Raw genomic sequence first — 56,907 nt, forward strand, 5'->3', positions numbered from 1 at the left:
AGGTGCGCCGAAACGGCGAACCGGGTGGGCGAGATACACATGGCACAGCTTTTCGGCGAACATGTCGTACTCCGGCATGAACACGAACCGGCGGTAGCTGCGCAGTAGGCGCGGGCGCGCCAGTGTCCAGCCCGTCTCCTCCCGGCTTTCCCGATAGAGCGCCACAATCGGCGATTCGCCGGGATCGATCCCACCGCCGGGCAGCTGGATCTCCGGCTCCGGCGCTGCCTGATGCGTCAGCAGCAGCCGCCCACCGCGCGGCAGGATCGCGTAGGCCCCCGGCCGGAGCCGGTAGCGCGTGTCGGCCAGAGGCGGCGAGCCATAACGTCTGATCATAGCGGCCTCCTCTTGGACCCCGTCGATTGCCCTTTATATAGACGCGATGCGCCGTGCGGGGTAGCACGCGCGTCCAAGGAGACGGATCATGAGCCAGGTACAGAAAATCGCCTGGGACGACACGGTGCTGCCGTTCCAGCTTGACGCTTCGGACATCCGCGGCCGCGTCGCGCGGCTGGACGGCGTGCTGGACGGGATCCTCAAGCAGCACGCCTATCCCCCCACGGTCGAGGCGCTCGTGGCCGAGATGGCGTTGCTGACGGCGATGATCGGCCAGACGATCAAGCTGCGCTGGAAGCTCTCGCTACAGGTGCAGTCGGACGGCCCGGTGCGCATGATCGCCACCGATTACTACGGCCCGACCGAAGAGGGCGCGCCCGCCCGAATCCGCGCCTACGCCAGCTTTGACGCAGACCGGATCGACGCGGACGCGCAACCGTTCGATCAGCTTGGCAAGGGCTACTTTGCCGTGCTGATCGACCAGGGCAAAGGCATGCAGCCCTACCAGGGGATCACACCGCTTGCGGGCGGCTCGCTCTCGGCCTGCGCCGAGAGCTACTTTGCCCAGTCCGAGCAGTTGCCGACGCGGTTTGCCATGTCCTACGGCCTGTCGACCGAGCCCGGCCAGCCCGAGCACTGGCGCGCAGGCGGGGTGATGCTGCAGCACATGCCCAAGGCGTCGCCGTTTGTGGCGCGGGAGGGTGGCTCGGGAGAGGAGGGTCTTCTCCAGCCGACCGACATCGTGGCTGACGATGACGATGGCGAGAACTGGACGCGCGTGAACCTGCACCTCGACACGGTCGAGCAGATGGAGCTGATCGGCCCCAGCGTGGCTCCCCTGGATCTGGTGGTGCGCTTGTTTCACGAGGAGCAGCCGCGCGTCTACGACGTGCAGCCGGTGGCCTTCGGCTGCACCTGTTCCAAGGAGCGCGTGCAGCAGACGTTGTCGATCTATTCGGCGCGGGACATCGAAAAGATGACCACCGACGACGGCCGCGTCACCGCCGATTGCCAGTTCTGCGGCGCGCACTACGACCTCGACCCCTCCGAGGTGGGGCAGGGTGCCGCGTGATCTGACGCCGGACCTGATTTCTGAGGCTCTGTCCCTGCCTGGGACGGAGTCTTCGGATTTCGACCTGAACGCCGGGTTTGTCCTGCCCGAGGGGCGCAAAGTGCGGGACGCCGCCGTGCTCGTGCCGATCCTGCAAACCTCCCAGGGGTTGCGCCTGCTGCTGACCAAACGCTCCTCCGCGCTCAAGCATCACCCGGGCCAGGTGGCCTTTCCGGGTGGCAAGTGCGACCCTGAAGACGCGGACACCACCGCCACCGCGCTCCGCGAGGCTTGGGAGGAGGTGCGCCTGCCGCCTGAGGCGGTGCAGGTGGTGGGAGCCCTGCCGCCGCACGAAACGGTCACATCGTTCACCATGACACCTGTCGTCGGGCTGATCGACGCGCCGTTTGACGTTGTGGTCGAGCCGAACGAGGTCGCTGAAGCCTTTACCGTCCCGCTGGGTCACGCGCTGGACCTCTCGCGCTTTCGCATCGAGGGCCGGATGTGGCGCGGCCAGATGCGCAGATATTATGCCGTGCCTTTCGGGCCTTATTACATCTGGGGGGCGACGGCGCGCATCCTGCGGGGCTTTGCCGAGCGGGCTGCGCGATGCGGGTGACCGGTGACTGGCTGAGCGCGCGCCACGTGCAGCGTGTTCTGGCGCTGCTCGAGGACGGAGGCCACCAGGCGCTGCTCGTGGGCGGTTGCGTCCGCGATGCGCTGATGGGGCTGCCGGTCGGGGACATCGACATCGCCACGGACGCGCTGCCGGACCGGGTCATCGGCTTGGCCAAAGCCGTGGGGGTCAAGGCTATCCCTACCGGCATCGACCACGGTACGGTGACACTGGTTGTGGATAATGCCCCACACGAAGTCACAACTTTCCGCAAAGATGTGGAAACAGATGGTAGACATGCGGTTGTTGCGTTCTCGGACGACGTGTCCACCGACGCAGCCCGGCGCGATTTCACGATGAACGCACTTTACGCGCGCGCGGATGGCACAGTGGTGGATCCACTGGGCGGGCTCGCGGACCTCGAGGCACGGCGCGTGCGGTTCATCGGAGATGCAGCGGCGCGCATCGAAGAAGATTACCTCCGAATCCTGCGATACTTTCGCTTTGCTGCGCGGTTTCAGGATCCGGCGGATGGTCATGATCCCGAGACGCTGGCGGTGATCGCCGCGCATTTGGACGGGCTGGAGCGTCTATCCGACGAGCGGATCACTTCTGAGATGGTCAAGTTGCTCGGTGCGCCCCACGCGGCAGAGACGCTGGGCGTCATGGACCAATGCGGCGTGCTGGGGCAGGTGTTGCCGGGCGCGCACGTCCCGAGTTTTACGCAACTGGTGCATCTGGCCGGGCAGAATGGTTCCACCGCAAATCTTGCAGCGCGGCTGGCGAGTCTGCGAGCGCCGGAGGGCATTTCGCGGCTGCGGCTGGACAAAGCGACAGCGCGGGATTGGGCGACCTACCGTGAGACGGCGGAGGGTAAGGTGGGCACTGCCGAGCTGGCCTACCGGCTGGGCGCGGAGGCTGCCGAACAGATCACGCTCCTGCGGGCTGCGCTCCTCGGTCAGTCGTGCCCACCCTACACGGACGACATCGCGAAGGGCGCAGCGGCGCGTTTTCCGGTGACGGCGGCGGACCTCATGCCGGCGCTCGAGGGGAAGGCGCTGGGTGACAAGCTGCGCGCGCTAGAGGCACGGTGGATCGCGTCGGATTTCACGCTCGACCGGGACGCGTTGCTGGGCTAGCGGGAGCCATGGACCCGCTTTACGGTTTTGTCTTTCTCGGGCTCTTCACGCCCGGTCCAAACGTGATCCTGCTCACTTTGTCTGGGGCAAGGTTCGGGATCGCGCGGACGTTGCCGCATTTGATCGGGGTCGTGCTTGGTGTGGGTGTGATCGCGGGGCTGACCGCGCTTGGCATTGCGGCGCTCCTGCTGGCGATGCCGGCGCTGGAATTGGCGCTCAAGACGCTGGCGGCGGGGTGGATCCTGTGGATGGCGTGGCGCCTCTGGATTTCTGCGGCGCGCGAGGCGGATGGCAAGGCCCGCCCCATGACGCTGATCGAGGCGGTGCTGTTCCAGTGGGTCAACCCCAAGATTTGGGCGGTCGCGCTGACGGCGGCGTCCGCCTATCCCGGGGGAGGCACGCCGCTGGCGGAGGCGGCGCGTCTTGCACTTGCCTTTTCCGGGACCAACCTGATCGTCTGCACGTTCTGGACCTGCGCGGGGGCGGCGCTGACGGTGCTGCTGACGCGCGAGGCGGCGTGGACGCTGTTCGCGCGCGTGATGGCGCTGCTGCTGGTCGCGTGTGCGCTGCTGGTCTTCCTCTGAGGAATCGCGCATACCGGGCGCATCATGTTCCGCTTTTTCGAGAATCTGGTCGATCCGTACACGCCTTACCGCGAGACGGACACGCCCCCACGTCGGCTTTGGCCGTTCCTGTGGGATTATGCACAGCCGTTCAAAAAGGTGTTCGCCTGGACGGCGCTGATGTCGGTGATCGTCGCGGTGATCGAGATCGCCTTGATCGGTTTGATGGGCTGGGTGGTGGACATCCTGTCTGGCGACCCCGCAACCGTGTGGGAGGAGCATGGCACGACGCTCATCGCGCTGGGCGTGTTCATCCTGATCCTGAGGCCGGCGCTGCAGGCGCTCGACGTGCTGCTCCTGAACAACACGATCCTTCCGAACTTTGGCACGCTCATCCGGTGGCGGGCGCACAAGCATGTGCTGCGCCAGTCGGTGGGCTGGTTCGAGAATGACTTTGCCGGGCGGATCGCCAACCGGATCATGCAGACCCCGCCGGCAGCGGGGGAGGCGGTGTTCCAGGTGTTCGATGCGATCACCTTTTCGATTGCCTATGTCGTCGGAGCTCTGATCCTGCTGGGTCAGGCGGATGCGCGACTGGCGATCCCGCTGGTGGCGTGGCTTGTGCTTTATGGCGGGTTGGTCGTCTGGACGGTCAAGCGTGTGGGCCCGGCCTCCGAGGCGGCCTCGAATGCGCGGAGCCAGGTCACGGGCCGCGTGGTCGACAGCTACACCAACATCCACTCGGTCAAGATGTTCGCGACGGACCAGCGCGAGCTCGATTACGCAAAGGACGCCATCGAGCACACGCGTGAGACGTTCATGGCTGAGATGCGGCTCTATACCTTCATGGATGTCGCTTTGGTGGTGCTGAACGGGATTTTGATCGTGGCGGTGGTCGGCTGGGCGCTGGCGCTCTGGATGCAGGGCGCGGCCTCGGTCGGGGCGGTGGCGGCGGCGACCGCGCTGACGCTGCGCCTCAACGCGATGACCGGGTGGATCATGTGGGCGCTCACGACGTTCTTCCGCCAGTTGGGGGTCGTGTCCGAGGGGATGGAGACGATTGCGCAGCCGATCGACCTGGTGGATGCGCCGGGGGCGCAACCTCTGAAGTTGACCGACGGCGAGATCAAGGTGGACGGTCTGACCCACCATTATGGCCGCGCGTCGGGCGGTCTCGACCAGATCGACCTGGTGATTCCGGCGGGGCAAAAGGTCGGGCTGATCGGACGCTCGGGTGCTGGGAAGTCGACCCTGGTGAAGCTGCTGCTGCGGTTTTACGACGCCGATGCGGGCCGGATCGAGATCGACGGCCAGGACATCGCATCGGTCACGCAGGACAGCCTGCGCGCGCAGATCGGGATGGTGCAGCAGGACAGCGCCTTGCTGCACCGGTCGGTGCGGGACAACATCCTCTACGGTCGCCCGGATGCCTCGGAGGAGGAGATGATTGCCGCCGCCAAACAGGCGCAGGCGCATGACTTTATTCTCGATTTGGCAGATGCTGAGGGGCGTGAGGGCTATGACGCGCAGGTGGGTGAACGCGGGGTGAAACTCTCGGGCGGGCAAAGGCAGCGCATCACCCTGGCGCGCGCGATCCTCAAGGATGCGCCGATCCTTTTGCTCGACGAGGCGACAAGCGCGCTCGACAGCGAGGTGGAGGCGCAAATCCAGACCACGCTTCAAGGGATGATGCAGGGGAAGACAGTGATTGCGATTGCGCACCGCCTGTCGACGATTGCGCACCTTGATCGCATCCTTGTCCTGGAGGACGGACGCATCGTCGAGGACGGCACCCATGACGTGCTTTTGGCGCAGGGCGGGCTATATGCCGGGTTCTGGTCTCGCCAGTCCGGCGGGTTCCTCAACACGGACACCGCTGCCGAGTGACGCTGATCGACCCTTTCAAAACCGCTGACGGACCGCCGCCGCAGACGCTGGGCGCGTTCCTGCGCTGGTGTCTGTCGGGGGCCTGGCCGGGGCTGGGTCTCGCGGCCTTGTGCTCGGCCTTGGCGGGCGGGATGGAGGCGCTGACGGCGCTGATCCTTGGCCGCGTGATCGACGGTGCGATGAGTGCGGGGCCGGAGGGCTTTTTTGCGCCTGCCAACTTGGGCCTGATCGTCGGAACCATCGTGTTCTTCATGTTGATCCGGCCTGTCGCCTCGGGCGCATCTGCGGCGACCAACGCCATGATCGTGCAGCCGAATGTGAACACGCTGGTGCTGTCGCGGCTCAACAGGTGGACGTTGGGGCAATCGGTGAACTTTTTCGACAACGACTTTGCCGGGCGGATCGCGCAAAAGCAGATGCAGTGCGCGCGCGCGGTGACCGACATCGTGGCGGAGACGATCAACGTCGTGACCTTTGCGATTGCGTCGCTGGTGGGGTCGGTGCTGCTGCTCACCGCGATCGACTGGCGCGTGACGCTGGTGTTCTGCATCTGGCTGGCTGCGTATTTCACGATGATCCGCTGGTTCATGCCGCGGGTGCGGGTGCGCTCGCGGGCGCGGGCGGCGAGCCGGGCGATGGTCTCGGGGCAGGTCGTCGACACGATCACGAATATCAAGACGGTGCAGCTTTTCGCCTCCGCCCGCCACGAGGACGGAGCGGCGCTGGGCGCGATGGCGCAGTTCCGGCGGGATGCGTTTCATTTTGGTAAGCTGAGCGCGCTTTTCCGGCTGTGCCTGATGACGCTTGCGGGGGTGCTTCCGGTGCTGCTGATCGGCGGGACGCTGATGGTCTGGCAGGCGGGTGATGCCACCGCAGGCGACATTGCGGCGGCGGGTGCGGTGGCGATCCGTATCGCGCAGATGACGGGCTGGGTGAGTTTCACGCTGATGGCGATGTACGCCAACGTCGGCGAGGCCGAAGACGGGATGAAGACGCTCACACCGCGCGACCGGGTCGAGGATGCGCCGGACGCAAGGGCTTTGGACGTGCCGCAGGGCGAGGTGCAGTTCGACGCGGTCTCATTCGGGTATGGGCGTCCGACGGGCGGTATTCAGGACATCAACCTCACGATCAAGCCGCGGGAGAAACTGGGGATCGTGGGTGCTTCGGGCGCGGGCAAAACGACGCTCGTTTCGACACTGCTTCGGCTCTATCCCACCGAAAAAGGCGTGATCCGCATCGACGGTCAGGACCTCACGCAGGTCACGCAGGAAAGCCTGCGGCAGGCCATCGGGATGGTCACGCAGGAGACGGCGATGTTCAATCGCTCGGCGCGCGAGAACATCCTCTACGGTCGACCCGACGCCTCCGAGGAGGAGATGATCGCCGCCGCCGAGCGCGCCGAGGCGCATGATTTCATCACCGGGCTCGAGGACCACCGGGGGCGCAAGGGCTATGATGCGCATCTGGGTGAACGCGGCGTGAAGCTCTCGGGCGGTCAGCGGCAACGGATTGCGCTGGCGCGGGCCATCCTCAAGGACGCGCCGATCCTTGTGCTGGACGAGGCGACGAGCGCGCTCGACAGCGAGGTGGAGGCGGCGATCCAGGACGCGCTGGGCCGTGTGATGGAGGGCAAGACGGTGCTTGCCATCGCGCACCGCCTGTCGACGATTGCGCGGATGGACCGGATCATCGTGCTGGACGCGGGGCGGATCGTGGAGGAGGGGACTCACACCGATCTGCTGGCGCGGGGCGGGCTCTACGCGCGCTACTGGCAGCGGCAGTCGGGCGGGTTCCTGGGTCTCGACCACGCGGCGGAATGACGGAAATCACCATTCAAAGGCTGGGCCATTTGGGCGACGGGATCGCTGAAGGTCCGATCTTTGCCGCGCGGACGCTGCCAGGAGAGGTGGTGACAGGCACGCTCGACGGGACGCGGCTGGAACAGCCGAAGATCGTGACGCCCTCGGAAGACCGCGTGAAGGCGCCGTGTCGGCATTACGCGTCGTGCGGCGGCTGCGCGGTGATGCACGCCTCGGACGCCTTTGTGGCCGCGTGGAAGCGGCAGATCGTCGTGGATGCGTTGGCGGCGCATCGGGTCAAGGCAGAGGTGCTGGAGACGCAGACCTCTCCTGTGCAGAGCCGTCGGCGCGCGACGTTTTCGGTGCGCCGGACCAAGGCGGGCGCTTTGGTCGGGTTTCATGGCCGGGCGAGCGAGACGGTGCTGGCGGTGCCGGAGTGCCAGCTGGTGACCCCGGGTTTGCGTGCAGCCTTTCCGGCGCTCGAGGCGCTTGGGCAGCTGCTTTGCGCGCGCAAGGGGGAGGTCGCGATGACGGTGACCGAGACGGAGAGCGGGCTTGATGTGAGCGCGGGTCCGGGCAAAGCGCTGGACGGGCCGATGCGCGCCGCGCTGGGGCAGCTGGCCGGGCAGTTCGGTTTGGCGCGGCTGACGTGTGACGGCGAGCTCGTCGCTCAGGCAGAGCCTCCGCGCCTCGCGTTTGACGGTATCGCAGTTATCCCGCCGGCGGGCGCGTTTTTGCAGGCGACCTCGCATGGGGAACAGGCGCTCCGCCGGGTGGTCATGGACCTGACGGCGGGGGCGAAGCTGATCGTGGACCTTTTTGCCGGGTGCGGGACCTTTGCGTTGCCGCTGGCGCGAATGGCCGAGGTGCATGGCGTCGAGGGCGATCGGGCAATGACCGACGCGTTGCTGGCCGGGTGGCGCGGGGCCACGGGTCTGAAACGGGTGACGGCGGAAGCGCGCGATCTGTTCCGCCGGCCTTTGATGCCGGACGAGTTGAAGGGGTTTGACGCCGCGGTGATCGACCCGCCGCGCGCGGGAGCAGAGGCGCAGGTGGCAGAGCTGGCGCGCTCGGATGTTCCGGTGATCGCGCATGTCTCCTGCAACCCGGCGACCTTTGCGCGGGATGCGGCGACGCTGATTGCGGCGGGGTTTGCGATGGGGCCGGTGCATGTGGTCGACCAGTTCCGGTGGTCGGCGCACGTGGAGGTTGTGGCCGGGTTTTCCCGGTAACACTTGCGCGCCTGCGGCGGCTTGGCCCTCGTACGGGGGTGCAAAATCGGGTAGCCTTTCGCAAAAATACAAAGGCATTCGAGGACAGGCTGATGAAGCGCAGATTTTTCCTGCTGAGCGCGGTGGCGACGTTTCTGTCGGCCTGCTCAAGCAAGTTCAAACGCTACAACGGTCCCGAGATCACGCATATCTTTGTCTACAAGGACCGGCGGCGGATGTACCTCGTCAGTGGCGAAGAGCTGGTGGCGAAATACAAGATCCGGCTGGGGTTCACCGCGCGGGGACACAAGCGGTTCGAAGGCGACGGCAAGACGCCGGAGGGGACGTATTACATCGACCGGCGCAACCCGAACTCGCTCTTTCACCTGTCGCTGGGGATTTCGTACCCGAATGCCGAGGATCGCGCCTTTGCCGAGTATCACGGGCGCTCGCCGGGGGGTGACATCTTTATCCACGGTCGGCCGAACGAGAAGGAAGACTGGAAGCGTGCGCGCAAGAACGGGCGCGATTGGACGGCGGGCTGCATCTCGGTGAAGAACAGCGAGATGGAAGAGATCTATGCGATGGTCGAGAACGGAACGCTGATCACGATTTTCCCGTGAGTCCGGGTCTCGTGAAACGGGCTACTGCAGGATCAGGACTTCGGGTGACTGCTGCAAGTCGTCCACGTCGACGAGACTCTCGCTGAAGCTCGCGCGCTCGATCGGTGCGGCGGAAATGCTGGTGCCGTCGGGGATGGCGACAGGCGCGGGGCGTTCGGTCGGGGCACCCACGCCGCCTAGGACGAGCGTCCACCAGATCTTGCCGTTGTCCTCCTGGAACCACGAAAAGCCCAAGTCGCGTGCTTGCGGCGAGAGGAGCACCTTGCGGGTGATCGGGTCCTCGGCCCAGGCGCCAAGCGTCACGAGCTCGGTCTCGTAGGTCTCGGAGATCAGCTCGCCGATGAAGGCGCCGGAATATCCGACGCGCCGTGTGCGGTCGATCGGGGAGGAGCCGTCGGAGCCAAAGTGCCAGGGGCGGTTTTGCAGCGACATGTCGCGCGCGTGGGTCGCGGCGGCGGCGGTCAGTTTGGAATCGAGGCGCACGTTGCCGAGGCCGGACGCCTGGCGGAGCGCGTTCACGCCGTCTTCCATGCGGAACTTGATCTTGGCCTCGTCGGCGCTGCGAATCTTGTAGAGCTTGGGCGAGGCCTGACCGTCCGGGGCGATTTCAGGTGTGGTCGGTTCACACGCGGCCACGGCGATCAGGGACAAAAGTGCAACAATTACGCGCATGACAAATTCTCCGGTGGCGATTCCGATTGTTCTCCAACGCACTACAATGCTGCCGTTGCAAGTCAAACCCACATCGGCGTGATTGCGCTGAATAACGCGGCTTTGATTTGCGACTGAGGCGCGCGCGCCATATTTTCGCCGCAACTCTTTCTGGTGTCAGTAGGTTAGGAGTGCATGACAATGACGGACTCTAAAATGACGATTTTGACACGGCGGCGCCTGCTTACGACGGGTGCGGCAGCCGCCTCGACACTGGCGGCTCCGGCGCTGGCGCAGACGGCGAACAACGCCTTTACCGGCACCACCGAGATGGAGGACCGCCCCAAGGACGGCGTGCGGCGCAATATCTCGAGCTTTCGGGCGCTGGACTGGCGGCCGTATTTCGACAACACCCGCAATGGCGCGATCCTCGTCGATCTCGACAGCCGGGCGCTGCATTACTGGTCCGAGGATCAGTCGATCTACAAGCTCTATCCGTCGTCGGTGCCGCTGACGGAGGACCTGACGCGGCGCGGTCGCACGCGCGTGACGCTCAAGGATCCGAGCCCCTCCTGGCGTCCGACGCCGTCGATGAAAGAGCGGAACCCCGAGTGGCCGGATTTCATCGGGCCGGGCCCGGACAATCCGCTGGGCACGCGGTCGCTGCACCTCAGCTGGACGTATTACCGCATCCACGGCACGCACGACACGCGCAAGATCGGGCGGCGCTCGTCGAACGGGTGTATCGGGCTTTACAACCAGCACATCGAAGAGCTGTACGAGATGGCCAAGGTTGGCACGCAGGTGCTGCTCATCTGAGCTTGGTTCAGGTTTATGATTTGGGAAAGGCGGGGCCGTGGGGTTGCCGCCTTTTTCTTTAAAGCGTGCGGTGAAAGCTCGGGTTCGTCTTTTCACTCACGCATAGAGAAAAGAAGTTCACGCGCCGTCCCGAGGGGTGGCGCGGCCTGACGGTGCTTGTCAGGCAGGTACTTTGATTTAGGCGGCTCTTCCTACCGCAGCCACCCCCCCACGTTTTCCTTGATGATCGAGCTCAGCGCGTGCACGTGCGCCGCGTCGTCGTTGAGACAGGGGATGTAGGTGAAGTGCTCCCCGCCCGCCTCCTCAAAGCTCTCTTTGATCTCTTCGTTGATCTCTTCGAGCGTCTCGATGCAATCGGCGGAGAAGGCGGGCGCGATCACGGCGATGTTCTTCTTTCCGTCTTCTTCGGCGAGGCGCGCGACCTCTTCGACGGTGTAGGGTTTCAGCCATTCCTCGGGGCCGAATTTCGACTGGAAGGTCGTGGTGATCTCGGTGTCCGCCCAGCCGAGCCGCTCCTTGAGGAGGCGCGTCGTCTTCTGGCACTGGCAGTGGTAGGGGTCGCCTTCCATCAGGTAGCGTTTCGGCACGCCGTGGTACGAGCAGACGAGGATGTCGGGGCGGGTTTCGGCCTCCGCATAAGCGCGCTCCACGGACTGCGCGAGCGCCTCGATATAGAGCGGGTGTTCGTAGTAGGGGTCCACAACGCGCACGGTCGGTTGCCACTTTTCCTTCATCAGCGCGCGAAAGAACTGGTCGTTGGCGGTGGCCGACGTTGCGCCCGCGTAGTGCGGATAGAGCGGGAAGAAGAGGATCTTGTGGCACCCCGCCTCCACCATCTCGCGCACCTTGGAGGGGGTCGAGGGGTTGCCGTAGCGCATGCAGAAATCGACGTGGATCTGATCGCCGTACTCGGCCTTGAGCTTGGCAGCGATGGCGGCGGTCTGGTCCTTGGTGATCGTCATCAAGGGGCTCTCGCCGGCGTCCTCGTTCCAAATGGACTTATACGCCTCGCCCGAGCTGAAGGGGCGTTTCGACAGAATCACCAGTTGCAGGAGCGGCTGCCAGAGCCACGGGCTGTAATCGATCACGCGGCGGTCGGACAGGAACTCCCCAAGGTAGCGGCGCATCGACCAATAGTCGTAATTGTCCGGCGTGCCGAGGTTGGCGAGCAGGATGCCCACCTTGGCCTGCGGCAACGCGGGGTGCGTTGCGGGCGCGTGGTTCGGGCGGGTCTCTGTTTCGTTTGGAGCGAGCACGTCTTCAGTCCCTTTGCGTAGCTTGCGCTGCATTTATCGCGTGAGACGCAAGCGTCAACGCTTGAGCGGGGTCTCGGAGGTCCCTAGCGCCTCGGCTAGACGCGTGGTTGCGGAGCCCGGGCGCAAGGGTTGCGGCTGGTCCGCGCTGGGCGCCCAGCCGGTCAGCGTGATGAGGTCATAGGTCGCGGTGATCGTGCCATCGCCCTCGCGCGGGTAGAGCGCATCCGCGCGGTCGAACACCGCCCGCCGGGTAAAGTGTCGCAGCCTGCCGTTCAGGGCGTTCCCCTCGCCCATCGCGCGCAGGTCGCGCATCAGGTGGCGGGGCGACTGGTAGCGGACCTCCATCGGAGCCGAGTCCGCGACGGGAAGTGCCAGCCCCGCCCGTTGCAGGAGCGCGCCGAGGTCGCGCACATCCCCCATCGGCAGAACGCGGGGCGAGAGCCCGCCGGTCACCTCTGTCTCGGCGGTGGCAAGTGCCGCGCGCAGCGTGCCAAGCGTCTGGCCTCCGAGGCAGATGACCAGCAGCAGCCCGTCCGGCACCAGCGCGCGGCGGCACTGGATCAGTTGACCCACCGGGTCGTTCGCCCAATGCAGTCCCATCGCGTGGATCACCAGATCATGCGCCTCGGGCGCGAGGTCGAGCGTGTCGGTGTCCGGCACGATCTGCGTGGCGCCGGCAAAACCGTCCCACACCTCGCGTGCAGGCGTCACAATTCCCGGCGCGCTGAACGATTTTTTAATGAATGACAGGCGATCCTCGGCCTCGTCCCGGGCGGCCTCGTGCAGGAACAGCCCCTTGGGGTGGACCCGCCGCGCGCGGCGCTGTGCGAGGGCGGTTCGGTCGATGAGCAATGTCTCGGTCATGGGGGGCAGATAAGCCGATGTACGCCCAGTTACAAACCGCGCTGCGGGTGCTTTATCCGCCGTCGTGCCTCGCGTGCGGGGCGGAGGTCGTCTCTGATTTCGGCCTGTGTGGTGCCTGCTGGCGGGACACGCACTTCATCGACACGCTGTCCTGCGATCTGTGCGGTATCCCCCTGCCGGGCCATTCGGGCGGGGTGGAGACCTGTGACACCTGCCTGCGGCATCCCCCGCCGTGGACGCGCGGGCGCGCCGCCGTGACCTATGAAAAGGGCGGGCGGCGGATGGTGCTGTCGCTCAAACACGGGGACCGGACCGACTTGGCGCGCCCGGCGGCGGCGTGGATGGCAGACCGACTGCAGGGTTTGGTGGACGAAGACAGCCTGCTGGTACCGGTGCCGCTGCACCGCTGGCGGCTCGCCAAACGGCGCTACAACCAGGCGGCGCTGCTGGCCAGGGCATTGGCGCGAGAGGTGGGGTGCGAGACCTGTCCCGATGCGCTGGTGCGCCTGCGTCCGACGCGCAGCCTTGGGCGGCGCTCGCGCGAGGCGCGGTTTGCCGAGCTCGCCGGCGCGATTGGCGTTCATCCTCGGCGCAAGGCGCTGCTGGAGGGGCGCCGGATCGTGCTGGTCGACGATGTTCTCGCCTCGGGCGCGACGCTTTGGGAGGCAACGCACGCTTGCCGCACCGCCGCGCCACAAGATGTGTCGATTGCCGTACTGGCGCGGGCGCTCTGGTCGTCTTAGATGTAGGAGGACCCTTGGAGAAGGACCTCGCGACATGGCTCAGAACACGGCTCAGATCGACATCTATACCTCGCCGCTTTGCGGGTTTTGCCACATGGCCAAGCGGCTTTTGACGCAAAAAGGCGCCGCGTTTACCGAGATCGACCTGTCCAAGGAGCCGGACCGCCGGGCCGAGATGGTCTCCCGCGCAAGCGGAGGTCGGACGGTGCCGCAGATCTTTGTCGGGGAGGTGCACGTGGGCGGCTGCGACGATCTGCACGCGCTCGAACGGGCAGGCAAGCTCGACGCGCTCCTGGCCGCGTGAGGACGGCCCTTCTGCAGATGACGAGCGGGGACGACCCCGCCGAGAACCTGCGCGCGGTTCAAACAATGCTTGAGACGGCAGTGCAAGACGGGGCGGGGTTCGTGGCGACGCCGGAAGTCACCAACTGCGTCTCCGCCAGCCGCTCGCACCAGACGGAGGTGCTGCGTCTGGAGGCGGAGGACAAGCCTCTGGCCGGCCTGCGGGATGCAGCAGCCCGGCACGGGGTGTGGCTGCTGATCGGCTCGCTCGCGCTCAAGACGGGGGATGCGGACGGGCGGTTTGCAAATCGGTCGTTTCTGATCGACCCCAAGGGCGAGATAACTGCACGGTACGACAAGGCGCACATGTTCGACGTGACGGTGTCGGAGGCGGAAACCTACCGCGAAAGCGCCGGATACCGCCCTGGGACGCAGGCGGTTCTGGCCGCAACGCCCTTTGCCACGCTGGGTTTGTCGATCTGTTATGACCTGCGGTTTCCGTATCTCTACCGAATGCTCGCGCAGGCCGGAGCGGAGGTGTTGACGGTGCCGTCTGCCTTTTCGCCCGTCACGGGCGCCGCGCATTGGGAGCCGCTCTTGCGCGCCCGCGCGATCGAGACGGGGTGTTACGTGATTGCGCCGGCGCAGACCGGCACGCATGCCGCCTCGCGCGGGAAGGCGCGGAAGACCTACGGGCGTGCGATGGCGGTCAGCCCGTGGGGCGAAGTGCTGGCCGATGCGGGCGATGCGCCGGGTGTGGTTTATGTCGACATCGACCGTGCCGAGGTGGCAAAGGCGCGCGCGCGCATTCCGTCGGTGCTGCAAGATGCTCCGGTGAGGCTTTCCGATGGATGATCCGGTGGACGCGCTGGCGGTCTCGCTCTTCAGCGAGATCCTGACGGTGGACCAGCTGGCGCGCCACCAGCTGTCGCGTGTGCTGCCGAAGGGGATGGAAATCTCGCACTTTTCGGTGCTGAACCATCTGGCGCGCACCAAATCCGAGAAGACGCCGGCGCAACTGGCGCAGCTGTTTCACGTCACGCGCGGGGCGATGACGAACACGATCGCCAAGCTGGAATGGGCGGGCTACGTGCACGTGCGCCCGGACTGGGATGACGCGCGGCGCAAGTGGATTTCGATCAGCCCGGCAGGCCGGAACGCGCGGGACCTAGCCTATCAGGCGATTTCGCCGACGCTGCGGGGGCTGGTGGAGGACATGGGCGCGGACGCGGTCCGCCATGCCATCCCAATCCTGCGCGCCCTGCGCGCGCGGATGGAAGAAGAGGGCTGACGGCACTGCCCACCTTACCCTGCATGGAGCATCGGCAGTAAGTGTTGGATCGTTGCGCAGTATGGTTCCGGGGGTTTGGCGGGCAGTTCGGCAGTGCCCACCTTACTATTGCAGACACCACGTGGGTCGCGGGTCTTAAGCGGAGCGTGCGATCCTTGGCCTTGTAAGGTGGGCAGTGCCGTTCTCAGGCCGGTTTGCGTGCGGCGGTCACGTAGTTCACGCTGAGGTCGCGGTCCGAGAGTGACCAGCTCCACCCCAGCGGGTTGAACACGTAGCCCTTGCGGTCGATCGGCTCCATCCCGGCGTTGCGCATCAGGTCGAAGAGCTCGTCCGGCGTGATGAACTTGGACCATTCGTGCGTCCCTTTCGGCAGCCAGCGCATCACGTATTCGGCGCCGACGATGGCCATCACGTAGGACTTGGGGTTGCGGTTGATCGTCGAGCAGAGATGCAGCCCGCCGGGTTTCAAGAGCTGCGCGCAGGCGTCGAGAAAGCTCTGCGGGCTCGCCACGTGCTCGACCACCTCCATGTTGAGCACGACGTCGAATTGCTCTCCCGCGGCGGCCATGTCCTCGGCCGTGGTGTGGCGGTAGTCGATGTCGAGGCCGGAGCGCTCGGCGTGCAGGCGGGCGACGGGGATGTTGCGCTCGGCGGCGTCCGCCCCGACCACCTCTGCGCCGAGGCGCGCCATCGGTTCACACAAGAGCCCGCCGCCGCAGCCGATGTCGAGGATGCGCAGCCCGGCAAAGGGCGCAGGGCCCGAGAGGTCGCGTCCGAACTCGGCGGCGACCTGGCTGGTGATATAGTCGAGGCGGCAGGGGTTGAGCATGTGCAGCGGCTTGAACTTGCCGTTCGGGTCCCACCATTCATCGGCCATCGCCTCGAACTTGGCGATTTCGGCGGGGTTCACGGTCGTCTCGGCGACGGTCATGGCAAATGTCCTATGGTCTTTTGCGATTTCTGACCAATATAGAGCGTTAATGGACAAATACCCGAGCCAAAAGACCGCAGGGTCCGCGTTATACCCGCCAATCGACCCGTTCGATCAGGCCATGCTCGAGGTTGGGGACGGCCACCGCATTTATGTCGAGCAATGTGGCGCGCGGGACGGGATCCCGGTCGTGGTGCTGCATGGTGGACCGGGGGGCGGATGCTCTCCGTCGATGCGGCGGTATTTCGACCCTGACGTGTACCGCGTGATCCTGTTCGACCAGCGCGGGTGCGGGCGGTCGCAGCCGCATGCGAGCGTCGCGCACAACACGACGTGGGATCTGGTGAACGACATCGAGCTGATCCGGTCCCGGCTCGGGATCGAGAAATGGGTCGTGTTCGGCGGAAGCTGGGGCGCGACGCTGTCGCTGATCTACGCGCAGACCCATCCCGAGCGCGCCACGGCGCTGGTGCTACGCGGCGTGTTCCTGATGACCCAGTCCGAGCTCGACTGGTTCTATGGTGGCGGGGCGGGGCGCTTTTTTCCGGAGACCTGGGCGCGCTTTGCCGGGATGATCCCTGCAGAAGAGCAGGGTGATCTGATCGGCGCCTATCACAAGCGGCTCTTTTCCGGGAATCTGCCCGAGGAGACGAAGTTTGCGCAGTCCTGGTCGGCCTGGGAGAACGCGCTCGCGTCGGTGCAGTCAGACGGCCAGGGCGGGCGCCCGCCGGGCCATTACGCGCGTGCATTTGCGCGGCTCGAGAACCACTATTTCACCAACAAGGGCTTTCTGCCGCGCGATGGGCATATCCTCGATCAGATGCCGCGCATCGCGCATATTCCCGGCTACATCGTGCAGGGGCGCTATGACATGATCTGCCCGCCGATCAGCGCCTACGCACTTTCCGAGGCCTGGCCGAAAGCGACCTTGCGCATGGCGCCGCTGTCCGGCCATGCCCTGTCGGAGCCGAATATCTCGCGGGCATTGGTCGAGATCATGGACGCCTTGCCGCACAAACAGGCGGTTTGATCTTTTTTGAGACCGCGCATCAGTCCAAAAGCCTGATCGGCATAAGTCCAATCCGGGCAAAACGCTTTACAGGCGGCGCCCTTTTGTGAACCGTTAGTGGTGACGGCAGCGGGGGCTTTCATCACATGAATTCGGTTCTGAAGATCATCCTTCAGAGGATCGGGCTTGGCATCTTGACGTTGTTCATCGTCTCGATCGTCATCTTCACGGCGGTAAACCTGTTGCCGGGCGACTTTGCCGAGCTGATCCTCGGGCAGGGCGCAACGCCGGAGGCTGTGGCGGCGATCCGCACAGATCTCGGCTTGGACAAGGATCCTGTCACGCGGTATTTTAGCTGGCTCTTTGGCGTGCTGCAGGGGGATCTCGGCACGCCCTTCGCGCAGGCCAACATGGCCTCCTTTGCCGGCAGCGCGACGGGCAGCGGGCTTGGCTCGGTGGCGGCGCAACTGGCGCCGCGGTTCGAGAACACGATGTTCCTGGCCGGTGTGACGGCGATGATCGCGGTGCCGCTGTCGCTGACGCTCGGCATCCTCGCGGCGCTCTACCGCAACACGGTGTTCGACCGGGCGGCGAACGTGGGGACGCTTACGAGCATCTCGAGCCCGGAGTTCTTTCTGGCCTACGTGCTGATCCTGTTTCTGGCGGTGCTGAATCCGATCTTTCCGTCGTTGTCGAACATCTTTGAGGGGATGGCGCTGGGCGAGCGGCTCGAGCGGACGATGCTGCCGGCGCTGACGCTGACGCTGGTGGTGACGGCGCATATGATGCGCATGACGCGGGCGGCGATCATCAACCTCTTGGCCTCGCCCTATATCGAGATGGCGCGGCTCAAGGGGATCAGCCCGATGCGGGTGATTGTCACGCACGCGCTGCCGAACGCGCTGGCGCCGATCATCAACGTGATCGCGCTGAACCTTGCGTATCTGATCACAGGCGTCGTCGTGGTTGAGGTCGTCTTTGTCTACCCGGGGATCGGTCAGTACTTTGTCGACAGCGTGAAAATCCGCGACATCCCGGTGGTGCAGGCGTGCTGCCTGATCTTCGCCGGGGCGTACATCCTGCTCAACCTTTTGGCGGACGTCCTGTCGATCCTGTCGAACCCGCGCCTGAGGCATCCCAAATGATGACCGTGCTGACCCTCGTTGCCGCGCTGGTGGCGTGCCTTGGCCTGGGGTGGCTCTTTCGCCTGATCGGGCAAAAGGCGACGCGCAACCGCCCCTATTTTCGCGACATGTCGCTGGGTGTTGCGTTTGGTTTTGCGCTGGGCGTTGCGATCCTCGTGTGGATCATCTGGACCTACATCTATGCGCGGTTCATCGCGGAGGATCAGGCAGCGAACAAATACTTCTTTTTCGTCGTGGCGGTGCACGGGTTCCTGATCTTTGCCGCCTCGGCCTGGTTGTTTCGCGCGCTCGGCCGGATGGTCGGCACGGCCAGCACGCGCAAGCTTTTCCGGTCGATGCCGCTGACGGCGGCCTTCGGCGTGCTGGTGATCCTGATCTATGCGATCGTCTCGATCTTTGCCGGGGTGATCGCGCCCTACGGGCAGGAAGAGATCCTGGCCAACGCCAACGTCGTGCCGGGCGGCAATCCTGCGATGGGCGGCGATCCGGCGTATCCGCTGGGGACCGATCAGATCGGGCGCGACATTCTCAGCCGTCTGATCTACGGCGCGCAGAACACGGTGGGGATTGCCTTCGCGACCACCTGTCTGGCGTTCTTTATCGGCGGCACGCTGGGCTTTCTGGCGGCGACGCTGCAGGGCTGGCTCGACCAGGTTCTGTCGCGCGGCGTGGACGTCCTGATGGCGATCCCGTCGCTGATCTTTGCGCTGCTCTTGATGACGATCGCTTCCGCATGGGCGGGGTCCGAGAAGGGGCTGCTGACGTTCTACATGGTGCTGATCATTGCGGTGATCGACTCCACGCGGGTCTACCGTCTGGCGCGCGCGGTGGGGCTGAATATCGTGGTGATGGACTACATCGAGGCGGCCAAGCTGCGCGGTGAGGGGCTGGGGTACCTGATCTTCAAGGAGATCCTGCCGAATGCCACCGCGCCGCTGCTGGCCGAGTTCGGACTGCGGTTCTGTTTCGTGTTCCTGACGATTGCCTCTCTGAGCTTCCTCGGTGTGGGGATCCAGCCGCCGCTGGCGGACTGGGGGACGATGGTGCGGGATTTGGCGCAGTTCATCAACTTTGCCGCCTTTGCGCCGCAGGTGGCGTCGGCGCCGCTGCTCGCCGCCGGTGCGATTGCGCTCCTGACGGTGGCGGTGAACTTTGTGGTGGACTGGATGCTGCACCGCTCGTCGGGGCTCAAGGAATGAGGGTGAGCAGCACAGCGCGCGCCATGCCCGACCTCGGGAGGGCGGTGGTACTCTTTGCAACGCTGCACCTCAAAGCATCATCCGTGCGACGGGCCTGCGGTTCTCGCCAGTATGCCCTCCCGGGGGGGAGGTCGGGCATGGCGCGTGCGCGCCGGGAAGCGCAACAAATCAACGGAGCGCTCTTATGACCGACCGCGAAGTTCTCCTCAAAGTCCGCGGGCTCAAGCTCGAAGGCCGCACGGACGAGACCTGGAACTCCATCGTCAACGGGGTCGACCTGACCCTGCACAAGGGTGAAGTGCTCGGCCTCATCGGCGAGTCCGGCGCGGGCAAGTCCACGGTCGGCCTCGCCTCCATGGGGTTCTGCCGCGACGGCGTGCGCATCGCAGGCGGAAGCGTGGAGTTCGACGGCATCGACCTCGTGAACGCCTCGGCTGCGGTCAAGCGCTCGCTCCTCGGCAAGCGCATCGCCTATGTCGCGCAGTCGGCGGCGGCGTCCTTCAACCCCGCGCACAAGCTGATCGACCAGCACACCGAGGCGCCTGTGCAGCACGGCGTGAAGGGCAAGGCAGCCTCGGAAAAAGACGGGATGGAGCTTTACGCCAAGCTGCGCCTGCCAGACCCGGACAACATCGGCTTCCGCTACCCGCACCAGGTGTCGGGCGGTCAGCTGCAACGGGCGATGACGGCGATGGCGATGTCCTGCCGGCCGGACCTCATCATCTTTGACGAGCCGACGACGGCGCTCGACGTGACCACGCAGATCGAGGTGCTCGCCTCCATCCGCGACATCGTCGAGCAGTACGACACGGCTGCGATCTACATCACCCACGACCTCGCGGTGGTGGCGCAGATGGCGGACACGATCAAAGTCCTGCTGAAGGGCGACGAGGTCGAGGAGGCGGACACCCGCACCATGCTCTCCTCCCCCAAGGAAGAGTACACCAAGTCGCTCTGGGCGGTCCGGTCGTTCGAGCGTCCGCAAAAGCCCGCGGTGCAGACCGGTGCCACGCCCGTCATCGCGGTCAAGAACGTGACGGCCGCCTATGGGACGACACCGGTCCTCTTTGACGTGTCCTTCGACATCCACGAGGCGCGCACGGTAGCTGTGGTGGGCGAGTCCGGTTCGGGCAAGTCGACAACCGCGCGCTGTATCACGGGGCTGCTGCCGCCAAAGGAAGGGCATATCGAGTTCATGGGTCAGGCCCTGCCGCTCGATTACCGCAAGCGCAGCAAGGACCAGCTGCGCCAGGCACAGATGATCTACCAGATGGCTGACACCGCGCTGAACCCGCGCAAGACCATCGGAGAGCTGATCGGGCGCCCGGTCGAGTTTTACCTCGGGATGCGCGGCGCGGAAAAGCGCAAGCGGGTGGAATACCTGCTCGAACAGATCGAGCTGGAGCCGTCACAATATATCAACCGTCTGCCGTCCGAGCTGTCAGGCGGTCAGAAACAGCGGATCGGGATTGCGCGCGCGCTGGCGGCGGAGCCGCGGTTCATCATCTGCGACGAGGTGACCTCCGCGCTCGACCAGCTGGTCGCCGAGGGCATCCTCAAGCTGCTCGCGCGGCTGCAGGACGAGCTGGGCCTCAGCTACATGTTCATTACGCACGATCTTGCCACCGTCCGGGCGATCTCGGACGAAGTTGTGGTGATGAAGGACGGACGGGTGGTAGAACAAGGTCCGAAGGACGACATGTTCACGCCGCCGCACCACCCCTACACAGACCTGCTTCTGGCCTCGGTGCCAGAAATGGACCCGGACTGGCTCACCAATCTTTTGGCCCAACGCGGAGTTGATAACATCGGCGACGCGGCTGTTGATAAGATGAGCTAGCGAATCAAGCCCGGAGGCCGGGACGCCTCCATCACACTGCACGTCACAAACAGGGAGAGATGACATGCACAATATCAGCCGTCGTGGCCTTCTGAAAACCGGCGCAGCCGCCGGTGTTCTGGCCGCAACCGGTATGCCGCTGCGCGCGCAACAGCGCGGCGGAATGCTCAAACTGGGTCTCGCGGGCGCGAACACGTCCGACAGCTGGGACGGGCGCACGCACTCGGACAGCTACATGATCATGACCGCGCATGGCGCCGTCTTTGACTGCCTCACCGAAGTCGCCGCCAACGGTGAGCTGGTGGGCGAGCTCGCCGAGAGCTGGGAAGCCTCGGCAGACGCCAAGACCTGGACGTTCAAGCTGCGCCAGGGCGTGACCTTCCACAACGGCAAGCCGTTCGGCGCGGACGACGTGATCGAGTCGCTGAACCTGCACACCGCAGAGGGCGCGAAATCCGCGGCCAAGCCGATCGTCTCGGCCATCACCGAGATGAAGAAGATCAGCGATCACGAGCTGCAGTTCACGCTGAAGGACGGCAACGCCGACTTCCCGTTCCTGCTCTCGGACTACCACATCCTGATGTACCCGGCGGGCCAGGTGGATGAGGCGATCGCCAACGGCATTGGCACCGGCCTTTACAAGGTCGAGTCGTTCGACCCGGGCGTGCGCACGCTGCTGAGCCGCGTCGACAGCCACTACAAGGACGGCAACGCCGGCTGGTTCGACCAGATCGAAGTCATCGCGATCAACGACGCCTCGGCGCGGATGAACGCGCTGATGACCGGCCAGGTCGACGCCGTGAACCGCGTGGACTTCAAGACCGAGGCGCTGCTGCGCGCGAACCCGAACGTCAACATCATGGAAGTGACAGGCAACCAGCACTACACCTTCCCGATGCTGACCGGGCTCGATCCGTTCTCGAACCTCAAGGTCCGTCAGGCGCTCAAGCACGCGATCAACCGTCAGGAGATGGTCGACAAGATCCTGCTGGGTCACGGCGCAGTTGCCAACGACCACCCGATCGGTCCGGCCAACCAGTACTACGCGGCCGATCTCGAGCAGAACAGCTATGACCCGGACAAGGCGATGTCTCTGCTGAAAGAAGCCGGCCTCGACGGGATCAAGGTCGATCTGTCCGCCGCAAACGCCGCGTTTGCCGGCGCTGTCGACGCGGCGCAGCTCTACCAGGCGTCTGCCGCTTCGGCAGGCATCGAGATCAACGTCGTGCAGGAGCCCGACGATGGCTACTGGTCGAACGTCTGGCTGAAAAAGCCGTGGTGCGCCTGCTACTGGTCGGGCCGCGCGACAGAAGACTGGATGTTCTCGACCGCCTACGAATCGGGTGTGCCGTGGAACGACACCGGCTGGGAAAACGCACGCTTCCAGGAGCTGCTGCTGACCGCGCGCGCCGAGCTCGACTCGAACAAGCGCCGCGAGATGTACGGTGAAATGCAGATGCTCTGCTCGCAAGAGGGCGGCACGGTTGTCCCGATGTACGCGAACTACGTGGACGCACACTCCACCAAGCTCGCCAACTCCGGCACGATCGGCAACATCTTCCAGATGGACAGCTCGCGCCTGATGGAGCGGTGGTGGATGGCGTAAGCCTCACCGTTTGACTTTGAAGCGCCCCGTGGGAGACTGCGGGGCGTTTTGCTTTTGAGAGGTTTTGCGCCGCGCTGCGCGCATCGCGGTGGTTGGGGGGCCAGCCCCCCAAACCCCCCGGGATATTTTCAGCCAGAAGAAGGACCTTGGGTGGGGATACCTAGAGCACGTAGCGGCTGAGGTCGGTACTTTTGGTGAGTTCGCCCAAATGCTGTTCGACGAAGGCGGCGTCGACGGTGACCTCTTCGCCGGAGCGGTCGGGGGCGGTGAAGCTGAGTTCTTCGAAGACGCGTTCGAGCACCGTGTAGAGGCGGCGGGCGCCGATGTTTTCAACCGAGCTGTTCACCTCGGCGGCGATGCGCGCAAGGGCGGCGATGCCATCGGTCGTGAAGGTCACGGTGAGCGTTTCGGTCGCCATGAGCGCTTCGTATTGTTTGGTGAGCGCGTTGTCGGTCTCGGTCAGGATGCGGACGAAGTCGTCTTCGGTCAGGTCGCGCAGGGTAACGCGGATGGGCAGGCGGCCTTGCAGCTCGGGCAAAAGGTCCGAAGGTTTGGCGATGTGAAACGCGCCCGACGCGATGAAGAGGATGTGGTCGGTTTTCACAGGGCCATGCTTGGTGTTGACGGTGGTGCCTTCGATCAGGGGAAGGAGGTCGCGTTGCACGCCTTCGCGGCTGACGTCGCCGCCGCGCGCATCGGAGCGGGCGCAAACCTTGTCGATTTCGTCGAGAAAGACGATGCCGTTTTGCTCGACAGAGGTTAGCGCGGCGGTTTTGACAGTTTCGTCGTCGAGGAGCTTGTCGGCCTCGTCCGCGATCAACGTTTCATAACTTTCGGCAACTGTCATCGACTTGCGCATGGTGCGTCCACCGAAGGCTTTGCCGAACATCTCCCCGAGGTTCATCATGCCGGCGCCGGGCTGGCCGGGGATTTCGAACTGACCCATGGGGTTGGAGGTGTCGGCGATTTCGAGCTCGATCACGGTGTCGTCGAGATCGCCTGCCTTGAGCTTTTTGCGAAACATCTCGCGGGTGCTCTCGCGGGCGCCTTCGCCGGCAATGGCCTCGATCACGCGCTCTTCGGCGGCGGCGTGGGCGCGCGCCTTGACGTCCTCGCGCATGTGGTCGCGGGTTTGCACGATGGCGGCATCCACCAGGTCGCGGATGATCTGTTCGACGTCCCGCCCGACATAGCCGACCTCGGTGAACTTGGTCGCCTCGACCTTGAGGAAGGGCGCGCGCGCGAGTTTGGCGAGGCGGCGCGAGATCTCGGTCTTGCCGACGCCGGTGGGCCCGATCATCAGGATATTCTTGGGGTAGACCTCGTCGCGCAGATCGTCGGGCAGCTGTTTGCGGCGCCAGCGGTTGCGGAGGGCCACGGCGACGGCGCGTTTGGCGTCCTTTTGCCCGATGATGAAGCGGTCCAGTTCGGAGACGATTTCGCGGGGCGTGAGGTCGGTCATGGGGTCTTTCCTTTGCGTGATCGACAGATGGGGGGCGTCGGGCCGAAAGGCAAGCCGAGCGCGGCGATCACACGCGCGATCACATCGCTGTGCTGGGCTCTATGAAGGTGCGCCCGGATGTCGCAGGTTGTGCGCAGACCGCGCTTAGTGATGGAGGGTTACATGAACCGACGCGCATTTCTGGGATCCGTGGCTGCCGTGATGGCGGCGCCTGCCTTTGCCGGGGGACACGGTCGGATCGGGACGTTTACCGGGGCGTCGAACCACGTCACGCGTGGGCGTGCCGAATTGGTCAAGGAGGGAAGCACGTACACCGTGCATCTACTCGACGATTTCGTCTTTGACGGGGCGCCGGACCCCAAGGTTGCGCTTGGCCGGGATGGGTATGACGCGTCGACCTTGATGGGTCTGTTGAAGAAGAACCGCGGCGCGTCGTCCTACAAGGTGCCCGCGGGGATCAATGCGGACGATTACAATGAGGTGTGGATCTGGTGTGAGCGGTTCAATGTGCCGCTGGGCGTGGCGAAGTTGAGTTAGAGCAGGCGACCTTGAACCTGGTACGTACTGGCTCAATTCAAAGTTCCCGCCTGAAAGGCACCGTCAGGCCGCGCCGACCCGCCCCCGTCAAACCGAAGGTTTGCCTTCGGCAAAGTGGGCGGCGCGATTGCGCCACCCCGCGGGCCGGCGCGTGCACAACCATTTCGAAAGCATCAGATTTTAGGTGCGCTTTTGGGTCAAAGGCGAGGTCCCGGGTCAAGCCCGGGACGGGGGCGGCTGGGCGCTGGAGGGCGGCAGTTTGCTGAGCGGCAGGATTGGGGCGAGCGTGCGCAGGAGGCGCGCCCGGATACGCTCCCAGAACGCGCCGAGCAGCAGGAGGACGATGCCGAGGAGGAGGATGGCAAGCCCGCCGCCTTCCCCGCCGAAGACGGTAAAGGCAAGCGTCACGCAGTACCCTACGGCGGCGATCAGGAACGAGCGGCGGTCGATCACGATAGCGATTACGGCAAAGACGCCGAGCACCAGTGCGAGCGCGAAATTCATGCCTCCGCCCGCGAGCAGCGTCAGCGCGATGGTGTTGACCAGGGCGGGTGCGGCGATGATGTGCAGCCAGAACCCGTTGGCGGCGCGGCGCGTCACGCGGTGCGGGTCGGACATGTCGAACGCCATGGCGGCGACAAAGAACGCCACCCCGAGGCCAAGCGTGATCCAGGCGAACCCGCCGTCAGCCGAAAGCAGGAAGATGTCCGCCGGATTGCCCGGCGTTCCGTTTCGCGCCGCCGCCCACATGAGCGCCACGGCAAAGGCGCCCAGCGCGATCAGCGCCATGGCAAAGGGCACGCGAAACCGCAGCCAGTAGACAAAGATGGCCACGGTGGTGGCGGCGAGCGGCAGCGGCAGGCTCGTCAGGTCCTCCTGTGCCACCATGAACGGCTCCGCGAGGTAGGCCGAGAGTCCGATCAACGCGTTGCCCGCCCAAAAGATGGACAGGGTGATCGCGGGGGCCACCATGCGGCGGCGCCGGACAAAGTACTCGGACAGCGCCCAGAGGATCACCGCGCCGACGAGGGCGTAGCCAATCGCGCGCTGAAATATGTTGTCCTGGCCAAGCCCAGTCGAGATGCCGGCAAAGGTCAGATAGCCGGTCCCGAGGATCACGAGGCCGACGACGATGAAGATCTCGTTGAACCCTTTGAAGAGCTCGAAGGGTTCGTCCCCCGGCGCGAGGTTTTCGCGTGCGCCCCGGCGGCTGTCGGCGAGGGCGACGAGGCTGGCGGCTTGCGCTTCGTCCACGACGCCGGCGGCCACGGCGGCGCGCAGGTCGTCGCGGCTCATGATGGGGATGTCCCGGGCGGCGAGGGGGGCGCTCACGAGGCGGCCTTTTCCCGGGCGATCTCTTCGACGGTGAGGTTGCCGTTGGTGTAGACGCAGATGTCGGCGGCGATGGCCATGGCCTTGCGCGCGACCTCTTCGGCGGAGAAGTCCGTCTCCATCAGTCCGCGTGCGGCGGCGAGGGCGTAGTTCCCGCCCGACCCAATGGCGGTCACGTCGTGCTCGGGTTCCAGCACGTCACCTGCGCCGGTGATGACCAGCAGTGTGTCGCCGTCGGTGACGATCAGCATCGCTTCGAGCTTTTGCAGGTACTTGTCGGTGCGCCACTCCTTGGCCAGTTCGACGGAGGCGCGGGCGAGTTGGCCGGGGTGCGATTCCAGCTTGGTCTCGAGCCGTTCGAGCAAGGTGAACGCGTCGGCGGTGGAGCCGGCAAAGCCTGCCACGACGTCATGCCCGCCGGGGCTGAGGCGGCGCACCTTGCGGGCGGTGCCTTTGATGACCGTCTGGCCGAGGGAGACTTGTCCGTCGCCTGCGACGACCACGCTTCCGCCTTTCTTGACCCCGATGATCGTGGTGCCGTGCCATCCGGGGAAGCTGTCCTGTTGCATGCGCGGGTCTCCTTTGTCAGCTTATGTGAAAACTCTCGGCCCGCTTCGCAAGGCCGAAACGCGCAGAAAGGGCAGGCGTGGCAGGGCAGATCGACGTGAAAGAGGCCGCGCGCGAGACCTTTAGAGGCTTGGCGCGGCAGGCGGGGCTCGATGCGGCGCGGTTCGAGATGACGCGCACCTGGGTCAAAGATGACGCCCGCCGCCTGCATATCGTGGCGCGGTTCGACGGGCCTGAAGGGTCGGTGATGCTGAAACAGGCGTTTCGCCCGGAGGATGACACGGAGTTTAGCGGCATCGTCGCAGCGCACCGTGTGGCGGCGGAGGCGGTGCGGGACGTGCCGGGGGTGGACGTGCCGCAGGTGGTGGCGGTGGACAGCGAAAAGCGTGCGTTTCTGATGTCGCATCTGCCGGGGGAGACGTTGCTCGACCTGTGCCGCGCGACGGAGGACCACGCACCCTTGCTCGAGGCAACGGGGCGGTGGCTCTCGGCCTACCACGCCGGGACCTTTGAAGAAGAGCGCGTCTTTCAGCCCAAGTTCATGGCGCAGCATATGCTGCGGCTGGTGGACCAGATGGAACGCGGGGAGCGGAAGATCCGGGGGCAGAAAGCCTTCATCGAGTACGCTCGGCAGGTGCAGGCGCTGGTGCCGGACTGCTCGGATCAGATCAGCAAGATTGCGGCCAAGCATGGGGATCTCAACGCGCACAACATCCTAATCGGGGAGGGGAGCGTCGGGGCTTATGACTTTCTCCCGACCGGGCCGACGCCGGTGGGCTACGACATCGCGCGCATCCTTGTGAGTTACATGCAGATGGTCGGGGACATCTCCAAGCTGGAGCGGGGGGAGGTCGTTTCTAGCCCGGCGCGCGCGGCGTTCTTCGAAGGGTATACCTTTGTGCCCGAAAGCGACCCGGGGGTCCGCTTCCTGCAGCGTATCCAGCTTTTGAGTGATTGGAACCGGATGCACCATGGGCTGAGCCCGCGGTCGATCATCCGGTTCAAACGGCTTCGCGCGATGGCGAAGCGGGCGTTTGGCTGACCCCCTGAGAGGATCAGCCAGTAAGCGTTAGATGGACTCTTCGATCCAGCTTTGCAGCGCGGCTTTGGGAGCGGCGCCGGCGCGGTTCGAGACGACCTGACCGTCCTTGAAGATGAAGAGCGCGGGGATGCCGCGCACACCCATCGCGGCGGCGGCGTTCGGGTTGGAATCGACGTCGACCTTGGCGATCTTGACCTTGCCGTCCATCTCGGCGCTCAACTCTTCGAGCGCGGGGCCGATTTGTTTGCACGGACCGCACCACTCCGCCCAAAAGTCGACGACCACGGGGACATCGGAATTTTTGACTTCGGCGTCGAAGGTGTCGTCGGTGACTGCAACAGTACCCATGGTGTTCTCCTTTGGGGGCGAGTCGGAAACAGAGCGCGAACCTAGGCAGGCCCTTGGGATGCGTCAAGATGTACCGCGCGGCTGAGAGCCTCCATCACCATCTTGTGTGGCAGCGGTTGGACTGCGCCTGTGCTGGTCCAGATCAACGCGGTTTCGACGGTTTTGCCGGGGAACACCTGCGCAAGCGCGGCGGCATAGGCGCCCATTTGGCGCAGCAGGCCCTCGGGCACGTCTTCGGCGCTTTGTGGCACGACGGCATTGGATTTGAAATCGTAGGCGTGCACGATGTCATCGGTGACGATCAGCCGGTCGATCACGCCCGACATGCGCGCGCCGCCCAGCTGCGGCAAGGGCGCGGTGATCGGGACCTCGACCAGCGCGTCTTTGGCAAAAACGTGAGCCAGCGCGGGCGCATCGAGGCACGTCGCCACGTGGGCCAGCGCCTCTGCCAGGATGTCGGCGTGGTCCGCGCCTGCAAGCGTTTGTGCCGCCTCCACGCGCAGGGCGGGAGCAAGGGGAGGCAGGTGTTCGAGCAGGAGGTGCACTAGAGAGCCAAAGCGTTTGGCGGCGTCGGTGTCCTGTCCCAACTCGCCCGGCAGCGCCTTGGCACCGCCAAGGTCGGAGGGCGATAGCAGCGCTGTTTGGGGTGGAGGCACCGGCGCACGCTCGGTCACCCATTCCGGGAGAGCAGAAGGTGGCGTGCCTTGCGTGTCTTCTGCGGCTATGACGGCAGGCCACGCGTGACCGCCGAGACGGAGGCCGGGGCCTCCTTCCGCCAAGGCGGGCAGGTCCAAAAGCGCGGCATCACATTTCCGCATGCCGTCCGCGACCATGCCGTACCAGCTTTCATCCGGCTTTTTGCCGATGTCTCCCGCAGCGCAGACGATAAGGCGCTGCTCGGCGCGCGTCATGGCCACGTACAGCAAGCGGTCGCGTTCGGCTTGCTCCGCCTCGCGCGTGGCGGTGCTGACGCGAGAGGTTTGCGGGCAGGCGTCCGCGGCGTTTGGTCGCCAGAAGGCGCATCCGTCTGACACCAGAACCCGGTCCAGATCGCGCGGGCGCGACTTGTGCGTGTCGGGCAGGATCACCACCGGGGCCTCCAGCCCCTTGGCGCCGTGTACGGACATCACGCGCACCTCGTCGGCTTGCTGCGGGACCTGCCGCTTGATGGTCAGGTCATCGGTCTCCATCCACGCGAGGAACCCCGTCAGTGACGGGATTTCGGCCTGCTCGTAGGCGAGCGCCTGGCTGAGGAGCGCGTTGATCCCGTCCTCGGCCTGCACACCCAGCCGAGAAAGCAGCCGGGTGCGCCCGTCGTACCGGGTCAGGATACGCTCGAGCAGGTCGAAGGGGCGCAGAAAGTCCGTCTGCGCCATGAGCGCGTGAAAGACCTCCGCGGTCTCGCGGTGCTCGGGTGCCTCGCGCAGCGCGTGCCAGAGGAAGGGCGATGTGCGGTGATGTGCCAGCGTGTAGAGCTGTTGCTCGGTCCAGCCGAAGAGCGGGCTTTTGAGCACGGCGGCGAGGGACAGGTTGTCCTCCGGCAGGGCCAGCACCGACAGCATGGCGCGCAGGTCGCGCACGGCGAGTTCGGCGCCCACCTTGATCCGGTCGTTGCCAGCGGTCGGCACGCCGGCCTCCTTGAGAGCGCGGATGATCTCGGGGAAGACGCCGGTGCGCGAGCGGACGAGGATCAGAAAGTCGCCGGGCTTGGCGGGACGGGCCATCCAGTCCCCCTCGGGCGTGCGGATCGCGATGGGCGTTTCGGTGTCGAGCATCCGCTTGATTTCACTGGCCACGTGCCCTGCCAGCACGCGCTGGGCGTCGCTGGGTTGCACGACGTCGACGGGGTCCTCGAAATCGGGCTGCTCGGGGGTCTCTTCCTTGGCGATCACGGGCCAGAGGTCGACCTGTCCCGGCATCGCGTCGTGGAAGGCCCGGTGCGTGCCTTGCGCGTCGAAACCAGAGGTGGTCTTGCCTTGCAGCGTTTCATCGACCAGCGACAGGATTTCGGGAGCGGAGCGGAACGAGTGCTGCAGCGTGCGGTCCTGGAGCGGTGCCGTGCCGTGCGCGAGGCGGTCGGAGAACGTGCCGCGCATCCGGTCGAATGCGCCGGGGTCCGCGCCCTGAAACGAGTAGATCGACTGTTTCTTGTCCCCCACCACAAAAAGCGTGCGTGCGCGGTTGGCGCCTGCGCCTTCGCCGCTGGTGATCTCGAGCGCGAGGCGGTCGATGACCTCCCATTGCAGGGGAGAGGTGTCCTGTGCCTCGTCCACGAGGATGTGCTCGATCCCGCCGTCGAGCCGGTAGAGCACCCATTGCGCCGCCTCCGGGTCCGTCAGCAGCGCGCGGGCCTTGTTCACCAGATCGTCGTAGTCGAGCACGCCCTGGGCGGTCTTGGCCGCGTCATAGGCGGGCAAGAAGGTCTGAGCAAAGCGGTGGAGCGCCTCGGTCCGGTCGACGTTTTCGAGCGCGATGCGGCGGCGGCGGGCGTCCTCGACGGCCTGCATCCAGTCGCGAATCCATTCCGCTTGCTCGGGGTTATCCTCCCTCATGTCCTTGACCGGGAAGTTGGCGCGCGGGGTACCGGTTTTGGTGAGGAACACCTCTTCGAGAATTGGGACAGCGGACGCGTCTAGCGCAGTGATCTGGGTCAGCTTCTCGCCAGCTTTGATCATCGTCGAGGTCGAGGATTTGAGGTCTGCGACAAAGGCTGCCAAGCTGTGCATGTCGCCGGGAGCCAGCGCCTGCTCGGCAGCATCAGCGACGGTGTAGCCCGCTGGCAATCCATACCACCCGCAGATCGTATCCCGCGTTACGGGGCGGGTGAAGGCGTCGCGGTGACGGACCATCAGCTCGGTCAGCTTCTCGAAGGTCTCTGATCCCATCGCCATCGCGAGCGCTTCGACCAGAGGGGCGTGCGGGCCAGAGGCCATGCGCTCGACCACGTCGGCACGGAGCAGCTCGGCGCTGCGCTCGTCGATTTCCTGGAAATTCGGGCTGACGCCGGCCTCGAGGGGGAACCGGCGCAGGAGCGTCGCGCAGAAGGAGTGGATGGTCTGGATTTTGAGCCCGCCCGGCGTCTCGATCGCCTTGGCAAAGAGCGTGCGCGCCTTGCCGAGGGTCTCGTCGTCAAAGGGGCCGTCCTCCCCGAGTTCGCGCAGCGCCGTCACCAGGTCGGCGCTCTCGAGCATCACCCACCCGCCGAGGCGCTGGAAGAGGCGGTTCTGCATCTCGGACGCGGCGGCGGTCGTGTAGGTCAGGCACAGGATTTGCTCGGGCGCGACGTCACGCAGCAAGAGGCGCGCCACCCGGTCGGTCAGCACGCGCGTCTTGCCCGAGCCTGCGTTGGCGGACAGCCATGTATTCGCGAGCGGCTGGGCGGCGATGTGCTGGGCGAGGGTGGCGTCGTCGCGGGGCGTCATGTGATCACCTGCACGTCTGCGCGGGTGGTGAAGTCCCACTCGCCAAACCGGGCGAGGTGATCGTAATCCCACTCGAACCGGTCCTTTTCAGCGGCTCTACGCGAGGTGAACCCGTGGCCGGGCTTGAGCGTGCGGGTGAGCAGAGTTTCGAGGTCCTCCCACACCTGATCGAGGGTGACGCGTTTGGTCTTGCCGTCCTCGGAGGTCTCGCCGATGGGCGCTTCGGTCGTCTTGAGCGCGGCGTTGAGGCTGAGGTAGCTGGCGCCTGCCACCTCGCGTTTGCCGACGGCCTCGAAGGCGCCGCGCGCGACCATGGCGGCCTCGATCAAGAGCTGTCGGTCGTAGGCAAGCTGCTGGGCGGGCGTCGGTGCTGCGCCTGTCTTGTAATCGTAAATCACGGCGGTGCCGGCCTCGGTCAGGTCGATCCGGTCGGCGCGCCCTCGAAGCGTCACGCCAAGGGTCGGCAGGGTGATCTCGCCGTCCGTTTCGAGCCTAAAGGGCGTCGTAGTCTCTTGGCGTGCGCGCTCGTCCGCCACGAATTGCGCGGCACGGGTGGCCATTTGCGCGGTCCAGAGCGTGGCCGTGGAGCTCCAGGGCACGTTGCCGTGCAGCTCTTCGCGGACGATCTGCAGGAGCGTGTCCGTGTCGAGCGTGCCGCCTTTGATGAAACGTTCGAGGGCGGTGTGCAGAAGCGTGCCGCGCTCGCGCATGTCGGGCTGGCGCACGACGGGATTGAGCTTGCGCAGCCGCAGCACGTCACGGGCGTAAATCGCGTAGGGGTCGCGGCGGAGCCGGGCGATGTCCGTCACACGCAACTTGCGGGGCCGCACGTGCACCGGCGGTGCGGGCGAGGGACGCGGCGCGGGAGCCGTCGGGCTGACCGCCTCGAGCGCGGCGACACGGTCGAGCCAAAGGTGGCCGCGGGCGCGGGCGGCTTTCCATGCCTCGGGGCCGTTCTGCGCGGTGAGCCCGGTCATCAGGTTGCCAAGGCGGTTGAGCCAGCGCGACGGCACCGTCTCGGTGTCGTCCGAGCGCGCGGCGCGGGTCAGCCAGACCTCCGGCGCGGCGGCGGCCATCTGGAAGTCGTGTGCCGACAGCCCGATCTGCCGGTCCGGGAGCAGCAGCCCCGCCCGGTGCCGCAGGGTGCGGTTGAGCCAAGGATCGGGCGCAGGCGCCTTGGGCCAGGTGCCTTCGTTCAGGCCGGCCAGAATCACCGTGTCGGCGCCTTGCACGCGCGCCTCTAGGGTTCCCCAGATCAGCACGTGAGGGTGGGCGGCATCGCGGTCGCGGACCTCTTCGCGGCGTAGGAGCGCGGCGTGCAGGCTGGTGTATTCCGCAGCCGTCAGGGTCCCGCCAAGGTGCGCCTCGTCCATCAGCGTGTCGACGACGCGCCGCGCCTTGATCCCGGCGTTCTCGCGCCAAAGCTCGCCGGTGTCTTCACCGGATGGGCCTTGGCTGAGCGCTTCGGCGGTTTTGATGTGCAGGGCGACCCAGTCCTGAAGCGGGCGCGCGGCGTTGTCCGGCGCGAAGGCTTCGGCGGTGTCCAGAGCCGTGGTCAGCCACGCTCCCCAGCCCGCCGCGCCGCGTCCGTCGGCAAAGTCGCGGATCATGGCGCGGGTGGGGAAGGCGACCTCCTTGCGGCGCAGCGCAATTTCGAGATCGCGTGTCAGGAGCTGGTGCCGGTTGCGCCCGCCCGCCGAGTGGGTCAGCGGATGCTTGAGCAGGACGAGCAGCGCTTCGAGCGTCAGTCGCCCTTGCCAGAGCGTGCCGACGTGGCGCAGGAACCGGCCCGGCGGCGAGAGGTGCAGCGGCTGGCCGGCACTGTCGTCGGGAATGATCCCCCACCGGTCGAGCGCGGCCGCGACGCGCCGGGTCAGCGTGCGGTCCGGGGTCACGAGCGCTGCCGTCTTTCCGTCTTCAGCCGCCGCGCGCAGGCGGAGCGCGATGGCGAGGGCCTCGTCCCGGGGGGAGGGCGCCTCGAGGAGGGTCACGCCGTCGAGTACGTGTGTCAGATCGCCAAGCGCCGGTCCCTCCTGCCGCCATTGATCGGTCACGGGTGCCGGGCGCAGGGCGAGGGACAGGAGTTGTGTGCGATGCGCGGCTTTGCTTGCGGTTGATGTCCATGTCACAACTTCGTGAGCCGTTTTGCCAACATGCGACAACAAACGCGCATAGCGGAACTGCGGGTGATCTTCGGACGTGAGCGCATTCGTAAGCTCGTCCCAGACCGCCGCCGGCATGTCGTGGTCGAACCCGGGCAGGATCACGCCGCAACCGGGCAGTTGCGCGAGCGCGCACATCAGGCGGTGCGTCGGGCCGCGGGAACCTGTGGAGCCAGCGACGTAGATCGGGTGGCGAGGCGGGGTCTCCTCCCACGCGGCGACAAGGTGATCGACGATGGCGGCATGCCGCGCGTCTGCGCTTAGAGTCTCATCTGCGGCCAGATACTCCGCCACGATGCCGAAGAACGTCTGCGCGCGCGCCCAGTGGCCGGACTGGTCGTCGGTGTCGAGAGTGGCGATGGTTTCGGGCGTGACGCCCTCGCCCTGCATCTCGTCCATGAGTGCGATCAGGCTGTCGGCGAGGTCGTAGAGCGCCGCGCTGGGCGCCAGCCCCGGTTGCCGCGCGATCAGGGCCTGGATCAGGGACACGATGCGCAGCCGCTGGCGCAGCGGGGGACACGCCTCCGGCAGTGGAGGCGCGCCGGGGGGTGGCGACAGCTCGGTGATGACTTCGATCCGGGGGAGCAGCCGGGGCGGGCCGGCGGCGTAGAGCGCGGCGAGGCGTCGCTCCATCCGGCGGGTGTTCACGATCAGCGTCACGCGCGCGAGGTCGAGGGGGTCCGGGTGGCGCGTGTCGAGGCCGGCGATCAGGGCGGCGGCAAAGTCGACGCCGGGCGGCAGGGCGTAGACGGTCATGGCGTGAGCATCCGTTGGGCGATGGCGATCCCGCCTGGGTGGCCGACGTCGCACCAGGCGCCCGGGTGCGACGTGCCGTGCAGCCGTCCTTTGGCCGCAAGCCGGGTCCAGATTGCGTTGAGGGAAAAGACATCCTCGGGGTGAGCAGCGACGACCTCGGGCGCGATGATCTGCGCGCCGGTGTAGACGAGCGTGCCGCCGCGCGAGAGCGCGCCGTCCGCGTTGAGGGTGAAGTCGCCGACGCCGCTGCGCCCGTGCACCCGGCCTATCGGCACGCAGAGGAGCAGCGCGTCCATGCGCGCAGGGTCCCACGCGGCGATGAGCGAGGACAGCGCGGGAGGTCCGGTCCAGACGGCGTCGGTGTTGAGCGTGACCACGGGGCCTTTCCCGAGTAGTGGCAGGGCGTGTTTCAGCCCGCCGCCGGTGTCGAGGATCTTTGGTGTCTCGTGCGACAGTGTCAGGCCATGCGCTTCGGCGTAGGCGGCGATTTGGTCCGCGTGGTGATGCGCGTTCACCACTTGGCGGCCAATGTCATGCCCTTCGATCTGTGCGCGGGCATGGTCGAGGAGAGGGCGGCCGGCCACCTCGATCAGCGGCTTGGGCGTGTGGTGGGTCAGCGGCCGCATGCGTGTGCCGAACCCGGCGGCAAAGAACATGGCTCCGGTCGGTGTCATGGCTGCGCCTCCAACTCGGGGAAGGCCGGGGCGAGCAGCGCTGCGAGGGGCACGCAGACAGGGTGGCGCAGGCAGGCCACCGTGTGGGCGCGGACGCGCGGGACCAGCGCCTGGTAGCGGGTGCGTCCCTGCGCGTGAAACTTGGCAAAGAGGCCGAGGATGCGCAGGTTGCGCTGCGCGCCTTGCAGCGCCATGGCCGCCTCGAGCCGGTCTTCGTTCCAGTCCGTGACCTCGCAAAACGCGGTGATCGCGGAGGTGCGCGCCTTGGCCGAGACGTCGCGGCGCGCGTCCTGCAGGAGGGAGGCCATGTCGTAGCTCGCGTGTCCGGCCAGCGCGTCCTGAAAGTCCAGCAGGCCGATCTCGGCGATACCTGAGCGGTCCTGGAGCCACATCAGGTTGTCGCTGTGGAAATCACGCAGGATCATCACATCCGTCTCGGGTGTGTGCTTTTCGAGGAGCGTGTGCAGGGTCGTGCGGACCGCGTCTGCGTCGATGCTGTCTGGCGCCGCCCATGCGAAGAATGGATCGAGCGCCGCTGCCATCTCCGCCGGGCCATAGGGGGCGAGCCAATCCGGTAGGCTGGCTTTGTGCAGGTGTCCCAGCAGTCTGCCGCATTGGGCGTAAAGGTGCGTCTCGTCTGAGGGATCCGCGGCGCTTGCCTCGGTCACGGAGATTGCGCCGAAATCTTCGAGCAACAGCAGACCCGTGGCCTTGTCCCAAGCGTAGATCTCCGGTGCGCTCAGCCCGATGCCGGAAAGGTGGCGCGCGACGCGCACAAAGGGGGCGGTGGCCTCCCGGTCCGGCGGTGCGTCCATCAGGACGGACGTTTGCCCCCCTTGCGCCAGCCGGATGTAGCTGCGGGCGGAGGCGTCTCCGGCGATGGGAGACCTTGCGGCATCGCCCCAGCCTGCGGCGTCCAGGAACGGGTCGATCTCGGCGGTGCGTGTGGCGGCGCCCGTCATGGCACGCACCTCGGCATCCGGTCCGCCCACAAGTCGGCATCGCCGGTCGCGGTGAGCGTGCGGCTCGCGCCGTCCTCTGTGACCTCAAATCGCAGCGTCAACGCGGTGTCCGGCCGGTCTGTTCCCAGCCGGTCGGGCCATTCGATCAGGCAGATCGCGTCCTCCATCGCCTCTTCGAGACCCAGCTCGACGAGCTCGGACGGGTCCGACAGGCGGTAAAGATCGCAGTGCCAGATCTCCACGTCCGGCGCCGCGTAGGTCTGCACGAGGGTGAACGTGGGGGAGGGGACGTCCTCCGCGCGCTCGAGCCGGGTCTGGATCAGACGTCGGGCAAAGTGGGTCTTGCCAGCGCCGATCCCCCCTTCGAGCAGCAGCACGTCCCCGGCGGCCAGATGCGGCGCGCAGGCCGCCGCATAGTGGTCCGTGGCGTCCGGGTCCGGCAGGTGCAGCGAAAAGAGGGGGCGCGTCGTCATGCCCTTTGATGGCAACCCCGGGGCACTGCCGCAAGGCGGATCACGCCTTGAGCGGGACCGATTGTGCGGGGGTGCGGGCTTCGGCGAGGTCGAACCGGACGAGCGTGGCGCCCCCGGTCAGGGGCTCGACGGTGCAGGTGAGCCCGCGCCCGTCGCTGCGCTGCACGGTGGCGTGCCAGGTCTCGCGCGCGCCGTAGGACACCACCAGGTCGCGGATGTCGGACCAGGCGGGCGTCGGCAGGCACTGGCTGGCCCAGGCCGACGTCGCGTCCGCGATGGTCACGTCCATGATCTGCGACTCGGTCGTGGTTTGCCACAGGTCGGCGTAGCCGGTGTTCGAGAAGGTCATCCGCCCCGAGGGTGCAAAGACGGCGATGGCGCTGTCCATCGTGTCGAGCACGGCGTGGCCGACTTCGAGCTCTTCGCGGAAGCGGCGGGTGAGGGAGATCTCGGCGCTGATGTCTTCGAAGAGGAACGCGATGGCCCCGTCGGGATGGGGGCGCCCGGTGACCCGGTAGGTCAGGCCGGACGGCAGGTTCCACGTCTCCGAGTACCGCCCGTCGCGCGCGGCGACGACGACGTCGGCCAGCGTCTCCCGCCAGCCGCTGTAGTTCTTGGGTTCGGGCATCACCTGCTTTTCGCGCAGGCTGTCGAAGAACGACAAGAGGTTCGGGCGCTTGGACAGGAACTCCGGCGACAGATCCGTCAGGTCGACCAGCGCGGGGTTGAAGAGCGCCAGCTGCTTGTCCCGGTCAAAGATCGCGAGCCCGATCGACAGGTGGGCAAAGGTCTTGGCCAGGGTCTGCACGAAATTGCGCTGCGCCGCCTCCGCGCGCACGATGGCGGTGACGTCCGTGGCGTAGTAGGTCGTGCGGTCTTCGAGCACGGACCGGGCCACGTCGAACCACATGTCGGGTGTGCCGCGAGATCCGGGAACTGGTGTGCGCACCTGCGTTGCCGCGTCGGTAAACGGCAGGCTCGCCGGGTTCGAGAGCAGCTGCGGCACGGTCTCGGTCCCCGCGCAGGCGTCGCACAGCGCCCAGTAGGCCGGGTTCGCCCAGACAACGGCGCCGGTGTGATCGACGGTCCAGATCGGATGCGGCGCATGTTCGGAGAGGTGCGTCAGCTGCTGCGCCTTGCGGCCCTGCATGAAGGCTTCGTGCCAGGCGCGTGCGCCCTGCCGCGGATCGCTCAGGGAGAGAGTAAGCGCATCCGCGGTGCCAGAGATGTCGAGAACTGCCGGATCCGAGGGAGGGTCGGCAGCCGTCAGTGCCTTTGGGTTTGCATCAGCAGGCGTTTCAGGGAACCCGGGAAAGCGCTCGGCAAAACACCGCCGCACGCTTTCCCAGTCCAGCGTCTCCGAACACTGCGAGATCAGCCGTAGCGCGGCTGGGCTGGCAGAGATGACGTCGCCTCCACTCATACTCAGCGAGACCACGTCGTCCGAGGACGCCGTATGCACCGATGACCCGAGGTTCACAGGGCGCCGTAGATAACAGACGGCAAAGGCTGCAGCACATGCCGCAGCCCCAAACGCAACCGCCAGATCAATCAGGCCCATCGCTCTTCATGTCCCAAAGTCATCGCAGATCACGATCCTTTAGGGACATTAACAAAAGGTTAATTCTCGTTAAGGTTGTGTCAGTTGGTCGCGCTGGCAGTCCCGGCGCACACCGGAGCGTCGCCTCAGGGCAGGATCAGCTGGTTCGGCGCGAGCGCCTGCGGGCGGTCGCTGCGCGCCACGTCGATGGCCGTCCGGTGCCAGAGCACCTCGACGATTGCGCCGCGCCCGCGCAACCCGTCCGCCGCACCGTTGGCAAAGGTCAGCTGCGCCCCGGTCCGTTCCAGCAGCGTCTTGGCGATAAAGAGCCCCAGACCCATCCCCTCGTATTCCGGGCGCGCCGCGCGCTGGGCGGTGGGACGCCGCAGCCGGACAAACGGGTCCCCGATCCGGCTCAGCAGCGTCGGCGGAAACCCGGGCCCGTCGTCCTGAATGCGGATCGAGATGGTGTCGGCGGTCCACATCGTCTCGATCCAGACCGCGCTGCCGGCAAAGTCGACGGCGTTCTGCACCAGGTTGCGCAGGCCGTGGATGATCTCCGGCCGCCGGTCGATGGTCGGCTGGTCGCGCTCAGCCGCGGTCTCCGGCAGCACCGACAGCGTCACCGTCTTGCCGCGCTCCCAGTGCGGCTCGGCGGCCTCGCGCAGCACGGCGGAGAGCGGCGCCTGACGCAGGTGCGAATCCTCCTTGCCCGCTCGTCCCATCGACCGCAGGATGTCGCGGCACCGGTCGGCCTGCTCGCGGATCAGCTCGGCATCCTCGCGCAGGTCGCCCTCCAGCTCCTCCATCAGCTCGGCGGAGGCCAGTTTGATCGTGGCGAGCGGCGTGCCGAGCTCGTGCGCGGCGGCGGCGACTACACCACCCAGGTCGGTCAGCTTTTGCTCGCGCGACAGCGCCATCTGCGTTGCCGCCAAAGCGTCGGACATGGTGTTGATCTCGGAGGTGACCCGGCGCGAATAGACGCCGAGGAACACGATTCCGATCATCAGCGCCGTCCAGTGGCCAAAGACAAAGAGCTCCGGCATCTGCAGCTCTGCCCCCGCCGCGTCGCGCATCGGGATGTTGTAGAACACCATCGCCGAGGTCAGCGCCATCGCCGTCGCGCCCACCAGCACCGCTGAGCGCAGCGTCAGCACGGTCGAGGACAGCACCACCGGTCCCAGCACCAGAATGCCAAACGGGTTGTTGAGCCCGCCCGTCAGGAACAGCAAGAGGCACAGCTGCAAGAGGTCAAAGTAGGTGACCGCAAGGCTCTCCTGCTCCGAGAGCCGTTTGTTCGTGGGAAAGATGAACAGCGCCACGATATTGGACAGGGCGGCAATGCAGATCGCCAGCACGCACAGACCAATCGGCAGCTGCACGTCGAACCACAGGACCGCCGCCGAGATCGCGAGCAGCTGTCCGGCGATGGCCACCCAGCGCACGGCGATCATCGTCCGCAGGCGGATCCAGTTGCCGCGCTGCGTGCCGGCGATCAGGCTCGTGTCAGTTTGCCTCATAACGCGATTGTGGCTTGCTCCCTATGTCTGGCACCGTATGGCTCAGCCTTGCAGAACACAATTGTCGGAGGAACCATGGTCCGCTTTGCCGCACTTACCGCCGGAACGCTCGCCCTTGCCGGGATCCTCGGAACGGTCTGGTACACGCAATTCCGCGCGCCGCAGGACGTCTTTGCCGCGTGCCGCACGGGCGTGGCGGGCGGCGACATCGGCGGACCCTTCACGCTGGTCAACGGGCAGGGCGAAACCGTGACGGACCAGGACGTGATCACCGAGCCGAGCATCCTCTATTTCGGCTACACGTTCTGCCCGGACGTTTGCCCGCTCGACATGTTCCGCAACGCCGAGGCCGTCGACCTCCTGGCCGAGGAGGGTGTGTCTGCCACGCCTGTGTTTATCACCGTCGACCCGGCGCGCGACACGCCCGAAGTCGTCGCGGAGTTTGCCGACGTCATGCACCCCAAGGCCATCGGCCTAACCGGCACGCCCGAGCAGACGGACGCCGCCTCCAAGGCGTACCGCACCTACTACCGGGCGCAGCCGGCGGAGGACGAGTTCTACCTCGTCGATCACTCGACATTCTCCTATGTCGTCTTGCCCGAACACGGGTTCGTCGATTTCATCCGCCGCGAGGCCACACCCGAACAGGTCGCCGAAACCGTCGCCTGCTTCGCGAACGCCGCCTAGGCCCGGCGCTGCGATTTGACCGGGCGGGGATCAGTCTTAAATCCCCGGTAACAGTGACGTTCCCGGAGTTGCACCATGGCCGACACAGCGGCTGCCCAGATTGGCGAAGACCCGACCCTGCTTTTGGTCGATGACGACGAGGCGTTCCTCAAACGCCTGGCCAAGGCGATGGAAAAGCGTGGGTTCGCCGTGGAAACCGCCGAGTCCGTGGCCGCCGGCAAGGCGATCTGCACCGCGCGCCCGCCGGCCTATGCCGTGGTCGACCTGCGGCTCGAAGATGGCAACGGGCTCGACGTGGTCGAGGTCCTGCGTACCACCCGCCCCGAGGCGCGCATCGTCGTGCTCACCGGCTACGGCGCGATTGCGACGGCCGTCGCCGCGGTCAAGATCGGCGCGACCGATTACCTGGCCAAGCCTGCCGATGCCACGGACGTGACAAACGCTCTGCTCGCCACCGGGGACGAGATGCCCCCGCCGCCCGAGAACCCGATGAGCGCGGACCGCGTGCGCTGGGAGCACATCCAGCGCGTCTACGAACTCTGCGACCGCAACGTCTCCGAAACCGCCCGCCGCCTCTCCATGCACCGTCGTACGCTGCAGCGTATCTTGGCAAAGCGGTCGCCGCGGTAGACTGAGAGATGAGGTCCCGGGTCAGGCCCGGGACGGGTGTCTTCAAGCGGAAGGTAGCACATCACGCCCCGGACTTGATCCGGAGCCTCTCGCCACCTTCAGGTCTTCAAATTCCGCGCCGAGTCCTTGATCGCGTCGTACTGGCCCGAAGGGCGGAAGCGCCACAGGTAGTCCGGCAGCACCGCCTCTGTCGCCGTCGGCGTGATCCCCAGGTCGGCAAAAGTCTTCGCCCCGTCCGACACGACATTGTCGACCTTGAGCGATTTGACTTGGTCGAACGTGATCATCTTGTTCTTCGCCAGACCCAGCGTCACCACCTCGAGCGCGGTAAATCCAAACGCCATCAGCTTGCCGACAAAGAACGGCAGGCTCAGCACCAGCCGCCGGCGGTGGATCACCGCCAGCATCTCCTGCATCAACTCGGTAAAGCTGCGCACGTCCGGCCCGCCCAGCTCGTAGACACCCGGCGCGGCGGTCCCCATCACGCCCATCGCGGCAGCTTCGGCGACGTTGTCGACATAGACCGGCTGGAACCTGGTCCCTCCGCCCACGACAGGCAGCGCCGGCGACAAACGCGCCATCCCGGCGAAGCGGTTAAAGAACTCATCCTCCGGGCCAAAAATTACCGACGGGCGCAGGATCACGGCGTTCGGCTGATGCTCCAGCACCGCCTCCTCGCCGCGCCCCTTGCTGTCGGCATAGCCGCTCGGGCCGTTCTTCTCAGCCCCGATGGCGGAGATGTGCACCATCGTGCCGATGCCCTCGGCCTTGGCAAGGCGCGCGATCCGGCCTGCGCCCTCCACATGGATGTTGTCGAAGGAGTTCTTGCCCCGTGCGTCGAACGTGCCCACACAGTTCACGACCGCGTCCGCGCCTTGCAACACGCGCGCCACGCTGGCGTCGTCGCGGATGTTGCAGAATACCGGCTCCACCTGACCGACCGCGCCGTAGGGCTTGACGAACATCGCCTCGTTCGGGCGGCGCACGGCGACGCGCACGCGCCAGCCCGCCTTGGCCATGCGGCGGGCGATGTAGCGCCCGACAAATCCTGAGCCGCCATAGATCGTGACGAGTTTCGACATCGGTTCAGCCTTTTGTTCCCTGCTTCAGGGAAATAGCGCCCGCCCCGCAGCATCACAAGGCGCGAATGGTCTCAGACCACCGGCGCCTCGTGTGCCGCGCGGTCTTGCTGCACAGCCGTGCGCCCGACGTCGGTCAGCGCGTAGTGTCCGCGCGCGACACGCTCGAACCAGCCAAAGTGGTTGTCGGCCATCACCCGCGTCGCCTTCGGCACTTGCGCGGCCTTGGCGACCTCCGCGCCCTTGCTCGGTCCAAACGCCTCGAGGTGGCGCGCGCAGCGCCACGCCTCCTGCCGGTAGGCCGTCACCAGCCCTTGCCGGTTACTGCCACCCGGGGATGGGTCACCCATCCGCCGCGCGAATTCCGCCGTCAGGCGCGATTTGCGCAGCTTGGACTTGCGCGGCTGGAATGGTCCCGGCGCGCAATGCTCCTGCACAAGGCCCGCTGGATCGACGCTGAGCACACCCAAACCCAACCGGCGGGCGAGGCCGATGTTCGCCTTGAACGCCTTCCACCCCGCCTTCCCGCGCCACCGGGGCACCGCGACATAGACGTCGTCCGTCACGCGCTGGCGCTGCACCGCCTGATGCAAAAGCGTGAGCGAAAATCCCAGCTTGAGCTCGACCACCACGAGCGTCTCACCCCGTTGTGCGACGACATCGGCGGCGCCGACTTCGCCTTTGACAACAAAGCCGAGCGCCTCGAAATGCGCCTTGATCGGGGGGTAAAGATCGGTCTCGCGAGCCTGCGTCATGCGGCCAGCCTACAGCGTGTCTCGCAGCCGCTGAACAGGCCCGGCGAATTCGCGCTGGGGGAGAGTCCTTTTTGCGACAAAGCCCGTTGACTCATGTCGGGGCGGTGCGTATCTGACGCTCCACCAACCCGTGCCCAGATGGCGGAATTGGTAGACGCGCCAGCTTCAGGTGCTGGTGTCCGTATGGACGTGGAGGTTCGAGTCCTCTTCTGGGCACCATTTTCCCTGCAGTCGCGTTGTTGTTTGGGTCGCTACTTGGCCTATGGTGGCGCTCCGCGACGATGACAAAAGGATACGACTGACATGGATCACGCACCCGCAAGCTGAGACCACCTCTGGTTCCCAATTTTGCGAGCGTTTCCCCATGTCATCTGTTTCGATCGTCGGCCTGAGCTGGCACACGCCTGACGCGCATCCTCTCTTCAACGATCTCAACCTGTCCTTCGGTGCAGGCCGCACTGGCCTTGTCGGGCGCAATGGCGCGGGCAAGTCCACCTTGCTGCGCCTGATTGCGGGTGAGTTGGCACCAACCAGCGGGACGGTCACTACACCACCCTCTGTTGGGTATCTGCGACAGGGTGCCGAGGATCTGTCAGGTACAACACTCGCCGAACTCTTTGGTGTCTCCGTCCAGCTGGCCATCCTGCGCCGCGCGGAGCGGGGGGAGGCGACGGCTGACGATCTGGCGATTGCCGACTGGACGCTCGAAGCCCGTCTCGATGCGGCGCTCACCAGCCTTGGCCTGACCGTGTCGCCGGACACCTCCCTCAATGCGCTCAGCGGTGGGCAACGGACCCGGGCAGCCCTCGCGGCGCTCCTTTTTGCTAAGCCTGACGTGCTGCTGCTCGATGAGCCTACAAACCATCTGGATCGCGCTGGCCGCGCGTATGTGCTGGACGTGCTTCGCGCGTGGCAAGGCTGCGTGATCGTCGCGAGCCACGACCGCATTCTGCTGGAGGAGATGGAGGCGATCGTCGAACTGACCAGCCTCGGTGCCAAGACGTATGGAGGTCCCTACAGCGCCTACCGCGCTGCAAAGCAGGCTGAACTGGAGAGCGCACACGATGCGCTGGCCCGTGCCGAGCGGGGCAAATCCGCCGTGGAGGCCCGTGCGCAGCTGGCCGCGGAACGCAAGGCGCGGACGGATCGGCAGGGCAAGCAGCTGCGCGTCTCGGGCAGCCAGTCCAAGCTGATCCTGGACGCTGCGAAGGAACGCAGTGAGGGCTCGGGCGGTGCGGCTGCCCGTCTCCGGGACCGTCAAGCGCGGCAGGCGGAGGATGCGTTGAGCGCGGCGCGTGCGGCTGTCGAAGTGCTGGAGCCGCTCGCCATCGACATCCCGCCCTCCGGTCTTGCACGTACGCGGCAAGTGCTCCGCGTCGATGGGATAACCTTTGCCTACGACCCGGCCTCGCCGCTTCTCAGCGATGTCTCCCTGACGATCCAAGGTCCCGAGCGTGTCGCCATCGAAGGCGCAAACGGCGCGGGCAAATCGACTTTGCTGGCCTGCATCGACGGCACGTTGCAACCGCAAGCCGGTACGGTCGCGGTCCACGTTCCCTTCACCTTGATCGATCAGCACGTGAGCTTTTTCGATCCTGAGGAGACCGTGCGCGCGGCTTTTGCGCGGCTTGATCCGCAGGCGTCCGAGAATGACCGCCGCGCCACGCTCGCGCGGTTCCTCTTTCGCGGGGATGACGCCGATCAAAAGGTCGGTGCGCTCAGCGGCGGGCAAAGGATGCGCGCCGGGTTGGCCTGCACGCTGGGCCACAGCGCGCCGCGTCAGCTGCTGCTCCTCGACGAGCCGAGCAACCACCTCGATCTCGAGGCCGTCGAAACGCTGGAAGGCGCGCTCAGAGCGTATGATGGTGCGGTGATCGTGGTAAGCCACGATCGGGCTTTTCTCGCGCGGATTGGGGTGAATCGGCGGATGATGGTTGATGGCGGGTGAGCTCAAACCTGACGCTGGCCCGCTCCATTCAATGCACCCGCCTGACAGGCACTGTCAGGCCGCGTCATGCCAAAGGCATGCCTCCGGCATGACCCGCCCCCGTCAAACCGAAGGTTTGCCTACGGCAAAACGGGCGGAGCGATTGCGGCACCCCGCGGGCCGGCGTGTGCACATCCGATTTGTGTGCATCAGGTTGAAGATCACCTGCCTTAGCCGCTTACCTCCGTCACACGAGGACAAAGATGTCGCTCTCGAGCGCCGACACATCTTCAAAACCGTTCAGCGTGATTGTCTGGCCCGAACCGAGTTCAAAAACCGTCCGGGCGCCGTCGACTTCGGCAAACTGGTCGAGGATTGCGCGGGCGTCGGTGAGGCCACCCGTCAAAGCGGCGGAGAATTGGAGCATGTCGGTGCCGCTTTGGAAATCGCGGATGACGTCGGCGCCGTCGCCTTGATCAAAGACAAAGGTGTCCTCGCCCGCGCCGCCGATCAGCGTGTCGTTCCCGGCGCCGCCCTTGAGGTGGTCATCCTCCGCGCGTCCGTTCAGGACATCATGCCCGCGCCCGCCAAGCAATGTGTCGTCGCCTGCGCCCCCAGCCAAGGAGTCTGCATGCGAACCACCCGCGAGCCGGTCAAAGCCTGAGCCGCCCTCGAGCGTGTCGCTGCCGCCTCCACCTTCGAGCGTATCGCGCCCCACGCCGCCGCGCAAAAGGTCTGCGTTGTTCTGGCCGCGCAGGAGGTCGTTGCCGTTGCCGCCACCCAGCGTGTCCTCGCCCTTGCCACCGTTTAGTGTGTCGTGGCCGCCGCCACCGCCAAGGACGTCGCCGCCCGCCCCGCCCGAGAGCATGTCGGCATTTTTCTGGCCGTAAAGGGCGTCTTTGCCGGCGCGGCCAGACAGCGTGTCCTCGCCTGCTCCGCCCCCCAGGGTATCCGCGCCGAGACCGCCATCGAGCACGTCACTGCCTGCTCCGCCCCACAGCTTGTCGTCACCGGAACTGCCGCGGAAGGTATCCTCGCCGGCGCCGCCCCAAGCAGTGTCGTCTCCGCTGCCGCCATAGAGGCTGTCCGCGCCAACGCCGCCCCAGAGTGCGTCTGCATCGCCGCCACCTTCGAGCGTGTCGTCTCCGTCCCCGCCCAATAGCGTGTCGCTGCCTGAGTTGCCTTCGAGCAGGTCGTCCTTTGCCCCGCCGTGCAGCTTGTCGTCGCCCTCTCCGCCGGCCAGCGTGTCTTCGCCTGCTCCGCCGGACAGAAGGTCGTCGCCGCCTTTGCCGTCGAGCGCGTCGTTCCCGCCGAGGCCGAGGATGAAGTCTGCGCCGTCCGATCCGGTCAGCGCGTTGTCTCCGTCGTCGTCGGAATCCGACAGGCCGTCCGCGTCCGGCATCAAGGCAAAAACCTCGCCACGCAGGTCCGCGACCTCGCCCAGATCGGTGCGCCCGGCGATGACGGTCTCGCCGTCATAGAACGCGGTCAGCGGATCGCGTGCAATGTCGGAGATGATTGCCGCGTAAAGGCCGGGATCGTGCTCGGCGCCAAAGCCTCTTTTGTAGAGGGTCTTGCCATTGTCGATCTGTAGGTTGTCGATGCTCGGCAGGTCGACCTTGGTCAACTGGCCGGTGAAGTGCAGGTTTTCCTCGAGCGTGCCGTTGCCGACCATGCCGCTGTCCGGGCCGTCGATGTCAAAGGTCACCCGGTCCTCGGACATCGACAGGCCGATGTACCAATCGGGGGAGACGAGGCGCGCGTTGCCGCCGGTGATCTGGACGACGGAGGTGTCGACCTGACCCAGGTACCCCTTGTCGTCGATCAGGTAGGTCTTGTCGTAATTGTCCTCGAGCGTGTCCGGGTCGATGCCCGCCGAGGCGAGGGAGACCACGCGCAGCTCGACCTCCGGGTCAAGGCGTTGCGCGTCCACGGCGGCAAAGATGTCGGCGGTTGCGCCGCCAAGGCTGTGCCCGGTGACGATCAGCTTGCCGATGCCGTTTGCGTCGTCGTTGGCATAGGCGAGCGCTGCCTCGATCATCGGGCGCTGCGCTTCGTAATAGTTGAACTGCCCGTTGCCGGTCCACGCCTGCCCGCCAACCGAAGAGGCCGGCAGGTCCTTGTCGTCGGTCCCGCGGAAGACCAGCAGGAGGGTGTCCGGTGCTTCCTCGTCACCCTCTACGTCGTGGCTCCGCGCAAGCAGGGATTGCGCGTACCACCCGCCGCCATAGCGTCCCTCGTAGAGCCCGCCTTGGTGCCAGCGGATGTCGTCGTGGCCGTCAGGCATGAGGGCCCCGAGGTCGCCTTCGTCCAGCACCTGCCAACCGCCCGCGTCGAACCATTCGTCATAGTCGTCGTCGCGTCCGTTGTCGTCCGCGTCGTCGCCGCGAAAGTCCTCCGCCAACCGTCCGTCGCCGTAGATGGCATGGGCGGCCTGCGTGGCGACAAGGATGTCTTCGGACGCGGTACCGAGGTCGTGGGCGGCGTCCTCTTCGGGGTCACTGGGGCGGACGTGGAAACCGCCTTCGGTGCGGCTGTTGTTGGCGGCTTTTGCGTCGCCTTCGACGTTTTCGACGTAGACGCGGATGCTGTCGATCTGGTCGTCGCCCACGTCGACTTCGAGCATGCGCTCGACCGTGTCGCCGACGTCGATCTTGTCGACCAGCTTGGTCCCGTAGCGCTCGCCGTTGATGTCGTAGCGGACGTGGAAGGCGTCCTCGTCAAAGGTGTCGGACCCGCCGATGTTGGCGATTTCGGCGTGGATCTCCATTTTCCCGCCGCGCCCGCCGGTGTCGATCACGCGGATGTCGTGGACCGCGACGTCGGGCTCTTCGACAAAGAACGTCTCGGCGTGGGAGTTGTTGTCGTAGTCGGTCTCGTTGCCGACGCCGCTGACCTTGGCGGAGATCTCCACTGGCCCGGTCTGGTCGACGGTCCAGAGGAAGTACTGGGACCAGTTCTGCCCGGGGGCGAGCCCTGCGGCGACACGTTCCGAACCGATCTCCTCGCCGTTCGCGTAGTAGGTGAGGTTGAACCCGCCCAGTCCCGAGTGATCGTTGCCGAGGTTGTCGAGGTCGGTCTTGATCGTGACGACTTTGCCCTCGCGCAGGCGGCCGGTCAGGTTGTGGAGCGAGATGTCCTCCACCACGATGTCCGATCCCTTTTCGACGGCGTAGAAGGTCTCGGTCCGGTCGTTGTTCTTGGTGGATTTCTCGTCTTCGTCGAGTTCGACTTCGACCGTGACTTTGAAGGCGCCGTCGCGGTCGACGGTCCACCGGATGCTCTCGTCGTTCTCCCTGACGATGGTGCCGATCCGGCCGATGCTGTCTTTTCCGATATAGTCGTCGTCGATGTAGTATTTGACGGTGATGCCGTTCGCGTCGGCGTTGCCGGAGTTCCTGATCGTGGTGTTGAGCGTAATCCTATCGCCCTTGGCGATCTCGCCACCAAAGAGGCTCGAGAACCAGATGTCCTCGACTTCGATGTCTGGTGTTCCTCCGAACAAACCCATGGGTCGGTCCTCTCCGGCGTGCCGCGATGATTGACAGACGCACCACCCCAACACGTGCGCTCGGCGACAGGGTATCGGTTTCAGCGGCCAGTGGATATGGGGAAGATCCCCTATAACGGGCGACCTTAAACCTGATACACATTCGCTCAATTCAAAGCACCCGCCTGACGGGTACCGTCAGGCCGCGCCGACCCGCCCCCATGGGGCGGCGCGATTGCGCCACCCCACGGGTCGGCGCGTGCAGCTTTGTTTCTCATGTATCGGGTTAAAGGTCGCCGGCTATGTTTGCCCGCTCAAGCCACGCGCCGAATTGGGGCGACCACCCTATGGACAGGTGCTTCCCCCTACGTCACCGTGAACACGTCACAGACGTAGGAGGTGGTTTTCCGAGTGCGCGCCCTCTTCCTTCTGATCACGCTCCTCTGGGCGCAGGCCGCTGCGGGGTCCACGCCCTGTGGCGAAGTGGCGCTTGAGCCGGATGCGGCGTTTCGCGCGGACCTTGGACCCTTTGCCTGCGTGCTCGCGGATGACAGCGGCAGCGTGAGGCTTGATCACGTGACGGGCGAGGGCGGTGCCGAGCTGGAGCCAGTGCCCGGCGGGCTGGTCGATTTCGGGTTCGGGACCGCGCGATACTGGGTGCGGGTCGATCTCAGGAACGCCTCCACCGCGCCCGGGCTCTGGTGGGTGACGCACGACCTGCCGTCCGCGAAGATGCTCAGGGTGCGGCTTGTCCCCGAGGGCGCCGCGCCGCGCACACTTTTGTCGCTGGAGGAGGGTGCGCCCTTTACCGCGCGTCCCATCGCGCACCGCCACCTTGTCTCGGAAGTGGCTCTGGCAGCCGGGCAGCGCGCCTCGCTCGTGATCGACTACGAGACCGGTCAGGCGACGGAGATGCCGCTCACCATCGAGGCCGTGCCGAGTTTCGTCGCCCGGACGCAAACCGAGACCGTGCGCATCATCGCGGTAATCGCGCTGGCGCTTGGGATAGGGCTGATCAACACGCTTTACCTCTACGGGTTCGACGGGCGACCGGCCATCGCCTACGGAGGATACGTCGCCACCAGTGTGCTGCTGCTCGTGCACATGGACGGGTTCGGCTTTCAGCACCTCTATCCCAACTGGCCGGCTTTCAACGACGTTGGCGTGGCGGTGATCGGGCTGGCGTCCATCGCGCTCGGCACGCTCTTTCTCGACGTCTTTACCGAGGCGCACCGGCACAGCCCGCGCCTGCACGCGGCGTCGCTGACGCTGGCGGCGGCGCTGGTGGGGCTGGCGGCGCTGTCAGTGCCCTATCTCGAAACGGTCAGCTACAAGCTCGCCGGGCTGATCGGTGCCGCGCTGTTGACCGGGTTGCAGCTGTGGCTGATCGGGGCGGCGATCCGGCGAGGGCAGGCTGGTGCCTGGCTGTTGCTCTTGGGATTTGGCGCGCTCTCGGCAGGGATCATGGTAGGCGTGCTCGGGTACCTGACCGAGGGGCTGTTCGAGCAGGAGTGGGCGGGTACGGCGATCCGGGCGGGGTTCGCCATGGAGGCGGCCGCCTTTTCCGCCGCCATCGCCCTGCGCATCCGCGCCGCGCGCCGCGAGCGGAGCCGGTTGTTGCGCGAGAAGCTGCGCGCCTCCGAAGAGCGGCTGCGTCTGTCCGAAGCGTTGCGCCGCGCGGAGGAAGACCGCTCCCGCGCTGCCGATGCGGCACGGCGCTCGAGCGAGGCTCTGGCCAACGCCGCCCACGACATCCGCCAACCGCTCACCTCACTGCAGATGGCGCTGCGCGGCAGTGCGGAGACGGAGGCGGATATCGCCGGGAGCCTCGATTACATCGAGGGGATCGTGCGGGATGGGCTGGAGGCCGGTGCGCACCCGCTGGGAACCGGGGACGCGAACCCCGCGCCGCAGGCCGCCGCGGAGGTCTTTGCCGCCTCGGTCGTGCTGCGCAACGTAGCGGCCATGTTCGATGCAGACGCTGCCGCGCGGGATACGCGGCTGCAGGTGATCCCATGCGATGCGTTGCTGTGCGCCGATCCTCTGGCTGTCATGCGGATCCTGAGCAACCTCGTTTCGAATGCCTTAACCCACGCCAACGCGTCCCGGGTGCTCGTCGGGTGCCGGTCGAGGGGTCCGCAGCTGCGCTTTGAGGTCCACGACGACGGTGTCGGCATGGCGCCCGAATTGCTGGCAGCGCGAGGTGCGCGCGGTCCGGCTTCGGAAGGCTACGGCTTAGGTCTCACCATCGTCGAAGAGCTGGCCGTCGCGCGGGGATTTGCGTTTTCCATCCGGTCCGCGCCGGGCGAGGGGACGGTCACCACGCTCGCCGTCCCGCGCGCGGTGCCAGAGGCGAGGGCCGCGTCATGAGCCGCACTACCGCCGTGATCGCCGATGACCACATGATGATCCGGCAGGGGCTGCGGGAGATCCTGACCTCCGCCGGGCTCGACGTGGTGGGGGAGGCCGCGGATGGGCTGGAGGCGGTGGCGCAAGTGCGCAAGCACCGCCCGGCGCTGCTGACCCTCGACATCGCCATGCCCTATGCGCGGGGGATCGAGATATTCGGCGAGGTGCGGCGCTGGTCGCCCGAGACGCGCGTCATCGTCTTTTCTGGCATGACGTCGACCGGGCTCTTGGCTGATCTGGATGCAGCGGGCGCGGACGGCATCTTCCTCAAGAGCGGCGCGCTGGAGGATTTCTCGGACGCCATCCCGCGCGTTCTGGCTGGCGAGACGGTGCGCTCTCAGGCAGTGGAGCAGCTGGTCGCAGAGGCGCAGGAGCGCAAGGTTCTGACACTGCGCGAGCGCCAGGTGCTGTCGCTGATCGCGCAAGGCCATGGCAACCGCGAGATCGCGGACCGGCTCGGCGTCAGTCCCAAGACGGTCGACAACCACCGCACTAACCTGATGCGCAAGCTCGACGCCCACTCCATGGCCGAGCTTCTGGCCTACGCGCTGCGCGAGGGCCTGCTCGACGCAAACCGGGAGGCGTGAGCGGCGCGCCTTACTCCGCCGGCACCTTGGCTTGCTTTTGCTCGGCACCAAACACCAGACCGACGACGTTGCGCAGACCGGATGAGATGCGGTGCACCAGCACAAAGATCGCCGGGATCGCAAAGATGATGACGCCGGTCCCGATCAGAACGCCGTAGCCGATGGACACCGCGAGCGGGATCAGGAACTGCGCCTGCAGCGACGTCTCCATGATCAGCGGATAGACCCCGAGGAAGGTCGTCACCGACGTCAGCAGGATCGGTCGGAACCGGTCCTTGGTGCCCTCGACCACCGCGTCCACCACGTCGTACCCCTTGCCGAGGTACTCGTTGTAGAGGTCGATCATCACGAGGCTGTTGTTGATGACGACGCCCGCGAGGCCGATGATGCCAAAGATGCTGAGCAGCCCGAGCGGTATTCCCAGCAGGTAGTGACCTGTGACGGCACCGATGAGCCCCAGCGGGATCGCCACCATGACCACGATTGGCTGTACGAAACTGCGGAAGACCAGCGCGAGCAGCGCAAAGATCACAAAGAGCGCGATTCCAAGCGCCTGTCCAAGCGCGGCCTGCGCGTCGCCCTGCGTCTCCTGCTCGCCGCCAAAGCCCGCGTTCAGACCCGGGTTCGCCTCGAGGAGCGGCGGCAGCAGCTCTTCGCGGATGATCCGGTTGGCCTCGCCGTTGGTGGTCACGCTTTGATCCACGTCGGCGGTGATCGTTGTCACGCGCCGCCCGTTCTGGCGCAGGATTTCCGACGGTGACTGCCCCTCCTCGAGCCGGGCCACGACCGACAGCGGGATCAGGTCCCCCGCCGGCGTGGCGATCCGCGTGTCCAGAAGGTCCGAAAGGCTGTCACGGTCCTCGCTGGGGAAGCGGACCATGACCGCCACGCTGTCCTGCCCGCGCTGCACGGTCGTGGCCTCGACCCCGAAGAACCCGTTGCGCGTCTGCAGCGCGAGGTCCTGCAGGGTCAGGCCATAGAGCCGCGCCTCCGGTTTCAGGGCGAGTTTGTATTCGAGGCGTCCCGACGAGGCATCGTCGAGGATTTGAAAGACGCCGGGAATGTTGCCGAGCCCGTCCCGCAGTTCGGCGACGATGGGCGCAATGTCCTCTCCGTCCGGCAGCGACAGCTCGACGGCGATGGCGTCGCCCGCGTTCACAAGCGAGGACGAGATGGTCAACGTGTTGACACCGGCGAGGCGGCCGACCTCTTCACGCCAGAGCGCCTCGAAATCGGACGTCTCCCAGCTGCGCTCGGAGGCGTTCGTGACCTCGACCACCACTTGCGCCAGCGTCGGCGCGGTGGGGGCGGAATCGCCCGTCGGGCCTCCACCGCCGGCACCGATGCCGACGATCACATACTGGCCGATCAGCACATTCGGCGCGCCGTCCGGCAAAGTCTCCTGCACGCGCTCGCCGGCACGGATGGCCGCCGTGCGCAGCGTCTCGGCGACGTCCTCGGTCCGCTGGAACGTCGTGCCGTTGGTCATCTCGACGTTGGCCGTCACGAACTCGCCGTCGATCGAGGGAAAGAACTCAAAGCGCACGTAGCCATACGACATCAGCCCGATCGTCAGCATCATCAGCGCGATCACCCCCGCGATGGGGATAAAGAACCGCCGCACGCAAAAGCGCAGCGCCGCGTCGAGCGGTTTCTGGATGATCCACTTGAGCGCGCGGTCGATGACGCCCCGCACCGCGCCAAGCGCGCGAAAGACGAGGTTCGGCTTGTAACTCGGGCTGATGTCGAGGTTCGACAGGTTGCGCGGCAGGATCAGCAGCGACTGCAACAGCGACAGCGACAGCACGATCATCACGACCGTCGGAATGTCCCCCAGGAACGAGCCGAGCGGCGCCGGCATCTGCAAGAGCGGCCAGAACGCGACCAGCGTCGTCAGCGTCGAAAAGATTACCGGGATGGCGATCCGCTGCGTGCCCTTGACGGCCGCCTCCTGCGGCGACAGCCCGTCTTCCCCGTTCTTGTAGATGTTCTCGGAGACCACGATGGCGTTGTCGACGACGATCCCGATGGCGAGGATGAACCCGAAGAGGGAGATCATGTTGATCGACATGCCCATCGCGCCCATCACGATGAAGGTCGCGGCAAAGCTGATCGCGATGCCCGCCGCCGACCAGAAGGCCAGCCGCACATCGAGGAACAGCGCGAGGCACAGCACCACGAGCGCAAGGCCGATGATTGCGTTGTTCGTCAAAAGGTCGATGCGCGACTGCAGCTGCGTCGCCTCGTTCTGCCAGACGGTCGCTTCGATCCCCTGCTCGAGCGATGGGCGGAAGTTCTCCCGCAGGTGCGCCTGCGCCAGCTCGACGATGCGGATGATCTGCTCGTCGCCGACGCGGTAGACGTTGACCGAGACCGCCGGCGTGCCGTTAAACGACGACGAGATGTCGGCGTCCTCGAACCCGTCCGTGACCGTGGCGATGTCCCGCAACAGGACCTGCGCCCCGCTGTCGGACGAGCGCACGACGATGTTCTCGAAATCGGCCTGCGTGTAGTTGCGCCCGATGGTGCGGATCGGGATGGCGACGCTCTCCGTCTCGATCGAGCCGCCCGGCAGCTCGAGGGAGTTTACGCCGACCACTCGCGCGACCTCGCCCAGCGTGAGGCCGTAGGCGCGCAGTGTGTCTCGGTCGATCTCGACGCTGACCTCGTAGTCGCGCGTGTTGGAGACCTCGGCGAACGAGATACCGTCGATCGCGATCAGCTCGTCCTTGAGGCGCCGCGCCTCTTCTTTCAGGACGCGCTCGGTGGTGTCGCCGTGCACGGCGATCTCGAGCACGCGGGTGGAATTGTCGGACCGCACGACAACCGGGTCGTCGGCATCGTCAGGGAAGGTGGAGATCCCCTCCACCTCGGTCTTGACCTCGTCCAGCTTGGTCTCGATGTCCTCGCCGTCCAGGAACGTGACGGTCACGCCGCCGCGCCCTTCGGAGATGTTGGCCGAGATGTTGTCGATCCCGTCCACGCCCGAGAGCTCGTCCTCGATAGGGCGCACGATGGAATCCTGGATCTCCGTCGGGGACGCGCCGTTGTAGGCCACCGAGATCGAGACGCTGTCGAGCGCAAATTCGGGAAAGGTCTTTTGCGGCATGTTCGACGCGGTCAATGCGCCGCCTGCCAGCAGAATAATCACCGCAAGCCAAGCCGCCACCGGGTGCTCGGCCATCCATTTGATCGCGCCATTCATCGTGTCATTCCATCATTCGACGACAAGCGTCGTGAGCAGGTCGCCCGCGCCCACATCGCGCAGGGCTTCGCCTTCTTGCGGGGCGGCGAGGGTGGTTAGGACAAGCCTGTCGTCCGGCGCGAGGCCGGTGATCCGCACGTAGGTGGTCTCGCCATCGACATGCACGCGCTTGGCGGGGTGAAATGCCAGGACGTCATCGCGCAAGAGCCAGACCCGGTCGCCCGAGCGCACGGCCGTGGACGGGATGGCGTAGGTGTCTTCGGGGACAAGCCCCTCGATCACGACACGTGCAAAGGCATTGATGAGCGCAGGCGGATTGCCAGCGGCAAAGTCCGTCTCGGCGCCCACCCGGTCTCCAAGCGCAACCGTTGTCGTCAGCGTGCGCGTCTGCGGGTCAAGCGCTGGGTCGATGCGCACGATCTCTGCCGACCATTGCTTGGTCTCGCCGGCAAAGTCGATGGACACCTGCGCAGGCGCCGCGTTGCCGGAGAAGAGGCCCGGGATCAGCACGGCGTCGCTCTCGCGGATGGCGATGCTCACCTCCATCTGGTCCTTGGTATAGATTTGCGCAATCGGGCTGCCGCCGGCGACGACATTGCCGATCTCGGCCTCTTTAGACTGCACCGCCCCGTCGAACGGCGCGCGCACCACCTTGTTCTCCAGCGCGATTTCCGCCGACAGCAGCTGCGCGCGCTGGCCTTGCAGGTTGGCCGTCAGCTCGTTGCGCTGACCCATCAGGTCGTCCACCGACGATTGCGACACGGTGTTGCTGGCGCGCAGGCTCTCGGCGCGCTCGAGTTGCGTCATCAACAGGTCAAGCCGGGCCTGCGTCGCGGCGATGCTGGCGCGCGACTGCGCGATCTGCGCGCGCTCGGCACTGGCGTCGATCTCGACCAGCACGTCGCCCTCGGAAAAGCCGTTGCGGTTGGTGATCGCCGGGTGCAGCGACACGATCCGCCCGCCGGTCGGCGCCGACAATGCCACGGTGCGGAAAGGCTCGACGAACCCGTCGCCACGGATCGGAAGCGGCGCGCGGTGCTCTGCAAAGGCCATCGTCTCCACCAGCGTCTCAGGGCGCGGCACGGGCTCGGCCTCGACCACCTCGCGGTTCTCGCCAAGGTACGTGAACCCGGCGTATCCGCCCCCGATGATCGCCACCGCGACAAGCACCCAAAACAGCTCGCGGAGCGCGACACCCAGGTAGCGCAACATCTTTTGCATGGCTTTGTCCTTCGCTGGAACTTACTGACTCACAAGTCAGTTACACTAACTGGGATAGATACGCCAAAGATCAAGCGTTGGATTTGATTTCCTTGCATCGACTGATCACATTGTTGGCAACACGTAGGAGCCAGGCGCGCAACGATGACAAAAGATGCACCGGTCGAGGCGCGTCCCAAAAGGCAGCGTCGCCGCAAGGAGGCCCGTCCAGCCGAAATCGTGGCGGCGGGCATTTCCGAGTTCGAGGAGCATGGCTTTCATGGCGCCAACCTGACACGGATCGCGCGCAAGGCCGGTATCTCCAAGGGCACGATCTACCTCTACTTTCCGTCAAAGGAGGCGCTATTCCTCGCCGCTATCGAAGAGCACATCACCTCGGTCATGGGCGAAACCGAGGCCGGGATGATGCGCGTCGAGGGCACCACCCGCGATCTGCTGACGGGCCTGCTCAAGAACATGTACGCCCGCTTTGTCCACGGCGAGGCGCAGGCGCTGTTCCGCATCCTTCTGACCGAAAGCGACCGCATGCCGGAGGTGATCGGCGCGTATCACGCGATGACCATCAAGCGCGGCTCGATCATCCTGAAAAAGATCCTGATGCGCGGCGTGGACCGGGGGGAGGTCCTCCCCGGGCCGGTCCTGGAGACACCGCAGGTCATCATCGCGCCAGCGGTCTATTTTGCCGTGCACACGATCATGTTCAAACACGCCCAACCGCTCGACTTTGAAAAGTTCTTTGACGCGCATGTGGACGTGATCTTCCACGGCGTTCTGGTGGACGGGCGCCCCGGCGGCGGGGCCTGACGCCGGTCGTTCTCGGCTCTGGTCAGGGCGCGCCCGTATCCCCGTACTCGAGCCAGGCCCGCGCATTCGGCGAGAGCGCCGCGTCCATTGCGCGGCTGTAAGCGGAAAGCTCGTCCTCGCTCAGGTGTCCGTGCCATTTGCCGTGTCCACCGCTGTCGAAAAAGTCGGTGTCCGAGCGCATGAACCCCGTCCCGCCGCTCGGCGCGTAGCGCGCGGCGTTGGCGCGCATGTGCGCGAAGGAGGCAACCTCGGCAAAGCGCTCCATCAGCGTCTGGTCGTGAGGGGTCCCAAGGAGTGTCGCCAGCCGTGTCAGCGTCCCGGGCAGATCGCGCGACATGTCCGCGTAGTGAAACAGGGCCACGTTGGACCCGGCCGCTGCCGCCGCCCGCGCCGCCTGATAGTGGCGCAGGATATGCGCCAGCGGCATCGCGTCCCCGTCGAACCCCTCGGCG

48 protein-coding genes and 1 tRNA gene (2 of these 49 cut by a window edge) are annotated in these 56,907 nt (G+C 66.0%); 27 read left to right on the forward strand and 22 right to left on the reverse strand.

All coding sequences use genetic code 11. From position 1 onward, the window contains the following. A protein-coding gene (locus ACU0B3_RS07250) for an NUDIX domain-containing protein (protein WP_446260151.1) crosses the window boundary here: on the reverse strand, positions 1–336 show its 5' portion. Its footprint begins 117 nt before the window's first position; only the first 336 of its 453 coding nucleotides appear in the window; it begins with the start codon at positions 334–336; the stop codon falls past the left edge of the window. Between the two features lie 88 nt (positions 337–424). On the opposite strand from ACU0B3_RS07250, the gene hslO reads away from it, so the two are divergent. The 8 genes from hslO to ACU0B3_RS07290 all read left to right on the forward strand — a co-directional run bounded on the left by hslO (position 425) and on the right by ACU0B3_RS07290 (position 9,228). Continuing rightward, positions 425–1,408 (forward strand): Hsp33 family molecular chaperone HslO, encoded by a 984-nt coding sequence (gene hslO, locus ACU0B3_RS07255; RefSeq protein ID WP_446260152.1) that lies wholly within the window; start codon positions 425–427, stop codon positions 1,406–1,408. Then, a complete protein-coding gene (locus ACU0B3_RS07260) occupies positions 1,398–2,006 on the forward strand; it encodes a CoA pyrophosphatase (protein WP_446260153.1) in 609 nt (202 codons plus the stop codon). The genes hslO and ACU0B3_RS07260 overlap by 11 nt, the downstream gene beginning before the upstream one ends. Beyond that, positions 1,997–3,142 (forward strand): CCA tRNA nucleotidyltransferase, encoded by a 1,146-nt coding sequence (locus ACU0B3_RS07265; protein ID WP_446260154.1) that lies wholly within the window; start codon positions 1,997–1,999, stop codon positions 3,140–3,142. Before ACU0B3_RS07260 ends, ACU0B3_RS07265 begins: the two co-directional genes overlap by 10 nt. Positions 3,143–3,150: 8 nt before the next feature. Beyond that, positions 3,151–3,726, forward strand: a complete 576-nt coding sequence (locus ACU0B3_RS07270) for a LysE family translocator (RefSeq protein WP_446260155.1) — start codon at positions 3,151–3,153, stop codon at positions 3,724–3,726. A gap of 24 nt (positions 3,727–3,750) precedes the next feature. Next, positions 3,751–5,592 (forward strand): ABC transporter ATP-binding protein, encoded by a 1,842-nt coding sequence (locus tag ACU0B3_RS07275; protein ID WP_446260156.1) that lies wholly within the window; start codon positions 3,751–3,753, stop codon positions 5,590–5,592. Next, entirely contained in the window at positions 5,589–7,415 is a 1,827-nt protein-coding gene (locus ACU0B3_RS07280; protein ID WP_446260157.1) for an ABC transporter ATP-binding protein, read from the forward strand. The genes ACU0B3_RS07275 and ACU0B3_RS07280 overlap by 4 nt, the downstream gene beginning before the upstream one ends. Continuing rightward, on the forward strand, positions 7,412–8,626 hold the full coding sequence (locus ACU0B3_RS07285; RefSeq protein ID WP_446260158.1) for a class I SAM-dependent RNA methyltransferase: 1,215 nt from the start codon (positions 7,412–7,414) through the stop codon (positions 8,624–8,626). Before ACU0B3_RS07280 ends, ACU0B3_RS07285 begins: the two co-directional genes overlap by 4 nt. Before the next feature lie 92 nt (positions 8,627–8,718). After that, complete coding sequence (locus ACU0B3_RS07290; protein WP_446260159.1) at positions 8,719–9,228, forward strand: L,D-transpeptidase family protein; 510 nt, start codon at positions 8,719–8,721, stop codon at positions 9,226–9,228. A gap of 21 nt (positions 9,229–9,249) precedes the next feature. Here ACU0B3_RS07290 and ACU0B3_RS07295 read toward each other — a convergent pair whose 3' ends face one another. Further along, on the reverse strand, positions 9,250–9,900 hold the full coding sequence (locus ACU0B3_RS07295; protein ID WP_446260160.1) for a CAP domain-containing protein: 651 nt from the start codon (positions 9,898–9,900) through the stop codon (positions 9,250–9,252). A 195-nt stretch (positions 9,901–10,095) separates the two neighbouring features. Here ACU0B3_RS07295 and ACU0B3_RS07300 point away from each other — a divergent pair, with 195 nt between their 5' ends. Further along, a complete protein-coding gene (locus ACU0B3_RS07300) occupies positions 10,096–10,698 on the forward strand; it encodes a L,D-transpeptidase (RefSeq protein ID WP_446260161.1) in 603 nt (200 codons plus the stop codon). 191 nt (positions 10,699–10,889) lie between these two features. Here the strand turns inward: ACU0B3_RS07300 and hemH are convergent, their stop codons facing one another. Both hemH and ACU0B3_RS07310 read right to left on the reverse strand, forming a co-directional pair. Further along, on the reverse strand, positions 10,890–11,987 hold the full coding sequence (gene hemH, locus ACU0B3_RS07305) for a ferrochelatase (protein ID WP_446260162.1): 1,098 nt from the start codon (positions 11,985–11,987) through the stop codon (positions 10,890–10,892). A gap of 21 nt (positions 11,988–12,008) precedes the next feature. Beyond that, a complete protein-coding gene (locus ACU0B3_RS07310; RefSeq protein ID WP_446260163.1) occupies positions 12,009–12,818 on the reverse strand; it encodes a class I SAM-dependent methyltransferase in 810 nt (269 codons plus the stop codon). 17 nt (positions 12,819–12,835) lie between these two features. Between ACU0B3_RS07310 and ACU0B3_RS07315 the strand changes: the two genes are divergently transcribed. From ACU0B3_RS07315 to ACU0B3_RS07330, 4 genes are read left to right on the forward strand one after another with little or no spacing between them, the layout of a single operon-like run. Then, a complete protein-coding gene (locus ACU0B3_RS07315; protein ID WP_446260164.1) occupies positions 12,836–13,561 on the forward strand; it encodes a ComF family protein in 726 nt (241 codons plus the stop codon). Between the two features lie 34 nt (positions 13,562–13,595). After that, complete coding sequence (gene grxC / locus ACU0B3_RS07320; protein WP_446260165.1) at positions 13,596–13,865, forward strand: glutaredoxin 3; 270 nt, start codon at positions 13,596–13,598, stop codon at positions 13,863–13,865. Next, entirely contained in the window at positions 13,862–14,698 is an 837-nt protein-coding gene (locus tag ACU0B3_RS07325) for a carbon-nitrogen hydrolase family protein (protein ID WP_446260166.1), read from the forward strand. The genes grxC and ACU0B3_RS07325 overlap by 4 nt, the downstream gene beginning before the upstream one ends. Continuing rightward, a complete protein-coding gene (locus ACU0B3_RS07330; protein WP_446260167.1) occupies positions 14,691–15,134 on the forward strand; it encodes a MarR family winged helix-turn-helix transcriptional regulator in 444 nt (147 codons plus the stop codon). The genes ACU0B3_RS07325 and ACU0B3_RS07330 overlap by 8 nt, the downstream gene beginning before the upstream one ends. A 184-nt stretch (positions 15,135–15,318) precedes the next feature. Here the strand turns inward: ACU0B3_RS07330 and ubiG are convergent, their stop codons facing one another. Next, positions 15,319–16,065, reverse strand: coding sequence for a bifunctional 2-polyprenyl-6-hydroxyphenol methylase/3-demethylubiquinol 3-O-methyltransferase UbiG (ubiG, locus tag ACU0B3_RS07335; protein ID WP_446260168.1), 747 nt, complete (start codon positions 16,063–16,065; stop codon positions 15,319–15,321). 49 nt (positions 16,066–16,114) lie between these two features. On the opposite strand from ubiG, the gene pip reads away from it, so the two are divergent. From pip to ACU0B3_RS07360, 5 genes are all read left to right on the forward strand, one after another. Beyond that, positions 16,115–17,095, forward strand: coding sequence for a prolyl aminopeptidase (gene pip / locus ACU0B3_RS07340; protein WP_446260169.1), 981 nt, complete (start codon positions 16,115–16,117; stop codon positions 17,093–17,095). 125 nt (positions 17,096–17,220) lie between these two features. Continuing rightward, a complete protein-coding gene (locus ACU0B3_RS07345) occupies positions 17,221–18,219 on the forward strand; it encodes an ABC transporter permease (protein WP_446260170.1) in 999 nt (332 codons plus the stop codon). Beyond that, positions 18,219–19,418, forward strand: a complete 1,200-nt coding sequence (locus ACU0B3_RS07350) for an ABC transporter permease (protein WP_446260171.1) — start codon at positions 18,219–18,221, stop codon at positions 19,416–19,418. Before ACU0B3_RS07345 ends, ACU0B3_RS07350 begins: the two co-directional genes overlap by 1 nt. A 184-nt stretch (positions 19,419–19,602) precedes the next feature. Beyond that, positions 19,603–21,258 (forward strand): ABC transporter ATP-binding protein, encoded by a 1,656-nt coding sequence (locus tag ACU0B3_RS07355; protein WP_446260172.1) that lies wholly within the window; start codon positions 19,603–19,605, stop codon positions 21,256–21,258. 64 nt (positions 21,259–21,322) lie between these two features. Beyond that, positions 21,323–22,864 (forward strand): ABC transporter substrate-binding protein, encoded by a 1,542-nt coding sequence (locus ACU0B3_RS07360; RefSeq protein ID WP_446260173.1) that lies wholly within the window; start codon positions 21,323–21,325, stop codon positions 22,862–22,864. A 160-nt stretch (positions 22,865–23,024) separates the two neighbouring features. On the opposite strand, the gene hslU is transcribed toward ACU0B3_RS07360, so the two are convergent. Continuing rightward, entirely contained in the window at positions 23,025–24,326 is a 1,302-nt protein-coding gene (gene hslU, locus ACU0B3_RS07365; RefSeq protein WP_446260174.1) for an ATP-dependent protease ATPase subunit HslU, read from the reverse strand. Between the two features lie 162 nt (positions 24,327–24,488). On the opposite strand from hslU, the gene ACU0B3_RS07370 reads away from it, so the two are divergent. Continuing rightward, positions 24,489–24,863 carry a DM13 domain-containing protein gene (locus ACU0B3_RS07370; RefSeq protein WP_446260175.1) on the forward strand — a complete coding sequence of 125 codons (375 nt, stop codon included), beginning with the start codon at positions 24,489–24,491 and terminating at the stop codon, positions 24,861–24,863. A 216-nt stretch (positions 24,864–25,079) separates the two neighbouring features. Here the strand turns inward: ACU0B3_RS07370 and ACU0B3_RS07375 are convergent, their stop codons facing one another. Then, positions 25,080–26,162, reverse strand: a complete 1,083-nt coding sequence (locus ACU0B3_RS07375; RefSeq protein WP_446260223.1) for a hypothetical protein — start codon at positions 26,160–26,162, stop codon at positions 25,080–25,082. 29 nt (positions 26,163–26,191) lie between these two features. Then, positions 26,192–26,764, reverse strand: a complete 573-nt coding sequence (gene hslV / locus ACU0B3_RS07380) for an ATP-dependent protease subunit HslV (protein WP_446260176.1) — start codon at positions 26,762–26,764, stop codon at positions 26,192–26,194. Positions 26,765–26,841: 77 nt separating this feature from the next. Between hslV and ACU0B3_RS07385 the strand changes: the two genes are divergently transcribed. Further along, positions 26,842–27,804, forward strand: coding sequence for a phosphotransferase (locus ACU0B3_RS07385; RefSeq protein WP_446260177.1), 963 nt, complete (start codon positions 26,842–26,844; stop codon positions 27,802–27,804). A gap of 27 nt (positions 27,805–27,831) precedes the next feature. On the opposite strand, the gene trxA is transcribed toward ACU0B3_RS07385, so the two are convergent. The 8 genes from trxA to regB form a co-directional block, all read right to left on the reverse strand. Further along, on the reverse strand, positions 27,832–28,152 hold the full coding sequence (trxA, locus tag ACU0B3_RS07390; protein WP_446260178.1) for a thioredoxin: 321 nt from the start codon (positions 28,150–28,152) through the stop codon (positions 27,832–27,834). A gap of 41 nt (positions 28,153–28,193) precedes the next feature. Beyond that, entirely contained in the window at positions 28,194–31,574 is a 3,381-nt protein-coding gene (gene addA / locus ACU0B3_RS07395) for a double-strand break repair helicase AddA (protein WP_446260179.1), read from the reverse strand. Next, on the reverse strand, positions 31,571–34,492 hold the full coding sequence (gene addB / locus ACU0B3_RS07400) for a double-strand break repair protein AddB (protein WP_446260180.1): 2,922 nt from the start codon (positions 34,490–34,492) through the stop codon (positions 31,571–31,573). Before addB ends, addA begins: the two co-directional genes overlap by 4 nt. Next, positions 34,489–35,166 (reverse strand): nucleotidyltransferase family protein, encoded by a 678-nt coding sequence (locus ACU0B3_RS07405; RefSeq protein WP_446260181.1) that lies wholly within the window; start codon positions 35,164–35,166, stop codon positions 34,489–34,491. The genes addB and ACU0B3_RS07405 overlap by 4 nt, the downstream gene beginning before the upstream one ends. Then, positions 35,163–36,128 (reverse strand): aminoglycoside phosphotransferase family protein, encoded by a 966-nt coding sequence (locus tag ACU0B3_RS07410; protein ID WP_446260182.1) that lies wholly within the window; start codon positions 36,126–36,128, stop codon positions 35,163–35,165. The genes ACU0B3_RS07405 and ACU0B3_RS07410 overlap by 4 nt, the downstream gene beginning before the upstream one ends. After that, complete coding sequence (gene tsaE / locus ACU0B3_RS07415; RefSeq protein ID WP_446260183.1) at positions 36,125–36,601, reverse strand: tRNA (adenosine(37)-N6)-threonylcarbamoyltransferase complex ATPase subunit type 1 TsaE; 477 nt, start codon at positions 36,599–36,601, stop codon at positions 36,125–36,127. The genes ACU0B3_RS07410 and tsaE overlap by 4 nt, the downstream gene beginning before the upstream one ends. 40 nt (positions 36,602–36,641) lie before the next feature. Beyond that, on the reverse strand, positions 36,642–38,081 hold the full coding sequence (locus tag ACU0B3_RS07420) for a PAS-domain containing protein (RefSeq protein WP_446260184.1): 1,440 nt from the start codon (positions 38,079–38,081) through the stop codon (positions 36,642–36,644). Between the two features lie 206 nt (positions 38,082–38,287). Beyond that, entirely contained in the window at positions 38,288–39,661 is a 1,374-nt protein-coding gene (regB, locus tag ACU0B3_RS07425) for a sensor histidine kinase RegB (RefSeq protein ID WP_446260185.1), read from the reverse strand. Positions 39,662–39,736: 75 nt separating this feature from the next. Here regB and ACU0B3_RS07430 point away from each other — a divergent pair, with 75 nt between their 5' ends. Beyond that, on the forward strand, positions 39,737–40,348 hold the full coding sequence (locus ACU0B3_RS07430; RefSeq protein ID WP_446260186.1) for an SCO family protein: 612 nt from the start codon (positions 39,737–39,739) through the stop codon (positions 40,346–40,348). A 75-nt stretch (positions 40,349–40,423) separates the two neighbouring features. Further along, positions 40,424–40,978 carry an ActR/PrrA/RegA family redox response regulator transcription factor gene (locus tag ACU0B3_RS07435; RefSeq protein WP_446260187.1) on the forward strand — a complete coding sequence of 185 codons (555 nt, stop codon included), beginning with the start codon at positions 40,424–40,426 and terminating at the stop codon, positions 40,976–40,978. Between the two features lie 98 nt (positions 40,979–41,076). On the opposite strand, the gene ACU0B3_RS07440 is transcribed toward ACU0B3_RS07435, so the two are convergent. Next, positions 41,077–42,060 (reverse strand): complex I NDUFA9 subunit family protein, encoded by a 984-nt coding sequence (locus ACU0B3_RS07440; protein ID WP_446260188.1) that lies wholly within the window; start codon positions 42,058–42,060, stop codon positions 41,077–41,079. A gap of 71 nt (positions 42,061–42,131) precedes the next feature. Next, positions 42,132–42,812, reverse strand: coding sequence for a DUF2161 domain-containing phosphodiesterase (locus tag ACU0B3_RS07445; protein ID WP_446260189.1), 681 nt, complete (start codon positions 42,810–42,812; stop codon positions 42,132–42,134). A gap of 132 nt (positions 42,813–42,944) precedes the next feature. On the opposite strand from ACU0B3_RS07445, the gene ACU0B3_RS07450 reads away from it, so the two are divergent. Both ACU0B3_RS07450 and ACU0B3_RS07455 read left to right on the forward strand, forming a co-directional pair. Next, positions 42,945–43,031 (forward strand) — tRNA-Leu (locus ACU0B3_RS07450). Positions 43,032–43,176: 145 nt separating this feature from the next. Further along, positions 43,177–44,760, forward strand: coding sequence for an ABC-F family ATP-binding cassette domain-containing protein (locus ACU0B3_RS07455; RefSeq protein ID WP_446260190.1), 1,584 nt, complete (start codon positions 43,177–43,179; stop codon positions 44,758–44,760). A gap of 226 nt (positions 44,761–44,986) precedes the next feature. Here ACU0B3_RS07455 and ACU0B3_RS07460 read toward each other — a convergent pair whose 3' ends face one another. Beyond that, positions 44,987–48,250: a CARDB domain-containing protein gene (locus ACU0B3_RS07460; protein WP_446260191.1), complete on the reverse strand. Its 3,264-nt coding sequence runs from the start codon at positions 48,248–48,250 to the stop codon at positions 44,987–44,989. A gap of 390 nt (positions 48,251–48,640) precedes the next feature. Here ACU0B3_RS07460 and ACU0B3_RS07465 point away from each other — a divergent pair, with 390 nt between their 5' ends. Continuing rightward, complete coding sequence (locus tag ACU0B3_RS07465; RefSeq protein ID WP_446260192.1) at positions 48,641–50,599, forward strand: sensor histidine kinase; 1,959 nt, start codon at positions 48,641–48,643, stop codon at positions 50,597–50,599. Then, entirely contained in the window at positions 50,596–51,225 is a 630-nt protein-coding gene (locus ACU0B3_RS07470; RefSeq protein ID WP_446260193.1) for a response regulator, read from the forward strand. The genes ACU0B3_RS07465 and ACU0B3_RS07470 overlap by 4 nt, the downstream gene beginning before the upstream one ends. 10 nt (positions 51,226–51,235) lie before the next feature. Here the strand turns inward: ACU0B3_RS07470 and ACU0B3_RS07475 are convergent, their stop codons facing one another. Both ACU0B3_RS07475 and ACU0B3_RS07480 read right to left on the reverse strand, forming a co-directional pair. After that, positions 51,236–54,430 (reverse strand): efflux RND transporter permease subunit, encoded by a 3,195-nt coding sequence (locus tag ACU0B3_RS07475; RefSeq protein ID WP_446260194.1) that lies wholly within the window; start codon positions 54,428–54,430, stop codon positions 51,236–51,238. 12 nt (positions 54,431–54,442) lie between these two features. After that, entirely contained in the window at positions 54,443–55,651 is a 1,209-nt protein-coding gene (locus ACU0B3_RS07480; RefSeq protein ID WP_446260195.1) for an efflux RND transporter periplasmic adaptor subunit, read from the reverse strand. A 144-nt stretch (positions 55,652–55,795) separates the two neighbouring features. Between ACU0B3_RS07480 and ACU0B3_RS07485 the strand changes: the two genes are divergently transcribed. Further along, positions 55,796–56,455, forward strand: a complete 660-nt coding sequence (locus tag ACU0B3_RS07485; RefSeq protein WP_446260196.1) for a TetR/AcrR family transcriptional regulator — start codon at positions 55,796–55,798, stop codon at positions 56,453–56,455. Between the two features lie 22 nt (positions 56,456–56,477). On the opposite strand, the gene ACU0B3_RS07490 is transcribed toward ACU0B3_RS07485, so the two are convergent. Beyond that, positions 56,478–56,907, reverse strand: partial view of a sulfotransferase domain-containing protein gene (locus ACU0B3_RS07490; protein ID WP_446260197.1) — the final stretch only. Its footprint extends 455 nt past the window's final position; 430 of the gene's 885 nt are visible here — the last part of the coding sequence; its start codon lies beyond the right edge, outside the window — the gene reads right to left on this strand; the stop codon is at positions 56,478–56,480.

This window comes from Pseudaestuariivita sp. (assembly GCF_052825805.1).

Excerpts from the sequence above, each read along its gene's own strand:
- hslO (WP_446260152.1), top strand. The coding sequence starts at position 425 with ATGAGCCAGGTACAGAAAATCGCCTGGGACGACACGGTGCTGCCGTTC.
- ACU0B3_RS07265 (WP_446260154.1), top strand. The coding sequence starts at position 1,997 with ATGCGGGTGACCGGTGACTGGCTGAGCGCGCGCCACGTGCAGCGTGTT.
- ACU0B3_RS07270 (WP_446260155.1), top strand. The coding sequence starts at position 3,151 with ATGGACCCGCTTTACGGTTTTGTCTTTCTCGGGCTCTTCACGCCCGGT.
- ACU0B3_RS07275 (WP_446260156.1), top strand. The coding sequence starts at position 3,751 with ATGTTCCGCTTTTTCGAGAATCTGGTCGATCCGTACACGCCTTACCGC.
- ACU0B3_RS07285 (WP_446260158.1), top strand. The coding sequence starts at position 7,412 with ATGACGGAAATCACCATTCAAAGGCTGGGCCATTTGGGCGACGGGATC.
- ACU0B3_RS07290 (WP_446260159.1), top strand. The coding sequence starts at position 8,719 with ATGAAGCGCAGATTTTTCCTGCTGAGCGCGGTGGCGACGTTTCTGTCG.
- ACU0B3_RS07295 (WP_446260160.1), bottom strand. The coding sequence starts at position 9,900 with ATGCGCGTAATTGTTGCACTTTTGTCCCTGATCGCCGTGGCCGCGTGT.
- ACU0B3_RS07300 (WP_446260161.1), top strand. The coding sequence starts at position 10,096 with ATGACGATTTTGACACGGCGGCGCCTGCTTACGACGGGTGCGGCAGCC.
- hemH (WP_446260162.1), bottom strand. The coding sequence starts at position 11,987 with ATGCAGCGCAAGCTACGCAAAGGGACTGAAGACGTGCTCGCTCCAAAC.
- ACU0B3_RS07310 (WP_446260163.1), bottom strand. The coding sequence starts at position 12,818 with ATGACCGAGACATTGCTCATCGACCGAACCGCCCTCGCACAGCGCCGC.
- ACU0B3_RS07315 (WP_446260164.1), top strand. The coding sequence starts at position 12,836 with ATGTACGCCCAGTTACAAACCGCGCTGCGGGTGCTTTATCCGCCGTCG.
- grxC (WP_446260165.1), top strand. The coding sequence starts at position 13,596 with ATGGCTCAGAACACGGCTCAGATCGACATCTATACCTCGCCGCTTTGC.
- ACU0B3_RS07330 (WP_446260167.1), top strand. The coding sequence starts at position 14,691 with ATGGATGATCCGGTGGACGCGCTGGCGGTCTCGCTCTTCAGCGAGATC.
- ubiG (WP_446260168.1), bottom strand. The coding sequence starts at position 16,065 with ATGACCGTCGCCGAGACGACCGTGAACCCCGCCGAAATCGCCAAGTTC.
- pip (WP_446260169.1), top strand. The coding sequence starts at position 16,115 with ATGGACAAATACCCGAGCCAAAAGACCGCAGGGTCCGCGTTATACCCG.
- ACU0B3_RS07345 (WP_446260170.1), top strand. The coding sequence starts at position 17,221 with ATGAATTCGGTTCTGAAGATCATCCTTCAGAGGATCGGGCTTGGCATC.
- ACU0B3_RS07350 (WP_446260171.1), top strand. The coding sequence starts at position 18,219 with ATGACCGTGCTGACCCTCGTTGCCGCGCTGGTGGCGTGCCTTGGCCTG.
- ACU0B3_RS07355 (WP_446260172.1), top strand. The coding sequence starts at position 19,603 with ATGACCGACCGCGAAGTTCTCCTCAAAGTCCGCGGGCTCAAGCTCGAA.
- ACU0B3_RS07360 (WP_446260173.1), top strand. The coding sequence starts at position 21,323 with ATGCACAATATCAGCCGTCGTGGCCTTCTGAAAACCGGCGCAGCCGCC.
- hslU (WP_446260174.1), bottom strand. The coding sequence starts at position 24,326 with ATGACCGACCTCACGCCCCGCGAAATCGTCTCCGAACTGGACCGCTTC.
- ACU0B3_RS07370 (WP_446260175.1), top strand. The coding sequence starts at position 24,489 with ATGAACCGACGCGCATTTCTGGGATCCGTGGCTGCCGTGATGGCGGCG.
- hslV (WP_446260176.1), bottom strand. The coding sequence starts at position 26,764 with ATGCAACAGGACAGCTTCCCCGGATGGCACGGCACCACGATCATCGGG.
- trxA (WP_446260178.1), bottom strand. The coding sequence starts at position 28,152 with ATGGGTACTGTTGCAGTCACCGACGACACCTTCGACGCCGAAGTCAAA.
- addA (WP_446260179.1), bottom strand. The coding sequence starts at position 31,574 with ATGACGCCCCGCGACGACGCCACCCTCGCCCAGCACATCGCCGCCCAG.
- addB (WP_446260180.1), bottom strand. The coding sequence starts at position 34,492 with ATGACCGTCTACGCCCTGCCGCCCGGCGTCGACTTTGCCGCCGCCCTG.
- ACU0B3_RS07405 (WP_446260181.1), bottom strand. The coding sequence starts at position 35,166 with ATGACACCGACCGGAGCCATGTTCTTTGCCGCCGGGTTCGGCACACGC.
- ACU0B3_RS07410 (WP_446260182.1), bottom strand. The coding sequence starts at position 36,128 with ATGACGGGCGCCGCCACACGCACCGCCGAGATCGACCCGTTCCTGGAC.
- tsaE (WP_446260183.1), bottom strand. The coding sequence starts at position 36,601 with ATGACGACGCGCCCCCTCTTTTCGCTGCACCTGCCGGACCCGGACGCC.
- regB (WP_446260185.1), bottom strand. The coding sequence starts at position 39,661 with ATGAGGCAAACTGACACGAGCCTGATCGCCGGCACGCAGCGCGGCAAC.
- ACU0B3_RS07430 (WP_446260186.1), top strand. The coding sequence starts at position 39,737 with ATGGTCCGCTTTGCCGCACTTACCGCCGGAACGCTCGCCCTTGCCGGG.
- ACU0B3_RS07435 (WP_446260187.1), top strand. The coding sequence starts at position 40,424 with ATGGCCGACACAGCGGCTGCCCAGATTGGCGAAGACCCGACCCTGCTT.
- ACU0B3_RS07440 (WP_446260188.1), bottom strand. The coding sequence starts at position 42,060 with ATGTCGAAACTCGTCACGATCTATGGCGGCTCAGGATTTGTCGGGCGC.
- ACU0B3_RS07445 (WP_446260189.1), bottom strand. The coding sequence starts at position 42,812 with ATGACGCAGGCTCGCGAGACCGATCTTTACCCCCCGATCAAGGCGCAT.
- ACU0B3_RS07455 (WP_446260190.1), top strand. The coding sequence starts at position 43,177 with ATGTCATCTGTTTCGATCGTCGGCCTGAGCTGGCACACGCCTGACGCG.
- ACU0B3_RS07460 (WP_446260191.1), bottom strand. The coding sequence starts at position 48,250 with ATGGGTTTGTTCGGAGGAACACCAGACATCGAAGTCGAGGACATCTGG.
- ACU0B3_RS07470 (WP_446260193.1), top strand. The coding sequence starts at position 50,596 with ATGAGCCGCACTACCGCCGTGATCGCCGATGACCACATGATGATCCGG.
- ACU0B3_RS07475 (WP_446260194.1), bottom strand. The coding sequence starts at position 54,430 with ATGAATGGCGCGATCAAATGGATGGCCGAGCACCCGGTGGCGGCTTGG.
- ACU0B3_RS07480 (WP_446260195.1), bottom strand. The coding sequence starts at position 55,651 with ATGCAAAAGATGTTGCGCTACCTGGGTGTCGCGCTCCGCGAGCTGTTT.
- ACU0B3_RS07485 (WP_446260196.1), top strand. The coding sequence starts at position 55,796 with ATGACAAAAGATGCACCGGTCGAGGCGCGTCCCAAAAGGCAGCGTCGC.